This is a genomic window from Lentibacillus sp. JNUCC-1 (assembly GCF_009741735.1).
Taxonomy (GTDB): Bacteria; Bacillota; Bacilli; order Bacillales; family Amphibacillaceae; genus Lentibacillus_B.
The window spans coordinates 980,415-1,038,085 of sequence record NZ_WHOH01000001.1 but is presented as its reverse complement, the minus strand read 5'-3'; the positions used below and the strand labels follow the sequence as shown (position 1 = coordinate 1,038,085).

Annotated in this window: 51 protein-coding genes and 3 pseudogenes (1 of these 54 only partly in view); 34 read left to right on the top strand and 20 right to left on the bottom strand. The window is 46.8% G+C overall.

What is annotated here, in order from left to right; all coding sequences use genetic code 11:
• The 4 genes from opp4C to JNUCC1_RS04845 form a co-directional block, all read left to right on the top strand.
• Positions 1 to 378: the final stretch of an oligopeptide ABC transporter permease gene (opp4C, locus tag JNUCC1_RS04860; RefSeq protein WP_156644385.1), read on the top strand. The gene continues 534 nt to the left of window position 1, outside the view; only the last 378 of its 912 coding nucleotides appear in the window; its start codon lies beyond the left edge, outside the window; its stop codon occupies positions 376 to 378.
• Between the two features lie 72 nt (positions 379 to 450).
• Positions 451 to 1,158: a TetR/AcrR family transcriptional regulator gene (locus JNUCC1_RS04855; RefSeq protein WP_331713603.1), complete on the top strand. Its 708-nt coding sequence runs from the start codon at positions 451 to 453 to the stop codon at positions 1,156 to 1,158.
• A 30-nt stretch (positions 1,159 to 1,188) separates the two neighbouring features.
• Positions 1,189 to 2,919 (top strand): Xaa-Pro dipeptidyl-peptidase, encoded by a 1,731-nt coding sequence (locus JNUCC1_RS04850; protein ID WP_156644384.1) that lies wholly within the window; start codon positions 1,189 to 1,191, stop codon positions 2,917 to 2,919.
• A gap of 24 nt (positions 2,920 to 2,943) precedes the next feature.
• A complete protein-coding gene (locus JNUCC1_RS04845) occupies positions 2,944 to 4,998 on the top strand; it encodes a CocE/NonD family hydrolase (RefSeq protein ID WP_156644383.1) in 2,055 nt (684 codons plus the stop codon).
• A gap of 535 nt (positions 4,999 to 5,533) precedes the next feature.
• Here the strand turns inward: JNUCC1_RS04845 and JNUCC1_RS04840 are convergent.
• Positions 5,534 to 6,937, bottom strand: a complete 1,404-nt coding sequence (locus tag JNUCC1_RS04840) for an NAD-dependent succinate-semialdehyde dehydrogenase (RefSeq protein ID WP_156644382.1) — start codon at positions 6,935 to 6,937, stop codon at positions 5,534 to 5,536.
• A 180-nt stretch (positions 6,938 to 7,117) separates the two neighbouring features.
• Entirely contained in the window at positions 7,118 to 8,479 is a 1,362-nt protein-coding gene (gene mgtE / locus JNUCC1_RS04835) for a magnesium transporter (protein WP_156644381.1), read from the bottom strand.
• Positions 8,480 to 8,633: 154 nt separating this feature from the next.
• Here mgtE and JNUCC1_RS04830 point away from each other — a divergent pair, with 154 nt between their 5' ends.
• Entirely contained in the window at positions 8,634 to 9,335 is a 702-nt protein-coding gene (locus JNUCC1_RS04830; protein ID WP_156644380.1) for a hypothetical protein, read from the top strand.
• A gap of 121 nt (positions 9,336 to 9,456) precedes the next feature.
• On the opposite strand, the gene JNUCC1_RS04825 is transcribed toward JNUCC1_RS04830, so the two are convergent.
• Positions 9,457 to 9,699 carry a hypothetical protein gene (locus JNUCC1_RS04825; RefSeq protein ID WP_156644379.1) on the bottom strand — a complete coding sequence of 81 codons (243 nt, stop codon included), beginning with the start codon at positions 9,697 to 9,699 and terminating at the stop codon, positions 9,457 to 9,459.
• 113 nt (positions 9,700 to 9,812) lie between these two features.
• Between JNUCC1_RS04825 and JNUCC1_RS04820 the strand changes: the two genes are divergently transcribed.
• Positions 9,813 to 10,844: a nuclease-related domain-containing protein gene (locus JNUCC1_RS04820; RefSeq protein WP_156644378.1), complete on the top strand. Its 1,032-nt coding sequence runs from the start codon at positions 9,813 to 9,815 to the stop codon at positions 10,842 to 10,844.
• A 109-nt stretch (positions 10,845 to 10,953) separates the two neighbouring features.
• On the opposite strand, the gene JNUCC1_RS18170 is transcribed toward JNUCC1_RS04820, so the two are convergent.
• From JNUCC1_RS18170 to JNUCC1_RS04805, 3 genes are all read right to left on the bottom strand, one after another.
• Positions 10,954 to 11,373: a hypothetical protein gene (locus JNUCC1_RS18170; protein WP_197431634.1), complete on the bottom strand. Its 420-nt coding sequence runs from the start codon at positions 11,371 to 11,373 to the stop codon at positions 10,954 to 10,956.
• Positions 11,374 to 11,427: 54 nt separating this feature from the next.
• Complete coding sequence (locus JNUCC1_RS04810; RefSeq protein ID WP_156644376.1) at positions 11,428 to 12,849, bottom strand: sodium/glutamate symporter; 1,422 nt, start codon at positions 12,847 to 12,849, stop codon at positions 11,428 to 11,430.
• A gap of 264 nt (positions 12,850 to 13,113) precedes the next feature.
• Entirely contained in the window at positions 13,114 to 14,289 is a 1,176-nt protein-coding gene (locus JNUCC1_RS04805; RefSeq protein WP_197431633.1) for a sugar diacid recognition domain-containing protein, read from the bottom strand.
• A 166-nt stretch (positions 14,290 to 14,455) separates the two neighbouring features.
• Between JNUCC1_RS04805 and JNUCC1_RS04800 the strand changes: the two genes are divergently transcribed.
• Both JNUCC1_RS04800 and JNUCC1_RS04795 read left to right on the top strand, forming a co-directional pair.
• On the top strand, positions 14,456 to 15,622 hold the full coding sequence (locus tag JNUCC1_RS04800) for an NAD(P)/FAD-dependent oxidoreductase (RefSeq protein ID WP_331713719.1): 1,167 nt from the start codon (positions 14,456 to 14,458) through the stop codon (positions 15,620 to 15,622).
• A 45-nt stretch (positions 15,623 to 15,667) separates the two neighbouring features.
• Positions 15,668 to 17,029, top strand: coding sequence for a sodium-dependent transporter (locus tag JNUCC1_RS04795; protein WP_197431632.1), 1,362 nt, complete (start codon positions 15,668 to 15,670; stop codon positions 17,027 to 17,029).
• A 352-nt stretch (positions 17,030 to 17,381) separates the two neighbouring features.
• Here JNUCC1_RS04795 and JNUCC1_RS04790 read toward each other — a convergent pair whose 3' ends face one another.
• From JNUCC1_RS04790 to JNUCC1_RS04775, 4 genes are read right to left on the bottom strand one after another with little or no spacing between them, the layout of a single operon-like run.
• Positions 17,382 to 18,050, bottom strand: coding sequence for an N-acetylmannosamine-6-phosphate 2-epimerase (locus tag JNUCC1_RS04790; RefSeq protein ID WP_156644373.1), 669 nt, complete (start codon positions 18,048 to 18,050; stop codon positions 17,382 to 17,384).
• Positions 18,051 to 18,094: 44 nt separating this feature from the next.
• The gene (locus JNUCC1_RS04785; RefSeq protein WP_156644372.1) at positions 18,095 to 18,958 is read right to left on the bottom strand and encodes an ROK family protein; all 864 of its coding nucleotides are present in this window, start codon (positions 18,956 to 18,958) and stop codon (positions 18,095 to 18,097) included.
• Positions 18,959 to 18,968: 10 nt separating this feature from the next.
• Positions 18,969 to 19,640: a FadR/GntR family transcriptional regulator gene (locus JNUCC1_RS04780; protein ID WP_156644371.1), complete on the bottom strand. Its 672-nt coding sequence runs from the start codon at positions 19,638 to 19,640 to the stop codon at positions 18,969 to 18,971.
• Positions 19,627 to 20,334, bottom strand: a complete 708-nt coding sequence (locus tag JNUCC1_RS04775) for a FadR/GntR family transcriptional regulator (RefSeq protein ID WP_156644370.1) — start codon at positions 20,332 to 20,334, stop codon at positions 19,627 to 19,629. The genes JNUCC1_RS04780 and JNUCC1_RS04775 overlap by 14 nt, the downstream gene beginning before the upstream one ends.
• Positions 20,335 to 21,034: 700 nt before the next feature.
• Here JNUCC1_RS04775 and JNUCC1_RS04770 point away from each other — a divergent pair.
• From JNUCC1_RS04770 to JNUCC1_RS04760, 3 genes are all read left to right on the top strand, one after another.
• Positions 21,035 to 21,904, top strand: a complete 870-nt coding sequence (locus JNUCC1_RS04770; RefSeq protein WP_156644369.1) for an N-acetylneuraminate lyase — start codon at positions 21,035 to 21,037, stop codon at positions 21,902 to 21,904.
• 117 nt (positions 21,905 to 22,021) lie between these two features.
• A complete protein-coding gene (locus JNUCC1_RS04765; RefSeq protein WP_156644368.1) occupies positions 22,022 to 23,533 on the top strand; it encodes a sodium:solute symporter in 1,512 nt (503 codons plus the stop codon).
• Positions 23,534 to 24,056: 523 nt separating this feature from the next.
• On the top strand, positions 24,057 to 25,025 hold the full coding sequence (locus JNUCC1_RS04760) for a DMT family transporter (RefSeq protein WP_156644367.1): 969 nt from the start codon (positions 24,057 to 24,059) through the stop codon (positions 25,023 to 25,025).
• A 38-nt stretch (positions 25,026 to 25,063) separates the two neighbouring features.
• Here JNUCC1_RS04760 and JNUCC1_RS04755 read toward each other — a convergent pair.
• A pseudogene (locus tag JNUCC1_RS04755) lies at positions 25,064 to 26,385 on the bottom strand (short-chain fatty acid transporter).
• A 322-nt stretch (positions 26,386 to 26,707) separates the two neighbouring features.
• On the opposite strand from JNUCC1_RS04755, the gene JNUCC1_RS04750 reads away from it, so the two are divergent.
• The 8 genes and pseudogenes from JNUCC1_RS04750 to JNUCC1_RS04720 all read left to right on the top strand — a co-directional run bounded on the left by JNUCC1_RS04750 (position 26,708) and on the right by JNUCC1_RS04720 (position 33,707).
• Entirely contained in the window at positions 26,708 to 27,682 is a 975-nt protein-coding gene (locus tag JNUCC1_RS04750) for an SIS domain-containing protein (RefSeq protein ID WP_156644366.1), read from the top strand.
• Between the two features lie 186 nt (positions 27,683 to 27,868).
• A complete protein-coding gene (locus JNUCC1_RS04745; RefSeq protein WP_156644365.1) occupies positions 27,869 to 29,143 on the top strand; it encodes an ABC transporter substrate-binding protein in 1,275 nt (424 codons plus the stop codon).
• Positions 29,144 to 29,220: 77 nt separating this feature from the next.
• A pseudogene (locus JNUCC1_RS04740) lies at positions 29,221 to 30,103 on the top strand (carbohydrate ABC transporter permease).
• A 1-nt stretch (position 30,104) separates the two neighbouring features.
• A complete protein-coding gene (locus JNUCC1_RS04735) occupies positions 30,105 to 30,959 on the top strand; it encodes a carbohydrate ABC transporter permease (protein ID WP_156644364.1) in 855 nt (284 codons plus the stop codon).
• An 18-nt stretch (positions 30,960 to 30,977) separates the two neighbouring features.
• On the top strand, positions 30,978 to 31,637 hold the full coding sequence (locus tag JNUCC1_RS04730; protein ID WP_231746991.1) for a PfkB family carbohydrate kinase: 660 nt from the start codon (positions 30,978 to 30,980) through the stop codon (positions 31,635 to 31,637).
• Positions 31,622 to 31,795, top strand: coding sequence for a carbohydrate kinase family protein (locus JNUCC1_RS18540; protein ID WP_331713602.1), 174 nt, complete (start codon positions 31,622 to 31,624; stop codon positions 31,793 to 31,795). Before JNUCC1_RS04730 ends, JNUCC1_RS18540 begins: the two co-directional genes overlap by 16 nt.
• Before the next feature lie 55 nt (positions 31,796 to 31,850).
• Entirely contained in the window at positions 31,851 to 32,630 is a 780-nt protein-coding gene (locus JNUCC1_RS04725; RefSeq protein WP_156644363.1) for a gamma-glutamylcyclotransferase, read from the top strand.
• Between the two features lie 330 nt (positions 32,631 to 32,960).
• The gene (locus JNUCC1_RS04720) at positions 32,961 to 33,707 is read left to right on the top strand and encodes a GntR family transcriptional regulator (RefSeq protein ID WP_156644362.1); all 747 of its coding nucleotides are present in this window, start codon (positions 32,961 to 32,963) and stop codon (positions 33,705 to 33,707) included.
• A gap of 63 nt (positions 33,708 to 33,770) precedes the next feature.
• Here JNUCC1_RS04720 and JNUCC1_RS04715 read toward each other — a convergent pair whose 3' ends face one another.
• The 4 genes from JNUCC1_RS04715 to JNUCC1_RS18530 all read right to left on the bottom strand — a co-directional run bounded on the left by JNUCC1_RS04715 (position 33,771) and on the right by JNUCC1_RS18530 (position 37,172).
• A complete protein-coding gene (locus tag JNUCC1_RS04715) occupies positions 33,771 to 34,943 on the bottom strand; it encodes a GNAT family N-acetyltransferase (protein ID WP_231746990.1) in 1,173 nt (390 codons plus the stop codon).
• Positions 34,944 to 34,989: 46 nt separating this feature from the next.
• The gene (locus JNUCC1_RS04710; RefSeq protein WP_156644361.1) at positions 34,990 to 35,640 is read right to left on the bottom strand and encodes an HAD family hydrolase; all 651 of its coding nucleotides are present in this window, start codon (positions 35,638 to 35,640) and stop codon (positions 34,990 to 34,992) included.
• 297 nt (positions 35,641 to 35,937) lie between these two features.
• Entirely contained in the window at positions 35,938 to 36,483 is a 546-nt protein-coding gene (locus JNUCC1_RS18535) for an MFS transporter (protein ID WP_231746989.1), read from the bottom strand.
• 14 nt (positions 36,484 to 36,497) lie between these two features.
• Positions 36,498 to 37,172 (bottom strand): MFS transporter, encoded by a 675-nt coding sequence (locus tag JNUCC1_RS18530; protein ID WP_231746988.1) that lies wholly within the window; start codon positions 37,170 to 37,172, stop codon positions 36,498 to 36,500.
• Between the two features lie 747 nt (positions 37,173 to 37,919).
• Between JNUCC1_RS18530 and JNUCC1_RS19160 the strand changes: the two genes are divergently transcribed.
• From JNUCC1_RS19160 to JNUCC1_RS04665, 9 genes and pseudogenes are all read left to right on the top strand, one after another.
• Entirely contained in the window at positions 37,920 to 38,972 is a 1,053-nt protein-coding gene (locus tag JNUCC1_RS19160; protein WP_156644360.1) for a Gfo/Idh/MocA family protein, read from the top strand.
• A 65-nt stretch (positions 38,973 to 39,037) separates the two neighbouring features.
• The gene (locus JNUCC1_RS04695) at positions 39,038 to 39,844 is read left to right on the top strand and encodes a substrate-binding domain-containing protein (protein WP_231746987.1); all 807 of its coding nucleotides are present in this window, start codon (positions 39,038 to 39,040) and stop codon (positions 39,842 to 39,844) included.
• Positions 39,841 to 40,029: a hypothetical protein gene (locus tag JNUCC1_RS18525; protein WP_231746986.1), complete on the top strand. Its 189-nt coding sequence runs from the start codon at positions 39,841 to 39,843 to the stop codon at positions 40,027 to 40,029. Before JNUCC1_RS04695 ends, JNUCC1_RS18525 begins: the two co-directional genes overlap by 4 nt.
• Before the next feature lie 90 nt (positions 40,030 to 40,119).
• Complete coding sequence (locus JNUCC1_RS04690) at positions 40,120 to 41,601, top strand: sugar ABC transporter ATP-binding protein (protein WP_156644359.1); 1,482 nt, start codon at positions 40,120 to 40,122, stop codon at positions 41,599 to 41,601.
• Positions 41,602 to 41,627: 26 nt separating this feature from the next.
• On the top strand, positions 41,628 to 42,674 hold the full coding sequence (locus tag JNUCC1_RS04685; protein WP_156644358.1) for an ABC transporter permease: 1,047 nt from the start codon (positions 41,628 to 41,630) through the stop codon (positions 42,672 to 42,674).
• A gap of 89 nt (positions 42,675 to 42,763) precedes the next feature.
• Positions 42,764 to 43,756 carry a LacI family DNA-binding transcriptional regulator gene (locus JNUCC1_RS04680; protein WP_156644357.1) on the top strand — a complete coding sequence of 331 codons (993 nt, stop codon included), beginning with the start codon at positions 42,764 to 42,766 and terminating at the stop codon, positions 43,754 to 43,756.
• An 11-nt stretch (positions 43,757 to 43,767) separates the two neighbouring features.
• Positions 43,768 to 44,802, top strand: a complete 1,035-nt coding sequence (locus JNUCC1_RS04675; RefSeq protein WP_156644356.1) for a Gfo/Idh/MocA family protein — start codon at positions 43,768 to 43,770, stop codon at positions 44,800 to 44,802.
• Positions 44,803 to 44,834: 32 nt separating this feature from the next.
• Positions 44,835 to 45,805 (top strand): annotated as a pseudogene (locus tag JNUCC1_RS04670) (sugar phosphate isomerase/epimerase family protein).
• 1,297 nt (positions 45,806 to 47,102) lie between these two features.
• The gene (locus tag JNUCC1_RS04665) at positions 47,103 to 48,050 is read left to right on the top strand and encodes a glycine betaine ABC transporter substrate-binding protein (RefSeq protein WP_231746985.1); all 948 of its coding nucleotides are present in this window, start codon (positions 47,103 to 47,105) and stop codon (positions 48,048 to 48,050) included.
• A gap of 83 nt (positions 48,051 to 48,133) precedes the next feature.
• On the opposite strand, the gene JNUCC1_RS04660 is transcribed toward JNUCC1_RS04665, so the two are convergent.
• Positions 48,134 to 48,550 carry a hypothetical protein gene (locus tag JNUCC1_RS04660; protein WP_156644355.1) on the bottom strand — a complete coding sequence of 139 codons (417 nt, stop codon included), beginning with the start codon at positions 48,548 to 48,550 and terminating at the stop codon, positions 48,134 to 48,136.
• Positions 48,551 to 48,867: 317 nt separating this feature from the next.
• Between JNUCC1_RS04660 and JNUCC1_RS04655 the strand changes: the two genes are divergently transcribed.
• The 3 genes from JNUCC1_RS04655 (at position 48,868) to JNUCC1_RS04645 (ending at position 53,354) form a co-directional block, all read left to right on the top strand.
• Positions 48,868 to 49,905 carry a TAXI family TRAP transporter solute-binding subunit gene (locus tag JNUCC1_RS04655; protein WP_156644354.1) on the top strand — a complete coding sequence of 346 codons (1,038 nt, stop codon included), beginning with the start codon at positions 48,868 to 48,870 and terminating at the stop codon, positions 49,903 to 49,905.
• A complete protein-coding gene (locus tag JNUCC1_RS04650) occupies positions 49,905 to 50,453 on the top strand; it encodes a DUF1850 domain-containing protein (RefSeq protein WP_156644353.1) in 549 nt (182 codons plus the stop codon). The genes JNUCC1_RS04655 and JNUCC1_RS04650 overlap by 1 nt, the downstream gene beginning before the upstream one ends.
• 711 nt (positions 50,454 to 51,164) lie before the next feature.
• The gene (locus tag JNUCC1_RS04645) at positions 51,165 to 53,354 is read left to right on the top strand and encodes a TRAP transporter permease (protein ID WP_231746984.1); all 2,190 of its coding nucleotides are present in this window, start codon (positions 51,165 to 51,167) and stop codon (positions 53,352 to 53,354) included.
• A 779-nt stretch (positions 53,355 to 54,133) separates the two neighbouring features.
• Here JNUCC1_RS04645 and JNUCC1_RS04640 read toward each other — a convergent pair.
• From JNUCC1_RS04640 to JNUCC1_RS04620, 4 genes are all read right to left on the bottom strand, one after another.
• Positions 54,134 to 54,556 (bottom strand): hypothetical protein, encoded by a 423-nt coding sequence (locus tag JNUCC1_RS04640; protein WP_156644352.1) that lies wholly within the window; start codon positions 54,554 to 54,556, stop codon positions 54,134 to 54,136.
• Between the two features lie 137 nt (positions 54,557 to 54,693).
• A complete protein-coding gene (locus JNUCC1_RS04635) occupies positions 54,694 to 54,837 on the bottom strand; it encodes a hypothetical protein (protein WP_156644351.1) in 144 nt (47 codons plus the stop codon).
• Positions 54,824 to 55,375 (bottom strand): RNA polymerase sigma factor, encoded by a 552-nt coding sequence (locus JNUCC1_RS04630; protein ID WP_156644350.1) that lies wholly within the window; start codon positions 55,373 to 55,375, stop codon positions 54,824 to 54,826. The genes JNUCC1_RS04635 and JNUCC1_RS04630 overlap by 14 nt, the downstream gene beginning before the upstream one ends.
• Before the next feature lie 140 nt (positions 55,376 to 55,515).
• Complete coding sequence (locus JNUCC1_RS04620) at positions 55,516 to 55,716, bottom strand: hypothetical protein (RefSeq protein WP_156644349.1); 201 nt, start codon at positions 55,714 to 55,716, stop codon at positions 55,516 to 55,518.
• 116 nt (positions 55,717 to 55,832) lie between these two features.
• On the opposite strand from JNUCC1_RS04620, the gene JNUCC1_RS04615 reads away from it, so the two are divergent.
• The 3 genes from JNUCC1_RS04615 to JNUCC1_RS04605 all read left to right on the top strand — a co-directional run bounded on the left by JNUCC1_RS04615 (position 55,833) and on the right by JNUCC1_RS04605 (position 57,517).
• Positions 55,833 to 56,402 carry a substrate-binding domain-containing protein gene (locus tag JNUCC1_RS04615; protein WP_156644348.1) on the top strand — a complete coding sequence of 190 codons (570 nt, stop codon included), beginning with the start codon at positions 55,833 to 55,835 and terminating at the stop codon, positions 56,400 to 56,402.
• A 357-nt stretch (positions 56,403 to 56,759) separates the two neighbouring features.
• Positions 56,760 to 57,017 (top strand): CpsB/CapC family capsule biosynthesis tyrosine phosphatase, encoded by a 258-nt coding sequence (locus tag JNUCC1_RS18925; protein WP_156644347.1) that lies wholly within the window; start codon positions 56,760 to 56,762, stop codon positions 57,015 to 57,017.
• The gene (locus tag JNUCC1_RS04605) at positions 57,014 to 57,517 is read left to right on the top strand and encodes a CpsB/CapC family capsule biosynthesis tyrosine phosphatase (RefSeq protein ID WP_197431631.1); all 504 of its coding nucleotides are present in this window, start codon (positions 57,014 to 57,016) and stop codon (positions 57,515 to 57,517) included. Before JNUCC1_RS18925 ends, JNUCC1_RS04605 begins: the two co-directional genes overlap by 4 nt.
• Positions 57,518 to 57,671 lie beyond the last annotated feature (154 nt).

The following is a 57,671-nucleotide window of genomic DNA, read 5'->3' as shown; positions in this document are numbered from 1 at the left end:
ATTATTCGCGGAACATTTTTGAGCTTGCGGGAACAGGAATTTATTATGAGTGCCAAAGCGATTGGTGCCGGAGACCTGCGCACGATTTTTAGACACTTTCTCCCAAATGCGATCGGACCGATTGTCGTCAATGCCACCTTAATGATGGCAACGATGATCATTATCGAGTCCGGTATGAGCTTTATCGGAATGGGCATTCCGCAGCCGACACCGACATGGGGCAATATGATCTCGGAAGCGCAAAACATCCGAATTTTGCGGGGACATCCCGAAGCATGGCTGCCGCCAGGATTGCTGATCCTGCTGACGGTACTGTCGATCAATTTCATTGGTGACGGATTGCGTGACGCTTTTGATCCCAAGAGTGATCAGCAATAAGATTTTATATGAACTACAACAGGGGTAATGTATAATAATGGCAAACAATGGATGGACTTGGGGGAGAGATCTGTGAATACGAAACGCAAGGAGATTCAAAAGGCGAGAATGTGGAAATATTTTCTGGAGGCAACAGAAGAAATCATTGAAGACAAAGGCCTGCATAATATGACCATTCGGGAGATCGCCGACAGAGCGGGGTATACCAGTTCAACTGTCTATAACTATTTTGAAGATCTGTCACATCTGAAATTTTTTGCAGTCATGCGCTATACCCAGCCGTACATCAATGAGCTGCCGGAGTATATGGCGCTTGGACAGACGACGATTGATAAATGGCTGTATGCCTGGGAGTGCTTTTGCAAGCATTCGTTTCAGCTGCCGGAGATCTATTCGCTTCTTTATATCGATAACCTGGGTAAGGTTGCGGATGAGCTTGTTCAGCAATACTATCAGATTTACCAAAATGAATTGATTGGATTAAGCGAAGATGTGCAGTTGATTATCAGCCAGCACAACATCGCGACACGGAGCTCGCTTTTTATCAAGCCGGCTGCTGAGGAAGGTTTTATCAGAGAAGAAGACGTCGGTTATATCGCCGACACGACGATGCTGATTTGGACGGGAATGCTGACCAATGTGCTGAATTTAAGACGCAATTGCACGAAGGAAGAGGCAGCTGCACAAACCATGTCCTATATTGAGCAATCCATTTTGAACACCATTATTCCTGAAAAACGGGACACCATTACGTATACGTACAAAAAAGAAAGATTCTAAGAATGATCCTTGTATCAGGAGGCAATGAGCATGAATAGACGTACTAGAAAAGGCTTGATATTGGGCGGAACGCTATTGCTCGGCGGACTTGGCTTGCTGCTCAATCGGAAAAAACAGTCCGACGCAGCTGACCGCCTCCCAACAAATAGCACTGCTCCGGCCCATTCTTTTAAAAAAGCAATTCGAGAAACCGTCTGGGTCCAAACCGAAGTCGACAGTGACAACGACGGGCGTCATGATTTTGTTAAAGTGGAGATCATCAGACCAAAAGCAACGGCTGACGGGTTACAAGTGCCTGTCATATACAATATGAGCCCTTACAACACTGAGATTCCGTATCCCAAATACTACAACGTTGATGAAAAGCACGGCGGTCCGCGTCCGGCTTTTACGGAAAAATATCATTATGATGCGTACTTTGTGAAGCGCGGCTATGCGATTGTCAATGCCAGCAGCATCGGATCAAAAGGATCTGACGGCTGCCCGACGATCGGGGACAGACAGGAAATCCTTGCTGCTACAGCTGTTGTGGACTGGCTGAATGGCCGGGCCTCTGCAGTAGATGAAAAGCAGCGTCCGGTTCAGGCGGATTGGACGACAGGGAAAACGGGGATGATTGGTCTGTCTTATGAAGGCACCATCCCAAATGGCGCAGCGCTTGAAGGGGTTAAAGGTCTTGAGACGATTGTTCCGATTGGCGCGATCAGCAATTGGTATGATTATTACCGGGCGAATGGCGCGGTCGTGGCTCCGGGCGGCTACCAAGGTGACGATGCTGACCGGCTGGCTCGCGGTGTTTTAACGCGTGAGGATGCGGATGTCTGCAAGCCTTGCATTGAACAAATGGTGCATGATCAGGACCGTGCTTCGGGGAGTTATAACGACTTTTGGGATGCACGCAATTATTTAAAAGATATGTCGACCATCAAAGCAAGTGTTTTCGTTGTGCATGGTTTGAACGATATGAATGTAAAGAGAAAGCAATTTGCCCAATGGTGGGAAGGGCTCAAAGCGCATGACGTGCCTCGCAAGCTCTGGCTGCATCAAGGCGGTCACATCGATCCGAAAAAGAATGGCGGCAAGTCTTGGATTCAGACGTTGCATCGCTGGTTTGATTACTGGCTGTATGACATCGATAACGGCATTATGGACGAGCCTCAAGTGACGGTGCAAAGGGAAGATGGATCATGGGTGCATGAAAGCAACTGGCCGCATGAACATGCCGAGGCAAGGACGTTTTATTTGAATGAAGCGGGCTTGAGTGAGGAAGCATTAGGCGAGACAGACGCTTCAATGGCGCTTGTGGACGACCCTTATAAGAAACCGGAAAAGCTGATTAAGAATCCTGATAAAAAAATGAAACACAGGCTGGCTTATGTGATGCCGACGCTGACAGAAACAATGCGTCTGAGCGGCTTCCCAAGACTTAAGATTGAAGCCAGTGTGGATGAACCGACAGCACGGCTGACCGCATTACTCGTGGACTACGGTCCGAAAGAGCCGGTCATTGTGACGAGAGGCTGGATGGACCTCGGGCATGTGCATTCACTTAGCAAACCCGAGGCATTGGATAGCGATCAAACGTATACATTTTCATGGGATATGGAACCGCATGATTATGTGTTTCAAAAAGGACACCAAATTGGTCTGGTTCTAATGTCCAGTGACAAAGATTATACGATCAGGCCGGTAGAACGGGCTGAAATCACGGTATATTGCGGCAAAAGCCAGATTGAGCTGCCGCTTGCCAAGCATCAATGACATACATTTTTAGGAGTGACATACATGGTTTTTAACGTATCAGATACAGGAGACAGACACATCAAGACAGATTTTCCCCGTGAAATCGAGAAATGGGAACTCGTCTGGATTCCAATGTCCGACGGTGCCAAACTGGCAGCCACGATTTGGCTGCCGAAAGATGCGGAACAACATCCGGTTCCGGCGATTTTAGAGTATCTGCCCTACCGAAAAGATGATTTTACAGCGATCCGTGACTCGATTCGCCATCCGTATTTTGCCGGGCATGGGTATGCGAGCATCCGTGTCGACATCAGGGGAACGGGAAACTCAGACGGTTATCTGCCAGATGAATATACGAAACAGGAACATGACGATGCGCTGGAAGTGTTTGATTGGATCAACGCTCAGCCGTGGTCAACCGGGTCAATTGGCATGATCGGTAAATCGTGGGGCGGCTTTAATGGTCTGCAGGTCGCTGCCAGACAACACCCGGCTCTAAAAACGATCATTTCCTTATGCTCAACAGACGACCGGTATGGGGATGATGTGCATTATCGCGGCGGTAATGTGCTGGCTTCTGACATGCTGTGGTGGGCATCGACCATGTTTGCGTATAGTGCCCGTCCGCAAGACCCTGAAGTCGTGGGGGACAGCTGGAAAGAGAATTGGATTGAGCGGCTGAACACGACGCCATATGTCAATGAATGGATGAGCCATCAGCGCCGTGATGATTACTGGAAACACGGGTCTGTTTGTGAAGACTACTCCGACGTCAAAGTTCCTGTTCTGACCGTGAGCGGCTGGCAGGATGGTTATACAGACGCTGTATTCCGCATTATCGAAAACATCCCGGGTTCCAAAGGGATTATCGGGCCATGGGCACATGAGTATCCTGAAGTTGCGACCCCAGACCCAACCATTGGCTTTTTGCAGGAATGTCTGCGCTGGTGGGACCAGTGGCTGAAGGGGATCGACACCGGCGTTACTGAAGAGCCTTTGCTGCGGTCTTACATTCAGGAAAGCGCCCCGCCACAAGTGAATTATGATGAACGTCCAGGCAAATGGGTGGCTGACACCGCGTGGCCATCGAAGCAAATGGCTGAGCGGAAGTTGTTTTTACAGGCTGATGGCGGCTTGACCGATCAAGCTGATGAAAAAACTGCGGAAATGCTCATTCCGAGTGTACAGGAACATGGCTATTATGCGGGTGTTTATTGTCCATTCGGCGAGCCAGGGGATTTGCCGTCAGATCAAAGGCTGGAAAATGGCAAGGCGGTCGTGTTCACATCAGAGGCATTTGAGAAACCGACCGATTTGCTTGGCCATCCGCACCTGGATCTCGCATTTGCATCGGATCAGCCAAATGCGCTTGTGACCGTACGCCTGAACGATAAAGCACCAACTGGAGAATCGACTCTACTCAGCTGGGGCATGTTGAATCTGAACCATCTTGAGTCTCATGAACATCCGGAATCACTCGTGCCAGGCGAAATCTACCATGCAAGTGTGAAGCTCGACAGCCTCGGCCAAACCATTCCGGCTGGCCATAAGCTGGAAGTAGCTGTATCACCAACGTATTGGCCACAAGCCTGGCCATCACCAAAGCCTGTCAGTTTGGAACTGTTAACAGGCGAGAAAGGCTGTGCACTGCGGCTGCCAGTCCGGACACCGAATCCTGAGCTGGATGCAACCGTTCATTTTGAAACGTCCGAGACGGCACCTGTCATTGACCGGGAGATTCTGCGTGAAGAAACGCGCAACCGGGAAGTGAGCCACAATACGATTACAAACGAATGGAAGCTAGAGGACTATTCTGATGAAGGTGAACGTTTGCTGCCCCATAACGGCATCAAACACGGCAGCATCAACAAGAACACCTATTACATTACATCAGGTGATCCTTTATCAGCCCGTGTCACATGTGATTGGGAGATGACAGTCGGGCGCGAAGGCTGGGATATTAAAATTCTGACCCACAGCGAAATGACCAGCGACGAAACCGACTTTCACCTGGTCAACACACTAACCGCCTACCATAACGGCGAACACTTCTTCTCAAGAACCTGGAACAAAACCATCCCACGCGACTTTCAATAAGAAGTGCGCGTGTGGAGTGGAGGGGAGCCGGGAAGAAGAGGAAGGGAAATCGTGAAAGAAAAACCCGAAGAAAAAGAAAAACCGGGAAGAGAAGAAAATTCGGGAAGTGCCTGTCACTTCCCGAAATATGTCGAATGATCTTTTGAAGGCCAGAAGGAAGTCACCCATGGGCGGCTTCCTTCTGGCTTTTTGATGTGCTTGGGATTGTTGTGGTGATGAGGGAGGGGGTTCGTTGGATAGGATGCTGTCTTGCTTTGATAGAGAGCGTTCTTCGTTTGATAGAATGAGGTTTTGCTTGGATAGAAGGGGTTTTGCGTTGGATAGGAAGTGTTCTTCGTGTGATAGAGTGGTTTTTTCCTTTGATAGATGGTGCTCTTCGTTGGATAGAGCTGCCTTTTTCTGGTGAGAGATATCATGTTCCGACACAGAAGAGTTTCGCGCTTCATTTGGAACACAAAAAACCAGAAGCGCCCTCTGCCCGAGCAGCAGAGGCACGCTTCTGGTTCACTCATTTCTCATCTATTCACGCATCAACTTATTCACTCTTCCCAAAGCCACCAACAGACATATACTTCGTCACCAGGTAAGGTTCGATGCCTTCCTGTCCGCCTTCACGGCCCATGCCGCTTTCTTTCATGCCGCCGAATGGGGCGTGGGCAGCGGAAATTCCGGTGTCGTTCCAGCCGACGATGCCGAAGTCGAGGGCATCGTGCAGGTACGTGCCTGTCCGGTAGTCGTTCGTGAAGAAGTAGGCTGCGAGTCCGTATGGTGTGTCATTCGCGATATCCACTGCTGCTTCGAGATCTCTGAACGTCATGATCGGTGCGACGGGACCAAAAGTTTCCTCGTGCATGATCGTCATGTCGAGCGTCACATCGGTCAAGACGGTCGGCTGCACGAAAAAGTAGCCTTTGTCGCGATCAATGTTGTACTGATCGCCGGCAGTAACTTCAGCGCCTTTGTCGACCGCATCGTCGACTTGCTTTTTGATCTTGTCATAACCGTCTTCGTTGATGATCGGGCCGACTTGCACGCCGTCTTCCATGCCGTTTCCGACTTTCAGCGCTTTGACTTTTTCCGAAAACTTCTCAGTAAACTCTTCGGCTATAGATTCGTGGACGAGCAGTCGGTTTGCGCACACGCACGTCTGACCCGAGTTGCGGAATTTATTGTTTAGCGCCTGTTCGACAGCGACGTCAACATCCGCGTCCTTGGCCACAATAAATGGTGCATGGCCACCGAGTTCCATCGTCACATGCTTCACAGTGTCTGCGCTGCCTTTGATCAGCTTTTTCCCGACTGCGGTTGAGCCGGTGAATGTGATTTTTCGGACGTATGGGCTCTCAGTAAACAGCTCGCCCGCGACTTTTCCAGAAGTATTCACATACTGGATCACGTCTTTCGGAACGCCCGCTTCATGCGCAAGGTCGATGAACCGCATGCCTGAGAGCGGTGTATCAGATGCCGGTTTCACGACGAACGTGCAGCCTGCTGCCAAGGCTGGCGCTGCTTTACGTGCCATCATCGCCGTTGGAAAATTCCACGGTGTGATCGCTGCGACGGGTCCGACCGGTTGCTGGGTCACCAGGATCCGTTTGTCTGGTGTATTGGCCGGAATCGTCTTGCCGTAAATGCGCTTGGCTTCCTCGGCATACCAATCCAGGTATTCGGTCGAGTAGGTGACCTCGCCGCGCGATTCCTTCAGCGGCTTGCCGTTTTCCTTCGTCATCAGCTCGGCAAGCTCCTCGGTGTGCTCCTTCACTTTCGCCGACCAGGCTTTAATCAGCGCTGAGCGGTCATGTGCGTCACGCGCAGACCAATCTGCAAATGCGCGGTGGCTCCGCTCGAGTGCGTCGTTCACCTGATCTTCCGTATGCTGCTCAATCGTCTCAACTTTTTCCCCGGTGGCCGGGTTTTTCACAGTCAATGTATCTGCCATTTCCATCACTCCTTTGGAAAATGTATTCAGCACGATCCGCGCATATTTGGCGAAACGCTTCTATTAAATGTCTCTCCAAAGTGAGTATTCCCGTTAGTGGAAATGTAAAACAAATGTGTCCAAGTAGGCTAGCATACCAATGCATTAGATTCTAGGAAGCCGGCCTCTTCAGACACAATTTTACAGTCGATCAAGCAGAGAAGTGGCGATGGTAAAATAGATCAGCAGACCGGTAATGTCATTCAGGGTGGTGATAAATGGCCCGGATGCGATGGCAGGGTCGAATTTCAGTTTGTTAATGACCAATGGAACGACCGAGCCAATCACAGCTGAAATACTCAGCGTGCACAGAATCGATACCCCTACAATAAAAGCAATCAGCCATTCCCCGTAAATGAGTGGAATAATGCCGAGCACGATGATCATACAGAGCAGTCCGATCAGAAAGCCGGTGCTGAATTCACGCCGGATCATCCTCCAGAACTTGCCGTGTTCGACCGTTCCAAGTGCAAGTCCTCGAACGGAAACAGCGAGCGACTGGGTCCCAACATTTCCGGCTGAATCCATAATCATCGGAATGAACACGGCCAGCAGTACGATCTGTTCAAGCGTGTCTTCAAAGCGACCAATTACGCCCGCGGTGATCAGTCCGAAAAACATTAATGTAATAATCCATGGCGTCCGCTTCTTGGCGGCGGTAAAAGCACTTAGCTGCAGATCCGTGGCTCCTTTGGTCGCGGAAATTTCCCCGAAATCCTCTGTCGTTTCCAGTTCAATGATATCAATTACGTCATCTACCGTGACAATGCCGAGCAGCTGCTGTGCCTCGGTCACAACCGGTACCGCCAGTAGGTCATACTTCTGAATGACTTTTGCTACGTCTTCCTGGTCCATATCGTCAGGCACCGACACGACCTGCCTGCTCATGATGTTGGTGATCGGCTCATCCGGCGCCGCAGTGATCAAATCCCGTAGCGACACAACTCCCGCCAGCGCACCAGCCTCATCGACCACATAATTATAATAGATAATTTCCGCACCCGGTGCTTCTTTGCGCAGGTGTTCGATCACCTGTTCAGCGCTGTCAGCCGACGATATAGTCACAAACTCTTTTGTCAGAATCGCCCCAGCTGTTTCTGGTTCATACGCCAAAAGCGTTTCGATTTTTTTAGCCTTTTCAGGCGCCATTTTTTTGAGGAAATTCGCCGCTTGCTCCTCATCGATGTCATTTAAAAACATGACCACATCATCGGTGAACATGTGGTTGAGCACCTCGGAAAAATAGCCCTCATCCATTTCCTCAAAAAATAAAACCTGGTTCTTAACCTCGAGCCCGTCATAAAGCACCGCCAGCTCATCAGGCGCCAGGTATGCATACACCTGCTGACGCTCAGCCGCATCAAATCTTAGAAACGTATCCGCCTGATCAGCAGGATGCAGCTCTAAAAATGATGTACGAAACAGAGCCTCTTGCTTGGCATGCAGAGCATTCAACACTGCCTCAATATATGGCTCACGATTGTTTTTTCTCAACCTAATCATAAAAACCCTCCTCTCGCCACTTACAATGTGTCTGTAGTTAACTTATCACAGTTGGGGCAGAGAGGGCTAGGAACCGGATATCGGTTTTGATTTTTTTAAAATGGCGGTATACTATTTATTTAGAAGAGGTATGGATGCAAGGAGGTTTTTATGGATGTCTAAAGTGATGATTACGGAGGCTTTGGATGCTTTTTTGAAAGCACAACAGAAGAGGCTGAAGCGTCCGACTTACAACGGGTATTATTCAGTCATCGAGCTGTTTGAGGTTTATTTGAATGGTTATGGATACATGATGTTAGATGAAGCAGAAGCGCGTGAATGGGAAAAGCGTTCCGAGTCAGATCCAGACTGTTTCGTTAAAATGTTTGGTTTGGATGAAATTTCAGCCTCTGAGTATGCTGAGTTCTTCGAGTATTTTATCGTACGAAAAGTCGCAAGTGGTCCCTCGTTCATGAAAACAGCCGTGCGTGTGATGAAAAAACTGACGAAGTGGCTGCATGAAAACAGCTATATTACTGATGAACATTTTCAGGATTTAATGGGTTACTTTAAGAACGACAAAACGGCATCACTGCCGAATGCCGAAAAAGCAGCTGAATTGATCTATGAAAAAACACAGCAAACACCAAACAGAAACTATCAGGAAGTTACAGATGGACAATTTATAATTAAAAAGATAGAAAATAGTGAATTATGGCTGGTGGATTTCTTAGAAGAAGGACCACCGACCGGCCCAGTAGTTGCGACCAGGCAAATCACCGAGCTCCTGCAAGAAGGCTGGGAGCTCAATCTCGCTATCGGAAAATACCAAGACAAATGGTACATACTAGAAAGCGGAACCGTCTACCCAAATTAAGAAGTGCCAGCACTTCCCGGTGCCTGTCACTTCCCGAATTATGTCGAAGGGGCTCTGAAATTTTCAATTCAAACAAAAGCCAGAGGGAAGTCGCCAAGCTGGGATCGCTTCCCTCTGGCTTTTAACAGTGCGGTTCCTCGGATAGGACGGCGTCTTCGTATGATAGAAGGTGTTCTTGCTTGGATAGCCGGTGTGCTTGCTCTGATAGAGTGCGTTCTTCGTTTGATAGAACCGATACTTCATTGGATAGATGAGATTCTTGCTCTGATAGAACCGGTTCTTCCTTTGATAGAGCCAGTGCTTCGTCCGATAGATGAGGCTTTTGCTTTGATAGAACGCGATCTTCGTTTGATAGCCTCTCCACGCATCACCATTTTCACTCCCCATTCACGGCTTTTCAACTAAAAATGGTTTAAATTTCCTTTCACCCTCAAGTTATGCTATCTTATTTTTAATAGATAAAAAGGAGTGACTCAATTGTCAGGTAAACCCCGCACCAAACCTCCCGTTCTATTGTGTTATGAAGCGCTGTTCCGAAGTTTAAAACCCCGTTATCGAGAGCACCCCAAATTGCTCAGTGAATACGGAAAGCACGTGGCCGGTTACCAGGGAGAACAGGCCGTGGACTACGCTGCCTCAATTTCCCCGTTGAAAAATGCAGCATATTATAGGGGACTGCGGCTTTTAAATGGACGATTCCCTTTTCAAATGGATACGAAAATTGTCACGCCGGCGTTTCAGCTCATCATTGAAATCAAAAACATGACAGGTGAACTTGCATATGACAGCCTGCACCATCAATTTATTCAAACGGTCGGAGCTGATAAAAAGCGTCAGCGCAACCCCATTCAACAGGTCACACAGCAAAAAATGCACCTCCAATCTTGGTTGCAAAACTTCAATCTCCCACTCATGCCGATCGAAACCCTCACCGTCGTCAGCAATCCAAATGCCATCCTGCATAACATTCATGAAGCACCTGATGTTCAAAATAAACTTATTCATGTGGAATCCCTCCCGCAAAAACTTCAAGAAATCGAGAAAAAATATCCTCAACGTCTGCTAACACGCCAGCAGCAACTCAACCTGGATCGCCTGCTCAATTCAAGTGACAAACCGCATCACCCTGACCTTGTCAGCATGTTTGGACTTCAGGAGGATCACTTTATTCAAGGAATTCCTTGTGAAAAATGCGACCATTCTCCAATGGAAAGACTACGCGTGAAATGGTCATGTCCCCGATGCGGTCATACTTCGATTGACGCTCATGTACGCGTCATATTGGATTATTTTCTTTTACGGAAACCTACTATATCAAACAGTGAATGCCGTGAGTTGCTGCAGCTCAGCATGGCGAGCACTGCATATCATTTGTTAAACGCACTTGATTTAAAGAAAACCGGACATGGGCGGTGGCGTGTCTACCATGCGCCTCCGTTCAATGCGTTCCCGCAAACGGACGAGCCGCCTTCACAACGGCATAACTCTTTTAATCATATAAAATTGTGAAGCATTTGCGATGGAGGGATGAGACTACATTTCTAATAAAAGCCAGAAGGAGCCGCCAAGCCGTGGGCACTTCCTTCTGGCTTTTGCTTGTGGGCTTGCTTTGATAGGATCACATCTTCGTATGATAGAAGTCGCTTTTGCTCTGATAGACTGCATGCTTGCTCCGATAGAACGGGTTCTTGCTTGGATAGGGCGGATGCTTCGTGCGATAGGCGTGCTCCTTGCTTGGATAGACCGCCATCTTCCTTTGATAGCCGCAGCCGTACCTCCAGTTCAAACAGTCAAAAAGCCAGAAGGAAGTCGCCAAGCTGTGGGCACTTCCTTCTGGCTTTTGCTTGTGGGCTTGCTTTGATAGGATCACATCTTCGTATGATAGAAGTGGCTTTTGCTCTGATAGACTGCATACTTGCTTCGATAGAACGGGTTCTTGCTTGGATAGGGCGGATGCTTCGTGCGATAGGTGTGCTCCTTGCTTGGATAGAGCGCCACCTTCCTTTGATAGCCGCAGCCGCACCTCCAATTCACACAAACAATAAAGCCAGAAGGAAGCCGCCAAGCCGTGGGCGCTTCCTTCTGGCTCTTGTTATTTCCGAGCCCGCTTACCGCCGAAGTAGAATAGACCCGCAAACAGGCCGGTCAGACTCATGACGGTTGCGAAGATCAGGAATGGGTATGGTCCGAACTCGAATATGAGCGGGACGGAGAGTGCGGTCACGAGTCCGCCGCCGAGGAAGGGCTCATAGATGAGTTGTTTGTACCCGAATGCTTCGAATGCTGGTGATTTGTTATCGGGATCGACGACACGCATGAGCAGCAGACCTGTGGCGGTGATCCCGCTTGACTGACCAAAGTCGCCGATGCCGCGTTCGAACCAGTAGTCTGGGATCATGCGTTTGGCGAATACGAGGAAACCAAACACGTTCCACAGAATACCGGCTACAGCGAGCACCATAAATGGTACGAAATATTCACCGATCACATCGAGCGAAACCGTTCCGACAGCTGCCAAAATCAGGACGTCGAGCGCAAAGCCCTGAATCCGGTTGATCATCTGCCGGTCCAGCACATGCGCGTTATCAATTTTTCCGAGAATGCCTTGCAAAATAATGCCGCCGATCATGGCGAGCGGAAAGAGGGGTATGTAGGTCATGAACTCAGACCCGGTTGCCGCACCCCATGTCAGCGCCTCAATCCAGACGAGCATTTTTTGCAGTAAAAAGCCGATCAGTACGGCCAGCGCGACGAAACCAAAGTGAAGCGCTAGGGGTTCGATCGATTCTGGACGCACGGTCAAATCCGCAGCTGGTTCGCGGTTTTCATACTCCATAATGCCTTTCTTTCGGAGTGTTGAGAAGCCTTGCACGTCCTCAATGACCTTCGTTTTCTGCTTGCGTACGCCCCAGTTGATCAGGATAATCCCGACGATCACACCTGACAGGACACCGACTGTGGCCAGGGCGACTGCCAAGTCATAACCCGCGGCAAAATTGACTTCTTCAAAGGTGCTTTTCATGCCGGCGGCCGTCCCATGACCGCCTTCAAATGCAATCTCAATCAGCGCACCCGCGATCGGCGGCACCCCGAAGAAAGGGGTAAGCAGAAGAACCGTGAGCCCAATACCGATCACATATTGGCCCCACCCGACCGTCCAGCCGAACGCCAGCTGTGGCCCGCCGATCTGCCAAATGTTTTTCAGTGACGGCAGCTTTTTTCCGAGAAATAACGTCGCAAATACAATATTAATCATCAATCCAGGAAGTGTTTCCCATACACTGACGATATTCTCGGTTAAAATGCCTGTCGACCAAAAACTGTCGTCCGACACGAAATAACCCGTGATTCTCCCAGCCACTTGTGGACCGACGAGAAGCACGAGAAAACCGGCAATGAGAGATGAGGGGAGGAACAGATTCTGCATCCATTTCACATGCACCCGCAGCCACTTGCCAATCAGGATGAAAACACCCAGATATAATATGGCAAACCCAATCTGATTCGGGGTCATACCAAACGCCTCCTTGTTCTATAACGGTAAAAAAGTCGGTTAAATTTGTTTATACCGCTCTTCCCGAAAAAGGCTAGACCGAAACAAAAGGGAAGAAGGCGGCCAAGAAAATTCGGGAAGTGACAGTCACTTCCCGAATTTTGTCGAATGGGATATTAAATTCATCTACACAAAAAAGCGAGAGGGAAGTGGTCAAACGCTGTCCGCTTCCTTCTCGCTTTTCTAAAACGCCCCGAATCCCCCTTCACCCGAGTTGACATTTCGTCATGTCTTCAATGCGATCCACAAGAGGGTGCAGTGTTCGAAGCGGGTGAGGTTGAGCTGGGTGATGGTTTCGATTTTTTTCAGCCGGTAGATGAGGGTGTTGCGGTGGATGAAGAGGGCGGCGGCTGTTTTGCTGATGTTGAGATTGTGATGGCAGTATTCTTCAAAGCTTGCAGCCAGGTCTGGAAATTGTTTATCACGATAGAGAGCTGCAAATCGTTCCGAAAGCTTCTGCTTATATCCATCATCCAATCGGTCGGGCAGCATGGACACAAGAATATCCCACTGCTGATAAGAATAGATCTCCGGCTGAATGCCGTGGTCTCGGCCGTACTCAATCAGACGTTCTGCTTCATGATAAGAGCGCGCCAAATCATCCAGTCCATCTGAAAGAGCGCCCGCCGCCATGCTGACTTTTTTCACATCATGGGCCGCGAGCAGTTTGAGCAATTGGGTACCTTTTTCCCGAAACAAGTCCAGTTCTTTCCAATAAATATCATCCGACGTGACCGCTTTGATCAGAATGATTTTTTCTGTGTTTAAGAACGCCGACAGATCTTCAGGCGTTTTTCCAAAAACAGCATCGACTGAATCTAGGAGGATCTTGCGAAAATGGGCGGTAGCGGACATATGGTGATGTTCCTGCATCCGGCGCAGCAGTGTGTCACGGAGGTCGATGACGATGCAATAGCGTTTGAGAGTAGGGTTGATTTCGAGCATGTCACAATACTGAACGACCTTCTCCCCGTCCAGTTCTTCTGCCGATAAAATATATTGAATGAAGGCGTCCAAAATCGCGCTTTCCAGGTCGTCAATGCGTTGTCTGACAGTGTCCTGCCACACCATTTCCACGTGCTGCTTCATGAGTCTGGCATAAGGCAGCACCTCGTCCGGCTCCCCGACAAGCCCGAGCACACCTTTTCTCTCATTGTCAAAATAAAGCGGTACCGCAACACCTGGGAGCACGTTTTCCATCGTACTGACGGCAGCCTTTTCAAAAATCTGTGGTATGTCGCGCTGCAGCACATCTGCTGAGGGCTCATGGTAGGTCCCGATACGCTCAGGATTGCTGTCACCGATAATCCGCCCCGTTTCATCCGTTACACTGATCGGAAATGGAGAAATATCTGTAATCGCTTTCATACTTGTTTGTAGAAATTGCACAAAGCTCTTCATCCGGGTCCCTCCATGCATCTGATTACCTTTCATTATATCATGCTTCATGCTTTATTATCAAAACAATCACTATTTTTGTACGGATTGCCCATAGCATGATATTCCGTCTTTATGATATAAATGGATAAATATTCAAAATAGATGATCACTTAAAAGGGGTGGAAAAATCATGAGAAAATCTGACGTAATTATCATTGGCGGCGGTGCAATTGGGTCAAGTATCGCATACAATTTGTTAAATGACGGGTTTACCGGGCAGGTTTCCGTCTATGAAAAAGACAGGATTTATGAATATTCCTCAACAGGAAGGAGTGCAGGCGGGATCCGGCAGCTGTTCACAACAGAAGTGAACATTCAAATCAGCCGTTATGGACTGAAAAAGTATCAGACATTCGCCGATGATATGGCAGTGGACGGGGACAAAGCAGAGATTGATTTTAAGCAGCGGGGCTACCTGTTTCTGGCAAAAGGCGAAAATTTGAAAGCGCTTCAAAACCAATTAAAACTGCAGAACAGCTTGGGCGTGCCATCGGAATTTATCGAAAAAGACGACCTCCATACCATCATCCCGGAGCTGACAACAGATGATTTGCAGGGCGGTTTGTATTGTGCTGAAGATGGCTATCTCGATCCGTACTCTGTTATGGAAGGCTACGCGAAAAAAGCGAGAGCGCTTGGGGCGGAATATATTTATGAAGAAGTGACCGGGATAGAATATGCGCGTGGCCGGGCAGCGGGAGTAAGGCTCACAAATGGTGAGGTGCACGAGGCGCCAATCGTCATCAACTGTGCCGGGCCATGGGCGCCGCAGCTCAGCGATCAAATGGATTTGCCGCTGCCGGTTGTCCCGCTCAAGCGCCAGATTATTCAATTCGATATCGCAGAGCCGCTGACACGGGACCTTCCGCTTACAGTGGATCCGACCGGTGTCTATTTTCGCCATGAAGGCCAGTCACTCATCACCGGCTTTGGAGAAAAAGTTAAACCGGGAATCTATTTTAACTGGAGCCGGGACTTTTTCATTGAACAATTGTGGCCCGTGCTTGCCGGTCGTGTCAGCAATTTTGAACGGGCCAAAGTTAAGCGCGGCTGGGCTGGAATATACAGCCACAACACGATTGATCAGAATGCCATCATCGGAGAGCACCCCGGCATGAACGGTTATTATGTCGCGTGCGGGTTCAGCGGTCATGGCATGCAGCAAGCACCAGCCGTCGGTAAGGGGATATCTGAACTGATCAGACTTGGACGTTATGAAACACTCGATCTGACACCGCTGCGGTTTGAACGTTTTTATGAACAAGATTTGATCATCGAAGGGGCAATCGTTTAAGGAAGCTGGCTAAATGGGTTTTTATAAAAATAGGGTGAGGTGAGGATGATGAAAGAACGGACAAATAAGGTGAAAGAAGGGTGGGGGAGTCGTGCTGGCTTTATTATGGCAGCGGCCGGCTTTTCAATCGGTCTCGGCAATATTTGGCGGTTTTCCTATGTTGCGGGTAATAATGGCGGTGGCGCGTTCCTGCTGATTTATGTCGTGCTCGTGGTTCTGATCGGTCTGCCGCTGTTTCTGGCAGAAGCCGGGCTTGGCAGAAAAAGTCAGGCGAGCGCCATAACGGGTCTGAGGAAATTAACTCGTAAAGGCAGTCCATGGGTGTCGATCGGCTGGCTGGGAAATATAACATCGATACTGATCACGTCCTATTATTTAATGATTATGGGCTGGATCATGGCCTACCTGTTCAAAATTGGCAGCGGCTCGCTTAACGGTGTCACTTCCGACCAGGCCGCTGTGGTCTATGACAGCTTGGTGAGCAATCCGCTTGCCGTGATTGGCTTTACGCTGATCCCGACTCTCATTATCGGACTCGTTGTCTCAAGAGGTGTCAAAAATGGTATTGAAAAATTTGTAAAAACCCTCATGCCGATCCTGCTGATTATGATGGTCGTGCTCGCTGTGTTTTCACTGGCTCAGCCCGGCTCAATGGAGGGTGTCCTCTGGTACTTGAAGCCTGACTTCAGCAAAGTCACCGCTGGCACACTACTCGAAGCGTTGGGGCAAGTGTTCTTCTCAGTCGGAATTGGTTTTGCCGCAGCGTTCACCTATGGCAGCTATCTAAAACCGGATAAATCCGATCTCGTCAAAGACGGCGCATGGGTGATAGGGCTGGACACGTTCATCGCATTCATCTCAGGACTCGTCATTTTTCCAGCGCTGTTTGCCTTTAATATGGCCCCCGACTCTGGTCCAGGTCTGCTTTTCATGTCCTTCCCGGCATTGTTCAACCAGATGCCCATGGGTCAATTATTCGGCTTCGTATTCTTCGCGTTGATCATGATCGCAGCCCTGACCACCGGCGTCGGTTTGATTGAAGCAATTGCCCACAACACCTCGGAACTTCTCGGTATTAAAAGGAAAGTGAGTTCATGGGTGATTCTCGGGTTCATATTCTTACTCTCGATTCCGTCCATCTTGTCACAAGGCCCATGGTCTTCCGTCCAGCTGTTCGGCATGGACATATTCGGCCTGATCGATTACGTCTCGGGGAACATCCTGCTGACGCTCGGAGGACTGCTGCTTTCGTTGTATGTCGTATTCAAATGGCGCTTCAAAAACTTCCTGCACGACATTAACATTGGCACTGACAACCTAAGATTCCCACACTTCGGCAAACCCGTCGTCAACATCGTCATCCCGGCCGTCATCTTCCTCATCCTCATCAGCAGCGCAATGATATAAAAAATGGGGGAGTGATGAAATTCGGGAAGTATTAAAATTCGGGAAGTTACAAAATTCGGGAAGTGCCTGTCACTTCCCGAATTTTGTCGAATGGGGAGGGTTGCTTGGATAGAGGGGGTTTTTGCTTGGATAGACTGGGTGCTTCCTTTGATAGAACGTGTTCTTGCTTGGATAGGGGCTGTTTTTCGTTTGATAGAGGGGCTTCTTGCTTGGATAGGCCGTGTTATTCGTCCGATAGGCGAATTCCTCAGGCAGAGGACATCAAATCCAAACCACACAAAAAAGCGAGAGGGAAGCGGTCAGACTCTGTCTGCTTCCTTCTCGCTTTTCAAAGAGGGCCTAGCCCCCGAGCTTACTTCACTTCCCGAGCAAAGCGCTCGGTAATCTGCTGCGGCCGTGTGATCGCGCCGCCGACGACTGCGGCATGGACGCCGAGCTCAAACGCCCGGGCGAGCATCTCCGGTGTCTGGATGTTGCCTTCCGCGATCACGGCAGCGTCAACAGCCGCTACAACTTCCCGCAAGAACGCAAAGTCGTCATCGTACAATTTTTTTCCTTTAGTGTCCTCAGTATAGCCATGCAAGGTCGTGCCCACATAGTCAAATCCAAGCCCCGCCGCCGCCACAGCCTCTTCAACCGTCGCGATGTCAGCCATCAGTTCCACATCCGGCGCAGCCTCACGCACATAAGCAACCAATTCCGCCAAAGACTTCTCAGGTCGCTCGCCAAACGTCGCGTCCATGGCAATCACTTCACATCCGCTCTCGACAAGCTCGTCCACTTCACGCGCCGTCGCGGTGATGTACACATCTGAGCCCGGGTAATCGCGCTTCACGATCCCGATGACAGGGAGGTCCACCTCACCTTTGATCGCAAGAATATCGTCTTTCGAGTTGGCGCGAATCCCTTTGGCGCCGCCTTCCTTAGCAGCAAGCGCCATTTTGCTCATGATAAATGAGGAATGCAGCGGCTCATCTTCCAAAGCCTGGCACGACACAATCAAATCATTAGGTAACTTCATATCCTACACACACCTCTTTGTAAAATTTTCAAACCAAAACCATCTCATTCAAAAAACGGATACACCGCACCATACAAAGCCGCATCATTAAACAACTCCGCAATCACAAGCTCCGTTTTCAAAAAATCTCCCGGCAAAAATGCCAGAACCGCTTCATGAATCATCTCCAGCAAAAAGTCACCTTGCTGCGACACACCGCCGCCAATGACAATCCGCTCCGGGTCCACCAGCAAAATAATCTGCGCCAGCCCAGCCGCAACTTCCCGCACCCAGGCCTCAAGCACCGCGACACACGCCGGATCGCCTTCCCGGGCAAATGCAAACACATCGCGCGCCGTCCAGCCGTCACCCAAGCGCTCTACTATCAGCGCATTCAACGCCGACGTCGACGCCCGGCCTTCATAATTCGTGCCGCTAACAGGATCAGCCAGCATATAGCCAACCGAATTTCCCTGAAAATGGGTCCCGCTCACAAGCCCGCCGCGATAATGCGCACCGCCGATTCCCGTGCCAAGTGTGATGCAGTATATATCGTCACATCCGGCCCCGGCGCCTTGCCACCGTTCACCGAGCAGCGCGGCATTCACGTCATTTTCCACATGAACCGGCACACCGCTCCAGGCCAGCGCTTCTTTAAAATTCGTCCCGCGGTAGTCCTGAATCGTCGGCCCGGCATAAATAATCTCACCCCGGTCACGGTCAACGATCCCCGCCGTCGAAATGCCAATTCCGTCCAGCTGAAATCGCCCGGTAAAGTCCGCCACAATCGCATTTAGCTCTCGGACAATCGCATGATCCGCATTGACCGGCGTGCGCTTTTTCCCGTGCTCCTGAAGCTCAAGCCCATCATCCAGCACAGCGTATTTCATATACGTCCCGCCGATATCGATCGCCAAAAACTGTCCCATACCATCACTCCTAATCCTTCGCCTGCTTCATATGACGCGCCAGCACAGCCTTGGCCTCGGCCGCGTCACCCTTCTCAAGCGCGTTCACAATCTGCGCATGCTCCTCGCCAACGCGTTTGTATTCCGCCAGCGACAGCTCAATATGCTGCACCTGGAAAAAGTAATTCGTAATCACGTCCGTCAACTGAGCAAACAGCTGATTGTTCGTCGCCTGCAGCAGCGCCTTATGAAACGCCATATCCGCTTCCCGAAAAGCATCCAGCGTCTTGGCCTGCAAATTTTCCTGAACGATCTGTCTCAGCGCCGCAACAGCCGTTTCATCATTTCGCGCCACAATATCATCAATCGCACTCGATTCAAAAATCAGCCTCAGCCCGCGAATATCACGGATATCACCGTTATTAATCTGCCAGAGGAAAAAGAAATTATCCAGCAGCTTATCAATGTTCGACTCATTCAAAAACGTGCCCTGACCTTGCCGCACACGAACGACGCCCGTATTTTCCAAATAACTCAAGGCTTCACGCACGACCGACCGGCTCACCTCAAACATCTCGGAAAATTTCCGCTCTGTCGGCAGCTTATCCCCGGCCGTCAGCTTCTCATCAACAATATATTGCTTCATCGCCGCAATCACCTGATGCTTCAGCGATTGCCGCTCCGTCACCTCAATCGGTTTCATCGTCACCATCAACCTCCAACTGATCGATATAGGCGGTGATCGGCTTCAAATGATCCGTCATCAATGCCTGCGCACCCGCCAAATCACCCGCCGCCAGCCGCTCGACAATCGCCTCATGCTCCTGATGGGACGCCAAAAGGGCAGATTCACTCTGAACAAGATCGATCTTCGTTATGGAAAAATAATCATGAATAATTTCGCTAAAATTGTAAAACGTCTCGTTCCCCGTCGCCCGGATCAGCGCCTGATGAAACTCCCGGTCTGCCTCACGCGTATCCCGGTGCTCAACAATCGCCTCATAATACCGCTGATTAATGTCACGCAGCTCGGCAAAATCCACCGCGACCGCCTTTTCAATCATCAACCGCAGCGCGCCAAGTTCAATAATCTGCCGGATTTCCACCAGCTCACGCAATTTCACCCCGTGCGCGTCATAATGATGATGCAAAATCTCTTTGATCACATCAAAATTCTGGTCGCTGATCACAACACCGCCACCGCGCCTAATCGCCAGCAGCCCAATCGACTGCAGCGAAATCAGCGCCTCACGCACCACGGTCCGGCTCACCTGCAGCTTCTCAGTCAATTCCTTTTCCGACAAATACCGATCCCCCGGTCGCAGCCCCTGCTCCGCAATATGCGCCTTAATCCGGTCAATCGCAATATCCACCAGTGACGCTCTCTGTAAGGCCATGGCAACACCCCCCGAACATTTGTGAATTATAGTTATTTTATCATATAAGTCGTCGCTCTTAGCCTTCTTGAATAGAGGAGAAAATCATAATTAATATATTTCATTAAAAAATGAAGCGAAATGACCGCTCCGGGAAAACACTGCGCTTTCCGTGGGCGCTGCTGAGCCTCCTCACGCTATCGCGTTCCGGGGTCTCACCGAGGCTTATCCTCCCACTGGAGTCTTCGTATTTTCCCTCCGCTAGGATTGCTACCTCAAAAATGTATATGCGCCAAACAGGATAAAGTGATTGTAGCGAAGGGTAGTCGACTCCTGCGGGAACAGCACGAGTCCGAAGACCCCACAGCGAGTACATTAAGGAGGGTCGACTAAAACCGCCCTTTGCGGGCAACGTCGACATACCCCTTGCCGGGGCAAGGAGGCTGAGGCCGTGCCCGCGGCTAGAAGACACTGTGAAAATGGTTTTTTTGAACAGATGTCGCACTTGAGCTGTTATGAAGTTAAAGCGATTACCCGTAGCGGAAATCACGTTGCTCTCACATGCGAACAAAATCTCACGATAACATCCATCCTGTAACCTCTTACAAAAAACGGTTGACATTTTGTTAAAACGCTTTTATGATTGAGGTGACTTAAAAATTGGTCTGACCATATTATAACTTTTTACGATAAAAGAAGCAATCACAAGGAGGAACTTCCCATGAAAGGTTTATTTTCAGCATTACTCGTGCCGTTTGATGAGCAGGGTCAAATAAAAGAGCAAGGTCTTCGTGAAGTGGTGAATCAGAATATCGAGGAGCAAGGTGTTGACGGGTTGTATGTCAACGGTAGCTCAGGGGAAAATTTCATGCTGTCTACGGACCAGAAGAAGACGATTTTCCGCATCGCACATGAGGAGACGGCTGGCAGAGCGAAATTGATCGCCCAAGTCGGTTCGATCAATCTTGAGGAAGCGGTTGAGGTTGGCAAGTATGCCACTGAACTCGGCTATGACAGCTTGTCTGCGGTCACACCGTTCTACTATCCGTTCACTTTTGCCGAAATCAAGTCTTACTACGAAACGATCATTAATGAAACGAACAATAACATGATCATTTACGCGATCCCAGCTTTGACCGGCGTATCAATGGACATGGCACAGTTTGATGAACTTTTCCAGAATGAAAAAGTCATCGGCGTGAAATACACCGACGGGAACTTCTTCCTGCTCGAACGTCTGCGGAAACGCTACCCGAACAAGCTGATCTATTCCGGATTCGACGAAATGCTCATTTACGGCCTCGTATCAGGTGTGGATGGTGCGATCGGCAGCACGTTTAACGTGAACGGCAAGCGGGCGAAAGAGATCATGAATCTGGTCGCTGAAGGAAAAGTCACTGAAGCATACGATGTTCAGCACACGACCAACGACTTGATTGAAAAAATTCTCGACCTAGGCCTTTATCAGACGCTGAAGGAAATTTTGAATCAAAAAGGCATCGACGCCGGCACTAATAAAAAGCCAATGCGCGGCTTTGACAGCAGTCAGGTGGGCGAGGTTAAGCAATTAATCGCTGACTTTAATTTGTAAAACGAGCAGGGGGCGGCTGTCCTCGGGCAGATCACGCCCTGCTTTTTGCAGGAAATGAAAACGGTTTAAACATTATGAAAACACCATGAACAGACGCATCTAAAGGAGGACAACAAAATGGAAAAGGTAGGTCTCGGTACGGTCAACTGGGTTGTGTTGGTTGTGTACTTAATCGCAATGCTCGGCGTGGGTGTGTATTTCACCCGACGGTCCGGAAAAAACACCGACGCGTTCTTTAAAGGCGGCGGAAAAATTCCGGCTTGGGCAGCGGGCTTCAGTATTTACGCGACAACGCTCAGTGCCATCACATTCATGTCAACACCGGAGCAGGCGTTTCTGACAGACTGGTCATATGCTGCTGGTAACTTGGCCATTTTCGCCATTATCCCTGTTTTAATTCATTTCTACATCCCGTTTTTCAGAAAATTGAACGTCACTACGGCGTATGAATACCTTGAGGAGCGCTTCGGCGTGTCCATGCGATCGGTCAGCAGTTTGTTGTTCATCCTGTTCCACATCGGGCGCGTGGCAATCGTCGTTTACTTGCCAACACTCGCGATCACATCGGTGTCCAACATCAACCCCGTTCTGATCGCAGCCGTCGTCGGGATCCTGTGTATCATTTACACATTCCTCGGCGGGATGGAAGGCGTCATCTGGAGCGACGTGATCCAAGGCATTCTCTTGCTCGGCGGTGCGCTTTTGATCGTATTCATGGGCATCAACATGATCGACGGTGGCTTTGCATCGATCATTCAGGATGCAAACGAGCAGGGCAAATTCATCACAACCGACAACTTTAAATTCGGCACAGCCGCAGCCGCGATTCCGATCATCTTTCTCGGATCAATTTTCAACAACTTGCACCAGTACACAGCGAGCCAGGACGTCGTGCAGCGTTACCAGACAACGTCCTCTGTTAAAGAAACGAACAAATCCCTGTGGACCAATGGTGTGCTCGCGCTGATCACGATCCCGATTTTCTATGGCATGGGAACCGTTCTGTACATGTACTATTCAACAGCTGGCACATTACCTGAGGGCTTCAACACATCAGCCGTTGTGCCATACTTTATCGTGACAAGCCTGCCCGTTGGTGTCGCCGGACTCTTGATTGCAGCCATTTTCGCGGCCTGCCAGTCAACGATCTCATCCAGCCTGAACAGTATTTCAGCCTGTGTGGTCACCGACTTCAAACAACGCTTTTTCGGTAAAAATCATGAAAAAACAGACGTGCTCCTAGCCCGGCTGACCATCATCGCCGCCGGAATACTCGGCATGACAGCCGCCCTGTATCTCGTCGCCACCGACCGCGCCGAAACATGGAACCTGTTCCTAAGCATCACCGGCCTGTTCGGCGTGCCAATCGCCGGGATATTCGCTCTTGGCATATTCACAAAACGCGCCAACACACCAGGCGTATTCGTCGGCTTGATACTCGCAGCCATCACATCATTCTTTATCCAAAAAACAGGACTGTCACCATTCGCCGTCAGCATGGTCTCATTCTTCAGCTCAGTCGTATTCGGCTACATCGCCAGCTTCTTCTTCCCGTCAACCGGCAAAAACATCGTCGGTCTGACCATCTATACAAAAGACGAAGCATACGTGAAAGGCCCAGCATCCTAAACGGTAAATGTGACAGACACGGCCAGGCGCCCCGGACATACGTCCCGGGCGCCTGGCATTTTTTTGTGCGGTGGGGGAAGGCGGGTGCCTGTCACTTCCCGAATTATGTCGAATGCTGTCGTCTGAGGTGAGGTGCTTTTTATTGGAATAAGGTGGAGGAGACGGTTGGTGTGATAGAAGAGGAAGTTTGTTTGATAGAATCGGCTGTTGCTTGGATAGGGTTGGATCTTGCTTTGATAGAACAGGGTCTTCATCTGATAGAATGCGCATTTGCTCCGATAGAACGCATTCTTCCTCTGATAGAAGTCGATCTTGCTCTGATAGAACGCACCCTAGCTCCGACAGCAGCACAGCCCTCCAGTAGACCACTCCTCGCTCCGCACCAAAATCCCACCACCCACCCAAAATCAAAAAGGAAGTCCCCAACCGCTGTGGACTTCCCTTGCACCAAACACCACAACTTCATTTGTTCCTAGCTCAAAAAATGCTACGATAGAAACAGGAAAGGTGGGGGGAGACGGTTATGAAAAAGAAGGAATTACATACACAACAACAGTCAGAAAGCGGAGAAGCCCCCACATCAGCGTTTATCACATATCTCCAGCAGCACAAATGGGCGCTCGTCCTGGCCATCCTCATTGTCACGCTCCTTTGGGGCTATGCCTGGGTGCTCATGAAGCAGGCGCTCGACTATATGGGGCCGTTCACATTTTCCGCGTTCCGTTTTGCGACTGGCTCGATCACCCTGCTCATCGTCATTTGGATTCGCAAAACCGGCCTGCCGCCGAAACAGTATTGGAAGCACCTGACCCTCGTCGGACTGCTGCAAACATCGATCGTGTTCTTGCTCGTCATGTACGGTCTGAAATTCGTCGACGCGGGAAAATCATCCGTGCTCCTGTACTCCATGCCAGTCTGGAGCAGCTTTCTCGCCGCAAAATTCCTGAACGAAAAAATGAGCCCAGGCAAAGTCACAGGTCTCCTCGCAGGTATGATCGGCATCATCACGATCGTGGGCTGGGACAGCATTTTCACGGATAACCTCCAAGCTGTTTTCGGGGAGCTGCTCATCATCGTAGCCGCATTTTCTTGGGGGATGTCGAATGTCTATTACCGCCGCCACCTGCAAAACCTGCCCCAACTCCAGGTCAACACGTGGCAAATGACGTGCGGCACAATCGGCATCATCATCGCCGCCCTTGTCATGGAATGGGGCGAACCCATCGTGCTGAACACACCGAGCATCTACTACATCATGTTCACCGGCGTGTTCGCGTCTGCGCTGTGCTTCACCGTCTGGTTTCTCATTCTCAGCCTGATCGATATGGTCACCGCGACAATCTCAACGTTGCTCGTGCCCATTTTCGGCCTCTTGTTCAGTTCAATAATTTTAAACGAAACACTCACTCCCGGCGTCATCACGGGATCCGTCTTAATCATCGCCGGCATCATCATTGCTCAGCTGAGCGCCAAGCAGATGCAGAAAAAATAGCCCGGGCACCTTTTCACAAGGCACCCGGGCACATCTTTTTAAAAGAACAACAACCCGATCGCTATCGGGAAAAAGCTATAAATTAAAATCAATGCACAATAGCCCATGATGTCACGCACTTTCAAGCCCGCAATCGCGAGCAGCGGCAGCGCCCAGAACGGCTGAATCATGTTCGTCCACGCGTCACCCCAGGCAACAGCCATGGTCGTTTTCGCCGTGTCAACGCCAATCTCAAGCGCAGCCGGAATCATAATCGGCCCCTGCACAGCCCACTGACCACCGCCAGACGGGACGAAGAAGTTTACGATACCCGCGCTGATAAAAGTAAATAACGGGAGCGTGAAGTCATTGGAAATGTTCACAAAAAACAGCGACATTTTTTGTGAAAGCCCGGACTCTACCATCATACCCATAATCCCGCGTAAAAAGGAAATTGAATGATGATCCCGCCGACGTTTTTCACCGAATCCGTGACACTGCCCAGAAACTGCTTCGGCGTCCGGTGCAGCAGAATACCGAGTAACAGGAACGTGAAAATGACGATGTTCAAATTCAAATCAAAGCCATTTTGCACAAAATGATAGACGATGTACACCACGCCAAGCGCCCCGACGAGCAGTGACAGGATCATGCTGTTCTCCAACCGTGACGCTGGAGTCATTTCCTCGGCCGAAGCTTCCTCCACCTTTTCTTCCTCCTGAAAATTCCACGGCTGCTGCTCAATCGTGACCGGACCGCGACTCTTCATAAGCAGCCAGTTCAACGCCGGCAGCGTCACCAAAAACACAATCACAATAAACAAATTAAAAGGACTGAACAACGTGTTGACCACCGGAATGGTCCCAATCGTGTCTTCCAAAAAGTGCCCCTCAGTCGCGACCAGAAGCGGCGCTGATGCCGAAAGCCCGCCATGCCACACAAGGAAACCACTGTACGCACTCGCCACCAGCAGACGGTAATCGACCGACGGAACGCGCTTCACAATATGCACCGCCAACAGCGCCCCGACCACAAGGCCGAACCCGTAGTTGATCCAGCACGCAATAATCGTCACAATCGTAATCAGCACAATCGCCTGTCCAGGTGTATTGGCCAGCCGACTTATCCGCTCGAGCCCACCTTTAACAACCGGCGTATTGGCCAAAATATACCCCGTTACAACAATGAGCGACATCTGCATGGCAAACGCCAGCAAGTCCCAAAACCCGTCACCCCAATAACTCACCATCTCCAGCGTCGAACTCGATGTAAAAAAGATCCCCATCACAAACACGACTAACGTCAAAATGACTGCAAACAAAAACGCATCAGGCAAGTACCGCTGTACCACCCGATCAAAAAAATTCGTTATCCCCTTCACCAAAATCCCCTCCCTATACACTATTTATATGAAGTAAACGCTTACAAATATGATATCACAATAGTTAAATTAGTCAAAACTAACTTCGACAAACGACTCGACAAGTGACAGTCACTTCCCGAAACATGTCGAAAGTGACAGGTAAGGTATTGCGTTTTATATTCTCATAACGAGAATCTTAGTTAAACTGTGCCTAGTGCAAACCATTTCTAAATAAAATTTACTTGAAATGTTAAAAAAACTATTGACAATTCTAAACGGAAAGCTTATAGTCTTTTTAAGACATCATATGACGTCTTAAAAAATAACTGGAGGTATTAGAATGAAGACAGAGCATGTAGAGCAGATCAATAGTGTGGTAAGTGCGGTGAAGGAAAAAGATATTAATAATATTTACTTTGTAGCTTGTGGCGGATCTTTGGCATCGCTTTCAACTGGAGACTATTTTGTTGACAGGGAACTTTCCATTCCAAGTAAGGCCTATACATCCAATGAATTTATTCACAGTAATCCAAAGGGGCTTGGGAACAATAGCTTGGTTATTTTACGCTCGCATTCAGGCACAACTCCTGAAACTGTCGAAGCGGCGAAGTTTGCCAGAGAGAAAGGTGCAATTACAGTTGCGATTTCCATTGACACTGAATCACCACTATGCCAAGAAGCTGAGTACACAGTTCACTACAATTATAAAGATGGGTCAGATGCTATTGATGGTGAAATTGGGATATTCTATACTCTTGTTTTCTCCATTATCAATAGCTTAAACCCGAACGAAAAGTACGAAAGAGTATTGGATCAATTAAATAAACTTGAAGAACTATTTGATTCAAACCAGAAATTAACATACGAGCGAGCATTTCAATTTGGAAAAGAGAACAAAAGAGAAAAGATTATTTATACCATGGGTAGCGGAGCATATTATCATCAAGCTTATTCATTTACAAGTTGCTTACTTATGGAAATGCTTTGGATTAATTCAAATGCTATTCATACAGGGGAATACTTCCATGGACCTTTCGAAATAACTGATTTCGATGTGCCTTTTCTAATTATTAAAGGAGAAGGACCGACTCTTCCGTTAGATGAAAGAGCTATTAGTTTCGCTGAGAAGTTTAGTGAAAAAGTAGAAGTGGTTGATATTACCAAATTAGACTATAGCGGTATTGACGAGGACTTGAAAGAATACTTTGGTCCGGCGTTGGCAGGGGTCGTATTAAGACAGTATGCTGATGGACTCTCTGAACATACTGGACACCCACTTTCTGTAAGAAGATATATGTGGAAAATGGAGTACTAAATACATCTAAAAATTGATGTGACGGCTTGTCAAAGCCATTAAATGCTTTAATCAGACACAGTTATTCAATGATATACCTTCGCGGTGGACGATCATTTTTAACTTATCATCCAGATGTCGCCGGTTGTGAGTTGTTTGGCTGAGAAACTTTTGACAATACAAAATTCAAGAGTAGGAGTGATTTTTATGAAAAAAGGCATATTGAGTTTCATTATGCTGTTGCTGATCATCCCAATGATAGCTGCTTGTTCATCAGATGATGAACAAGCAAACGCAAGTGGAAAAGATGTTGTAGAAATAGACTTTTTTCATCGCTGGCCAAACGAACCAAGAAAAACCTTCTATAATGAAAAAATAGAAGAGTATATGGATGAACATCCCAATGTGAAAATCAATGTTAACTCCGTTTTAAATGACTCTTACAAAGAAAAAATTAAAGTATTGGTTTCCAGTAACGAACTTCCGGATATCTTCTCATCCTGGTCAGATTCATTTGCATCTAACTTGGTGTCATCAGGCAAGATTATGCCGCTAGATGATGTAATGAGCGAGGATAAAGAGTGGTCAGATCAAATACTCGAGTCCCAATTATCAGGCTTTACCTTTGACGATACAATTTATGGTGCTCCTTTCACAGTTGATGGTAAAGCATTTTTCTACAACAAAAAGATATTTGAAGAAAATAATTTAGAACCACCAGAAACGTTCAACGAACTCATTTCTGTACTGGATAAACTTCAACAGAATGGGTATGAGACGCCAATAGTAGCTGGATTGTCTGATAAGTGGGTTGTTTCTCATTTTATGGGAACAATATTTCAAAGAATTTTAGATCCAGAAGTTTTAGAAGAAGACTACAATAAAGAAACTGGCGAATTTACGGATCCAGGTTATGTTGAGGGTCTTGAAGCTTTCCAAAAATTAACTTCCTATATGGGTGATATATCTACTGCGATCAATAATGAGGAAGCGAGGAATATGTTTAGCAGTGGAGAAGTCCCGATCTCATATAGTCAATTTGCGGAATTCAGAATGGTACAAGAGGGAGGAGATGTTGACTTTGATTTCTTTGATTTTCCTGCATTCAAAGATGGAAAAGGCGATCCTAAAGCTTTAACTGGGGCTCCAGAGGGATGGATGTTAAGTGAAAATGCGCCTCCTGAAGCAGTTGACTTTTTGAAGTTTTTAACCTCAGAAGAGACTGCGTTTGAATTCACTAAAAAAGATGGTCAATTAAATGCCATTAAGGGCGCGGTAACGGAAGAAAACACCTCCGATATTGGTTTAAGAGCATATAAACTGATAACGGATGCTTCAAAAACAGCTCCGTGGTTTGATAACGCTGTCGATATCAATGTTGCTGATGTTTTCATGAGGGGTGGTCAGTCACTGGCAACCAACCAGAAAACTCCGGAAGAAGTAATGAATGAGGTTCAGAAAACAGCCCAAGAATTAAAGTAACAAAAAAATAACCCGTTGTTCCGAGATTTAGAGTCTCGGAACAACATTTTTTCAACCAAGTGTACGGAGGTGTAAGAATGCAACAAAGAAAGAATAAAATGATTCCCATACTTTTTTGTTACCTGGGTTGATCTTCATTACAATATTTGTTTATATCCCTTTATTTCAGAATTTTTACAACAGTTTTTTGATTTCTCGGTATTTTCCACTGAAAAAACGTTCGTCGGGTGGAAGAACTTTAAGTTACTGTTCTCAGACCAAGTAATGATAACAGGCTTGTTAAATAACACTAAGTACGCAATTATATCAGTTATTTTACAAGTCGGATTTGCCTTGGTTCTAGCTTATGTATTAGAGGATAAGGTTTTTAGAAAAATAGCGCCATTTTTCAGGGTTGTATACTTTATGCCAGTTATGATATCTGTTTCGGTCATTGCGCTTCTGTTTGGTTTTGTTTATAACCCGCAAATGGGGTTATTAAATGAATTTCTTCAACTCATTGGCTTAGAAGACTTAGCTAAACCATGGCTAGGTAATTCCTCAACAGCAATTTATGCAGTAATCGCCATGTCCCAATGGCAGAGTATCGGTTTTATTATGATGCTCTTTGTAGTTGCCATTCAAAAGGTTCCTAAAGAATTATATGAAGCGGCTGATATTGATGGGGCGGGTAAGATAAAAAAATTCTTCAGTATTACTATTCCTCAAGTTAAGGAAGCCATTTTCGTAAACACATTAATAACTGTCACTGGATCAATGTTGGTGTTCAATGAGCCGTATATACTTACTGGCGGCGGACCTGGTTTTAGTTCCATTACAATGTCGGTGCACATGTATCAAGAAGGTTTTGTCAAAGATAACATGGGCCTTGCATCAACTGTCGCTTTTGTAATATTTCTCATTACGGCGATATTGGCGTTAATTCAAATTAAATTATCTGGCACAGGAAAGGATGATTGATATGAGAAAACAAAATAAATCATCCAATAAACTGGTAAAGTTTGGAGTGGGTGAGTTTATTGCATTATTGGGCTTAATTATATTTGCAATAATTATCCTATATCCTCTTTTTTGGATGGTTGTTTCATCCATGAAAAGTTATGATGAAATATATAATAACGTATGGGGCTTCCCAAGTGAATGGTTAGTTCATAATTATACTGATGCTTGGTCAAAAGGGATTTCAAGTTACTTTTTTAATAGTGTAATTGTAACCGGTATTACGATAGGTGCTGTCCTTATTATCGGGTCCATGGCGGCGTTTGCACTAGCGCGTTATCGCTCGCGTCTAATAGATGTTGCATTAATCGTATTAATTGGCGGAATGATGATGAATCCTGAGGTAGCCATTATTCCATTATTTAATCTGCTGCGTTCTTTGCACATCGTTGATACAAGGCTTGCTTTAATACTGCCTTATATTGCTTTTCGTTTGCCTATATGTATCTTATTATTACGAGCGTATTTTTTAGGCATACCCAGAGAACTAAACGAATCTGCTTTAATGGATGGGTGTACAGAATTCGGTATATACTTGAGGATTTATCTTCCTATGTCTATACCAATATTAATCACGACGGTAGTATTAACTGCTTTCTATGCGTGGAATGAATTCTTATTTGCTACTGTATTTATTGATTCAGAATCACTTAAGACAATTCCTTCTGGTCTGATGAACTTCAGAGATGCTTTACAAACAGATTGGGGTGTGCTTCTTTCAGGAATGGTAATCGCTTCATTACCAATGATTGTTTTACTGATTGTACTTCAGAAATACTTAGTTCGTGGTTTATCGGAGGGGTCTGTAAAAGGATAATAGAAAGGGTGCAGAGTAATGAATATTATAACTGTAGGGGACAACGTTGTGGATTGTTATTTAGACAAAGGTGTATATTTCCCAGGAGGCAATTGTGTTAATGTTGCAGTAAACAGTAAAAGATCTGGAGCAAATAAAGTGGGGTATATTGGTGTTTTTGCTACTGATGAAAAAGCTAAACACATTAAATATGCCCTTCAATCGGAGGGAGTGGATTATGAGCTGTCCCGTACGGTTGAGGGTATAAGCGGCCAGCCTAAAGTGTCTTTATCAGAAGACGGTGACAGGATATTTATTGGAGGTCCTAAAAACACAGTTCAGCATAAGATGAAATTGAAAATGATACAAGATGACTATGAGTATATGAGTGAATTTGATGTATGTCATATCAGTTGTTATTCTTCACTTGAAGAAGAACTTTCGGGTATTTCAAAGCACATAAACATATCGTTTGATTTTTCCGATAACGTTGACCCTGCATATCTACAAAAGGTTTGTCCACATATTTCAATTGGCTTTTTCTCGGGAGCAGAACTTTCAGACTTTGAAATAGATGATCTAGTTAAACTTCTTTCCCAATATGACATGGACATTATAGGTATTACCAGGGTGATAAACCTGCGCTGTTCTTTGCTGATGGCGTCCGGTACCAGCAAGATGTCGTGGACGTATTGGTAGTTGATACAATGGGCGCTGGAGACAGTTTCATTGGTAGCTTCCTAACTGAATACTATACACATAAGGATATTAAAAAGGCTCTACAATCTGCCGCAGTGAGTGCGAGTGTTACATGCGGTTTCTATGGAGGTTTTGAGTATCCTAAGCAGTTGGACTAGGCAAGCAGGGAACCTTTAATCAGGTTAATGGGAAGTGAAGAAAGGGTCTGATGATATGGCTACTGTATATCTTTTTGTGTACGGAACGTTTCGAAAAAATGAAGTTAACTCTCATACAAAGTATAAGACACAATTGCTATTTGAACAGGCCTGGGTCTTTGGCAGCTTATACGATACCACGCTCGGATATCCAATACTTGCAATAGAGGGCGATCAAAGGGTCTATGGTGAGTTGATTGAGGTAACAGATAATCAATTGAAACAGTTCGATAGGTTAATATCTGAAAAAAACACTTCTTTGCATCGGTGTACCAGAACGGTATATACCGATCAAGGGAAGACAGAGGCATATATGTATGTGGCTCGTGACCCTGGTATGCATACACAAGTACGCTTCGGAGATTGGAAAAGCTATTTATATGAGAAAAAAGAAGAACTTTTCTATTTTGCTTATGGCTCATGTATGGATCACAAAAGATTTATTGAAGCAGGCGTGAATGACTTATTTCAAGACGTAATTGGCAGAGGGGTATTATCTAATTATAAGCTTCAATTTTTAATAGGCAAGTCTGACGGTGGCAGGGCGGATATTATTGAAAAAAGTGGCAGAGTAGAAGGAAAGGTTTATAGAATTAATCAAAAAGCAAGAGAGTATTTATACAAACGAGAAGGTGTTTTTACAGGTGACTATAGACCGGCGTTTATAGATGTAACAGTGAATGGTGAAAAGAAAACCAATGTATTAACCTTCATTGTTGTCAACAAGGAAGAGGAGGAGATAGCGCCACCTAATCATTACGCAGAGGAAATTCTTAACGGGGGCATGGTACACTAAGTGAAGCATATTTATCAGATTTACGTAAAAGATGGCACAAAAAGTTTAAAATGGCTTTCTAATGCAACTCACAAGGATTCATTTGGAGTTAAAGATAGTAATACCCACCTTTGTAAAAATTGTATGTGTTCTTCTAGGAATATTGATTCCTTTTTGTTAAACTAAAAATATATGATTTATAATACGCCACTTAGTTTAGTTGTGCCTAAGTGTTTGAAACCGTTAACATACCTGCATATGCTACTCTTGGTTAGCTACGCAGGATGTCTGGTGGATGTTATTTAAATAAACAACATACTGTTTTTAACAAATGATAAGGCAAGGTGGAATATGTCAACTTACAAACAAATGAATAAAGAAAGCTCTGTTTTTTTATATGAACAAATTAAGCTTCACATTAAAGATATGATTGAAACAGAAATGATTGAAAAAGGGGCAAAACTACCTTCAGAAAAAGAGTTGTGTGATCGATTTAATGCAAGCAGAATTACTGTTAGAAGAGCATTGAAAGAACTAGAAAATGAGGATGTTATAGAAGTTGTACATGGCAAGGGGACTTTTGTTAAGGGGCACAAACGCCCTATTCATATTTTGGATTTGCAAGGGTTTACTGAAGGATTGTCTGCCATGGAGAATCAATTCACAAAAAAAGTAATATCAAAAGAAATCATAGAGGCGGACAAATATTTAATGGAAAAGTTCGATCGGAAAAAACCTTTTGAACTCGTAAAGCTAGTAAGAATCATTAAAGATGAACACGATGTTTTTAGTGTTGACTTTGCGTATCTGCCATGTGATGTTTATCCCGACATCCTTCCTAAAATTAAGGATGATGTGTCTACTTTCGATATAATTCACCAAGATTATGGCATAGAGTTTCAAAATGCAAAGAAGAAGATTGAAGCTTCTTTGCCCACAACAGACATTAGTAAGCTATTTGATATCTCCAGTATTGACCCAGTAATCAGAGTTGATAAACTAATTGAAGATACCAACAATAAACCGGTCCATTTCTCTAATTATTACCTATTGGGTAGTAGAGTGAGTCTCCATATTGATATTAGAATGGATGGATAAAAAATGAGCAGGGACAACGCTTTCCCTGCTCATTTTTTATAAAGGTAACAAGACTGAAAGACTTTAAAATGAGTCTGTTAATAAGGTTTGTTGAAAAGGGATGATTTTTTCGAGTTTCTTTATATCTTCATATTCCCCCTTTAAAAGACCAGCATTAAAGAGATCACTGGGACGCTTATAACCAAGCATCATAATGGTTAGCTGTTGGATGTTACAATGAAGCCCTTTGACAGAAATGTCATCATAAGCTTCATAGGTTATCTTAATGTGGTCACCAATAGAATTAAAGTGATATGTACCATTGTTTTCAGGTAAAAAGTCATCTACAACATGTAATAAGAGAGGCTGTGTTAAGTAACATTTTTGTAATGGATACTTTTCCAGAAATGCCAGCACGTCGACAATACGTGCCATGAAATTGGGTTCAACTTTGTGTTGGAATGAAGGATCATTAATGAGTAACCTAATATGATCATTATCAGGTAGAGTGATTCGTACCTCCTCTGCCATCGAGTCATGGTCACTGATAAATTGGAATAACAACTTTCTGGCATTGAGCGTGCAGTCAACCATTTCGTGCACGTGAAGAACATTCTCTTTAACCATGTAAAGAAGATATCCTTCAGCACTCCCAGCTTCATCATATGCGACCGCGGTGTGCCATCTATCTTTAAAAACTCGCTGCTCCCACCATTTTCTATCTCGTGTGAGCATACCTGTAAATTGTTTAGCGTACCTCGTATAAACCGAATGTAGCGTGTCAAGGTCCAATGGGTTACGACGTAAATATCCCTTACCATCCCAGTCTTTTTTTAGCTTTTTCATGGGAATGGTATATTTGTTACTATGAAAAGCCATTTCCCAACCATATTTACGGTAGAATGGAATTGAAAATGGATGTAAAAAAGATATGGTTTGACCTTCTTTTTTCATTTCTGTTAAGGCATGCTTTAGCAGTTTTTTGACCATGCCTTGTCTGCGGTATTCTGGCCATGTTCCAACAGCACTAATACCACCCATTTTGTACGTGTTTCCAAGAATATAGCAGGAAAGTGGGATGAGATGCAATTTGGCTGCAAGATCCCCTTCCACCATCCACCCCCATATTCTATGCCGGGCCATTTCTTTCTTTTTCTTTATAAGCTCGTCTTCAGATAACTCGTATTGAAAGGCAAATTGTGATAATAAAGAAACAGATTCATAATCACTTTCTTTTAATTCAATAATATCTTCCAACTTATGACCTCCAATTTAGAAATAGAATTTAATCTTATTAATCTATTCAGGTCGTACTTATGACCTCTTTAAGAGTCATGTCCTTCATAGAATTTAATTTTAAATGATAATCCTTGAACGGAAGAGACTTAGTGATCGGATTAGGCACAATAATTGTCTTTAAATCTGCTTTTTGGGCTGCAATCAATCCGTTTAATGAATCCTCGAAAACGATGGCCTCTGACGGTCTTATATTTAATTCTTTGATTGCTTTATTAAATAGGTCCGGAGAAGGTTTGACATCTTTCACATCGTCTTTCGTTATCAAAATATCAAAATAAGATATTAATTTGAGATTGGTTAAGTGTGTCGTAGCCCACCTTTTGGAAGAGCTTGTTGCCAAAGCGATTTTAAGATTTTTTTTGAAGGCATCCTCCAAAAAGTCTTTTACGCCATCCCGCTCTTTATAGTTTTTTATTTTTAGTGTGTGTAACTTTCCGGCTTTATCTTTAATCATATGATAATCATATGAATCACCTAACTCTGTTTGTAGAAAATCCCAAAAAACTTCTCCATTGGAGCCAACACATTTAACAAAATCCTCTATTTGTAGATTATAACCATATAGTTCCTCCAAAGTTTCTTTATAGGATTCATACCATGCCGTTTCCGTATCTAAAATGAGGCCGTCAAAATCAAATATTAAAGCTTTTATCATGTGTTATCACCTCGAGTTTGTATTTATGTAAGTGTGTGCAAAAGAAAAATATTTTTACCTTAATTAGAAATTATTAATCAATTATTATATCTAAGATGTAATATAACATCATATTAATACAAATGCCAGTTTGATGTGAGAACCGATGCAAAGTGAATAAATAGGATTTTGTGCAAATAACATAATAAAGAGCCCAACCTTAAGAGGCTGAACCCTTTATTAAGGATGTCCATTCGACAAAAACCGGGAAGTGACAGGCACCAGACCGGTACCCAGCACCACCCCGAAACACCGCTCCTATCCACGCCCCTTCACAAACCGCATCGCGCCCAACAGCAGCGTCATCACAACGCCCATCATCATCGCGACAAACAGCCAGCCCCATGTATACGCACCCGTCGTGTCAACCAGATGCCCAAACACTGGCGGAGCAAACATGACCCCAACTGCACCGATAGTCAAGCTGAATCCGGTAGCGATCCCGGACTGCCGAAATGGCACCAATTCCGTCGCAGCGTTCATCCAAATGCCATTGAAGCCCGATACACAGAAACCAAACACAAACGTGAGCGGCGTCATTGCCCAGAAAGAAATACCCGCTGGCAAAAAGGCAAACAAAAGCCCCATCCCCGCAACCATTATGGAGATGATCAAAATAATCACGATCCGCTTGCTGTCAAACAGCCGGTCACTGACCAGCCCCCAGATGATCCTGCCAAAAGATCCGCCCACTTCAGCGATTACCAGCAGCAACCCGGCAGAAATTAGCCCGATCTCCAAGAATTCATAAGCAAATAACACAATATACGTATTGAAAATCATCTGAGACCCACTCAACAACATCGCGGCAAAACTGATCAAAAGGAGCGCTCCGTTTTTCGCCATCTCAACCAGTCCACTAAAAAAACGTGCCGGTTCAGCTGAAGATTCCGCCTCTGCCACCCCTCAGGATCCCGAAAAAGCATAAACACAGCCAAGCCCACGATCACCAGCAGCACACTGGCAAGAATAACCGCTGGTCGCCAGCCCCACACATTCGCAAGCGGCAGCAGCAACAACGCTGACAAAGCAGAGCCTGCCGTAATACCCATTTGCTTAATGCCCATCGCCGTGCCACGTTTCTTCGCATCAAACCAATACAAAATGCCACGATTCGCAGCCGGATGGGACGCACCGTACCCGACACCACCAAGTACAATCATCAGCAGCATGCCCGCATAAACAGACACAAACGTCATCACCATAAAACTGCCGCCCAGACAAACAGCTGCGATCAAGAGCATCCACTTGGTCCCAATCCGATCCGTTAAAAACCCAGCCGGCAGGGCTATAACCGACTGTCCCACAAACAACGCAGCAGGCATTAACCCAATCTGCGCCTTCGTCAACGATAAGTCAACGCCAATCAACGGTCCAAGTGGTGCCAGACTCCGTCCCACAAAAGCCACCAGAACCTGCAGCCCCACAAGCAGCGCCAGCATCTTCCACGGCATTAAATGATCCTTTCCCAAACGCTGCACGGATGTAGCCATACATATTTCAATCCTTTCATTTCACAACTCATCAAAAAATCCAAAAAGATAATTCCTAAAACAATACTATACCAATCCCCCACACAGGTCACCCGCAAAGACCTGCCTCCACCCAAATCCCACTCGACAAAAACCTGGAGGTGACAGGCACCAAACCGTAGCAAACATATTTTGGATCCGGCGCCACGTTTTAATGGGGAAGTGGAAGTGGCGATCTTCGTTTGATAGGAGGCACTCTTGCTTTGATAGAACGTGGTCTTGCTCTGATAGGACACGCTCTTGCTCCGATAGAACGTGGTCTTGCTCTGATAGGACACGCTCTTGCTCCGATAGCACATACTCTTGCTCTGATAGAACGCCCACTTGCCCCGATAGAAACACGTTTCCTGAATAAACCTACCCACTCAGCAAAAGACGCCTTGCGATCGCATCTCCCAGACCACCTCATTCGACAAAATTCGGAAAGTGACAGGCACCACTTAGGCACCTACCGACTGTAGGGAGGGTTAATGTTTATGAGGTGTTTGTCATATTCATGGGGTGTTTTACATAGAATCGTAAAAAGTGGCTATCTGTTTCTAGAAAAGTGTTGACATTTTTTAGATTTGTGCTTATTATGTAAATGTAATCGATTACAGTAAGGGTTTCTCAGCAGGAGATACATAACATAATAAGCAATCATTAATTTTTACCGCTAAATGTAATCGATTACATCAGTGCTGTAGTATCCACTCACTAACTGAGGAGGTGATCTTCATCCAAAACATCGGTCTTATTGGTCTGGGGTTTATTGGTCAGAAACACTTGGAAGCATATAGTCATATCCCTAACGCTCGGGTGAAGGCAATTTGTACGGCTGATCAGGAAAAAGGCACTAAGCTGGCTGCTGAATTCAATACGTCCCATGTTACAAGCTTTGAAGACTTATTAGCAGATGACGACATCGATGTGATTGATATTTGCCTCCCGACACACTTGCATGAATCATACGCGCTCAAGGCGGCACATGCAGGTAAGCACATTTTCTGCGAGAAACCGCTGACGCTAACAGCGGAATCAGCGCAACGCATGATTGAGGCAACAGAAGCAAACGGGGTGCGACTGTTCGTGGGACATGTTCTGCGCTTTTGGCCAGAATACGCTCTCATCCAATCCTACAGCCAGACAAAAATGCAAGATATACAAGTGATCCACGCCAAGCGGCTTGGGCAGGCCCCGAAGTGGAGTGACTGGTTTCAATACCCTGAAAAAAGTGGCGGGGCCTTATTCGATTTGCATATTCATGATATCGATTACATTTGTGCGTTGCTTGGAGAGGTTGCGACGGTATACGCTGTTGGTCACCAAAATGCGTACGGGGCATGGGACCATGTTATGACGACGTTAACATTTAATAATAACAGTCAGGCATTCGTGGAAGCTTCACACCGCATGCCACCAGATTATCCGTTCTCAATGACCTTCAGGGCTCAAACACCGGATGCAACATTAGATTACAAGAGTCAAGCCGGTGACAATATCGATCCGGATGAGGATAGTCACACGACAATGACCTATTACTCATCTACAGAAAAAACATCCTTACAGGTCGAGGCAACAGATCCTTTTCAACAAGAACTGATTTATTTCATCCATTGCCTTGAAGCGAATCAGGACAACACAATTATTCCGCTTTCAGATGTCCTGTATACACTGAAGCTGCTGAAGGCAATCGAACGGTCATTGGAAACAAAAAAGGTTATAAGCATGCACAACACAACTCGAAAGGAGGGGGTGTGTTCCAATCAGTCAGAAAGCTAGCAAGCGCACATGACCGTATCTGAGCCTGTATTTCTGAACACGAAACCATTTAGGGGGTTATTCAAATGAAGAAATCTTTTTATGTGCTGGTATTATTCGGTTTACTGATCGCTGGAATCTTGAGTGCCTGTGGTGGAGATAACACAACAGAAGCAGAAGCTGAAGGAAATACCGGCGGGAACGATGGTGGCGATGGTGATAAACATAAAATCGGTATCCTGGCACCAGCCGTGACGCATGGTTGGGTGGCAGCGGTCGCGTATCATGCTGAGAACAGAGCTGAAGAATTGTCTGATGAGATTGAGTATCAGATTCAAACGAGCAGTAACGCAGAGGAAATGACCTCACAGCTTGACGACTTGATGACCTGGGGCGCAGAAGCCATTGTTGCATTCCCACAGTGGGAAGGAATGGAAGTTCCGATCCAGAAAGCATTAGACGCAGACATCGAGGTTGTCAACTTCGATATTGAAATCGATGCTGAAGGCGTTTACCGTGTTGCGGGTGACAACGAAGACATGGGGATCCAGGGCGCCAATTATATTGTCGATAAGATCGGCACAAAAGGAACGGTCGTCGTACTGGAAAATCCATCTGCTGGCTCTGTGTCCAAACTCCGTGTCAACGGGTTTAAAGACACGATCGCTGACATCGCACCTGACATGAACCTTGAAACATATGCAGCAGAATTTACGCGGGAATCTGGTCTGAGTGACTTTTCCGATATCCTGACATCCCTTGACCATATTGACGCTGTCTATTCGATCGATGATGAGACATCCATTGGTGTGCTTCAGGCCATCAATGAAGCTGGAAGAGATGAGATCCAAGTTGTAACTGGCGGGGCGGCATGCAGGAGTACTTTAAAATGATGCCGGAAAATGAAGACATCTGGATTGAGTCTGCTCTGTACAGTCCGGCAATGGTTAAAGATGCGGTCGATGTTGCGCTTGACCTCTTAAATGGCAAAGACGTTGACAAACAAACCATTATTCCGACAACCATTGTGGATCGCGACAATTATGAAGAGTTTCTTGACGAAGACTCACCTTACTAAGGTCACGAACAGCATGAATGAGAAAATAGGATAACAGGGGAGGGGCCCACACACCCCTCTCCACAAAAATCCTGGTCTGGAAGTGATGGCATGATCATCGAAATGGAAAACATTAAAAAATCATTCGGCAGCAACAATGTGCTTAAAGAGGTCTCCCTAACCATTCAAGGCGGTGACATTTGTGCCTTGCTCGGAGAAAATGGTGCAGGGAAATCGACGCTGATGAACATTTTAGGTGGCGTTCATCAGATGGACGCTGGCGCCATTAAAATCAACGGAGAACCGGTCAGCTTCACAACACCTTCAGATTCGCTCAATGCAGGCATTGCTTTTATCCATCAAGAACTAAATCTGATTAATGACCTGCCCATTTATGAAAATATGTTTCTCAGCCGAGAACTGAAAACCAAATTCGGGACTCTTGATCTGAAAGGTATGATCACAGCAACAGCTGAAATTTTTAAACAAATGAACATTGATCTGGATCCGCGGACAATGGTCAAGGATCTGGATTCTTCCTATAAACAAATCGTGGAAATCTGTCGTGCAATGATGACGAACGCATCGATCATTATTATGGATGAACCGACAACGTCTCTGACTGAACAAGAAATTGCGCGGGTTTTTGAAATGATGCGGACGATGAAGACCCATGATGTCGGTATTATATTTATTTCTCATAAATTAAATGAAGTGAAACAGGTGTGTAACCGCTATGCCGTATTAAGAGACGGCAACCTCGTGTCAGAGGGGGATGTAGCGGATGTGACCACAGATGATCTGGCTCGGTTTATGGTCGGGTTTGATGTCCGGACAGAATCCTTGAGACGGGAAAAAGAACTGGGCCGTGAAGTGCTGCGTCTGGAAAATTTAACATCAAAGCAGCTTTTTAAAGATATTAACTTGACCGTACGTGCTGGTGAGATTCTCGGGGTTACTGGGTTACTCGGAGACGGCAGGAGTGAACTTTTCCAGTCAGTCTTTGGGGCTAATGACCCGCCTTCCGGACAGATTTATTTGGACGGTCAGGCGATCACCATTCATGACACCACGGAGGCGCTTGAAAAGGGGATTGCTTACCTCCCGCGAAATCGCAAAGAGAATGCGATCCTCCCTGATATGAATATTATTGAAAATGCTGCGATCACCACTTGGCCAAAATTTTCCCGGGGCGGGGTGATTGACATCAACCGGCATGAGGAAGCTTTTGCCGGTCACCGCAAAACATTACGTCTGAAAATGGGTGAATTGACTGACAGCATTACAAGTCTCTCAGGTGGCAACCAGCAAAAAGTTGTTCTGGCGAAATGGCTGGCTACAAATCCGGAGATTCTGATTCTGGATAATCCAACGCAAGGTGTTGATGTCGGTGCCAAAGAAGACATCTATGACATTATCCTTAAATTGGCAGAAGATCAGATTGCCATTATTGTCCTCTCAGGGGAAGCGCAGGAAATTATCCGCCTGTGTGACAGAGCGGTTGTGATGTACCACGGGGTCATTCAGGGTGAGGTTACAGACGATAAGATGACCGAACATGAGATTATGCGGCTTGCGACAGGCGGGAATTAACATCGTAAAGGAGTTGGATGCCAGACATGGAGAACAGCCAAGCAACACAAAAAAGATCTTTTATGGAATGGTTTAAATACAGATGGTCCAATAATCCGTTGTTCAGCATCTTTATTGCATTGGTCATCATGATTATTTTACAAACACTGGTCCTTGGATTTGATTATGATTCTTTCGGTGACTGGCTGCAGTCCTGGACCAACAACTGGATCAATATTCTAAGAAATAACGCAGGCATCGGCATTATTGCACTCGGGATGACAATGGTCATTATGTCAGAAGGCATTGACTTGTCTGTTGGGTCAACGCTTGTGGCCACAGGTGCCTTCACCATGATGCTGATCGACACGGGCGCAAAAGGTTTTCTCGGGATGTTTGGTCTGACAGGGGTGCTCGGTTTCGTTGTGGCAATTCCGCTTGTGCTCATATTCGGGTACCTGCTCGGGGCGCTCATTGGTGTCACGATCACAAGAGGGAAGGTGCCACCTTTCATTGCGACACTTGGGGCGATGATGATCTTCCGTAGTGTCACTCAGCACTTCATGCAGGGCTATAACCCAAGAGTCCCGATGGAGTTTTTGCAGATTGCCAGTTTCAAAATCGGACCGTATATGATTATGCCAATCGTCTACTGGGCGGTCATCGCAGCGATTTTATACTATGTTTCGAAGCGCACGACATTTGGCCGGCAGATTATTGCCGTCGGTTCAAGTGAACGGGCAGCCAAACTTTCCGGGGTAAAAGTCAACAAAGTTAAGCTCCGAGTCTATGGTCTTATGGGGTTGCTTGTGTCAGTCGCAGCGCTCATACAAGTATCGCGCATCGGCTCGATGGACTTTTCCAATGCGGGACGTGGCATGGAGATGGATGCCATTGCGGCGGCTGTTGTCGGCGGAGCGAGCCTTAGCGGTGGAAAAGGCTCTATTCTCGGGGCAGTCTATGGGATGCTGATTATTGCCGTGATGAATAATCTATTAAACCTGTTCGGTGTACCGCCTTTTTTAAGAGAAGCGTTTAAAGGTATGATTGTTGTGGCAGCAGTGCTTCTGCAAAGGAAAGAAAAGCTTTCTTAGACGAAACGGAAGAATGCCATTAAAATGAAATATGATACGAGACAATCAACTATCGCACAGGCTCGATACAGGAAAGTAGGCACGATACTATGGCAAACATCAGACAGGTTGCAGACAAAGCGGGGGTTTCGGTTGCGACGGTATCCAGGGTTCTGAATGGGCACAATACTGTCTCAAACAAAACGAAACAAAAAGTGGAGGAAGCTATTGCACAATTAAATTATGAACCGAGCAGTCTTGGACGGAATCTGCGCAATTCGGAAAGTCGGTTGCTGCTGGTTTTGATCCCTGAAATTGCTAACCCGTTTTATTTTGAAATCATCAAGGGCATTGAAACGACCGCACTCAATCACAACTATAATATTCTTCTCTGTGAGACCAATTCAGACCCTGAGCGCGAGGACATTTACTTTGATCTGGTGCGTTCCAAGATGGCAGATGGCATTATATCAATGGATCCGGCGGTCAATATGGAAACACTGATCGCGCTCGCTGAAGCGCATGCGATTATTCAATGCAGTGAATACGACATCGACAGCGGCATCCCTTACGTCACCATTGATAGTGAGAAAGCCGCTTATATGGCAGTGGAGCATCTCATTAATATAGGTCACAGGAAGATCGGGCTCATTAATTCTAATAAGGACTTTCTATATGCGAGGCAACGTGAAAAAGGCTACCAGAAGGCTCTTGAGGATCATGGCATTGAAGTGAATCCAGCGTATATCAGATATACACATAAACTGGGATTTGAGTACGGCCAACAAGCCATGCGGGATATTTTGAAACTTGACGACAGACCAACAGCGGTGTTCGGTGTTTCCGACCTCTTAGCCATTGGTGCTTTAAGGGAGATTCACACGAACGGTCTCAGTGTTCCGGACGATATCGCTGTCGTCGGCTTCGACCGGATTGACTTTTCCAACATGACACACCCCACATTGACGACCATTGCTCAGCCCATGTGCGAAATGGGAACCATTGCAGCTCAAATGCTGTTAAAGAAAATTCGCGGCGAGGCGGTAACAAGCACCGTGTTGCAGCATGAGCTGGTGGTCAGAGAATCGACTAAACCAAAATAGGAGGGATCTGTTTGAGTATCACAGCAGGTATTATCGGATGCGGGTCGATCACACGTTATCGGCATGCACCAGAATATAAGGCAAATCCCCATGTGAGTAAAATTGTTTTTTACGATCGCAATCCGGAACGCGCTGAGGCACTTGCTGAACTGTTCGGCGGGACGACAGCCGGAAGTGTTGAGGCATTACTGAATGATCCAGAGATTGATGTGATCAGTGATTGTTCTTCAAATGAATATCACCATATTCACACGACAAACGCCTTGTTGAACGGAAAACATGTCTTATGCGAAAAACCCTTATCCTTAACCTTAGAGCAGGCCGAGGGAATTCTCTCCGCACAGGAACAATCAGGCAAAAAACTGATGGTAGACCACAACCAGCGTCTGACAAAGGCCCATCAAGAAGTGAAGCGGATCATCAAAAACAATGAATTAGGCAAACCACTGACATTTAAAACGACATTTGGACATCAGGGGCCAGAGCACTGGGGCTTCAACAAAAGCAACTCAACCTGGTTTTTTAAAAAAGAACGCTCAGGCCTGGGCGTAGCAGGTGACTTAGGCATTCATAAAATTGATCTGATCCATTATTTGCTTGATGACGAAATTGAATATGTCAGTGCCTTTAAAGGGGCGCTTGATAAAGTCGATGAAAACGATCAGCCGATTCAAGTTGCTGATAACATTGTCTGCAGTCTAAAAACCAAAAAAGGCGTTCTGGGATCTGCCTCATTTTCCTGGACGTATTACGGGGAAGAGGACAACAGCACCATCATCTATTGCGAACACGGGATCATAAAAATATATACACATCCAGACCATCAAATTGAAGTCATACGGTCTGATGGCGGTAAAGTCCATTATCAGCTGGAATCCATTCAGACGAACGACAACCAGTCAAACACGGGTGTGATCGATGCTTTTATTAAGGCTGTGCGCTTGGATGAAGAACCAGTGGTCACCGGACACGACGCTTTTTCTTCGTTGAAAGTAATACTTGGTATTCTGGAAGCGGCAGACACACAGAAGATAGTGAAGATTTAAGGTTAACGATAAACAGAGGTAGGAGTGGTCATATGAAACTCGGTGTATTTACCGTCTTGTTTTCCGGAAAAACGCTGGATGACATGCTTGACGGTGTGAGGGATATCGGTCTTGAAGCGGTTGAGATTGGCACCGGCGGCAATCCAGGAAATGACTTTTGTAATTTAGATGAATTGCTAGAGAGTGCGGATAAGCGAAAAGCCTATTTGGACAAGATTGAGTCACGCGGGCTGAGTATCAGCGCATTCAGCTGCCACGACAACCCGGTCTCACCCGACAAAGCACATGCTGAAAAAGCGCATGAAACGTTTGTTAAAACAGTTAAACTGGCTTCGTTAATGGGCGTACCGGTGGTGAATACATTTTCCGGCACCCCCGGCTCACATGAAGGGTCTAAATATCCGAACTGGCCTGTAACCCTTGGCCAACTGAATACAGCAATATTTTGAAGTGGCAATGGGAGGAAAAGTTAATTCCTTACTGGCAGGAAGCCGGAAAGATCGCTAAGGACCATGGTGTGAAAGTCGGTCTGGAACTTCATGCCGGATTTCTTGTGCATACACCATACACCATGCTGAAGCTCCGCGAAGCAACCAACGACGCAATCGGCGCGAACCTGGACCCGAGTCATCTCTGGTGGCAAGGCATTGATCCAGTCGCCGCCATTAAAATACTTGGAAAAGAAAACGCGATCCATCATTTCCATGCCAAGGATACGTATATCGATCAGGATAATGTTAATATGTATGGCCTGACCGACATGCAGCCTTACGATGCTGTTCAAACACGTGCCTGGAGCTTCAGGTCAGTCGGTTACGGGCACAGCATCAAAGAATGGTCCGACATTGTCAGTGCCCTCCGTACATACGGCTATGACCATGTCATCAGCATCGAACACGAAGATCCGATTATGTCCATTAACGAAGGCTTCACCCGAGCCGTCCGCAACCTGCAGCAGATACACATACAAGAACCGCCCACAGAGATTTGGTGGGCAGACTAACTTCTTTATGTACTTCAAAAAAGACCCGAAAACCGGGTCTTTTTGATTGGCTACTTCATGACCACGAAGACACATACTGCGAACCGGAATGACTGCTCCTGGCAACCGCTCGGGGAAAACACTGCGCTTTCCGTGGGCGCTGCTGAGCCTCCTCGCGCTGCGCGCTGTGGGGTCTCACCGAGGCTTTGCATCCCACAGGAGTCTCCGTGTTTTCCCCGAGCTTGTTATGAGAGCTTATTCTCTAACTCTTATGTGAGTAAAACCTTCCCAGCTACTGATAAACATAGAGTGATTGGAGCGGAGGGAAGTCGACTCCCACAGCCTTTTTTATTTAACTTGTACCCTTTTGTCTCGTATGAAAATGTATAGACGTTATCCTCATGAGGTAATCTACCAACAATAATAACGCTGGCGTGTCTCGTCATTCTGCCAGATCAGCCACAATTCAAACGGCCTCTTTCTCGTGTTTTCACGCTCCCTGCGTTTTGACATCCCGTTTCAAAGCGAGGTATTGATCATAGCTATCATTCCTTCAACTAAAATCGCTACCAGTAGGTATTGTGAAATATATAGCTTATGTACCTGATTGTCACTAAAAAATTGATGTTTTTACAGTTAACCCTCTAATAACTACGAAGACACAAACTGAGAACAAGAGGAAACTTGGAATGACTGCTTCTGGCAACCGCTCGGGGCAAACACTACGCTTTCCGTGGGCGCTGCTGAGCCTCCTCGCGCTGCGCGCTGTGGGGTCTCACCGAGGCTTATCTTCCCGCAGGAGTCTCCGTGTTTTCCCCGAGCTTGGTGAGGTGTGCGTTCTATCACTTCTTTTACAGAGCAATTCGTTATGCAAGTCGCCCATAAACATTACAAAAATAGGGGGCACATATATAGCGGAGAAAATACATGAAGACTCCTGCGGGAACAGCACGAGTCCGAAGACCCCACAGCGAGCGCATTAAGGAGGGTCGACTAAAACCGCCCTTTGCGGGCAACGTCGACATACCCCTTGCCGGGGCAAGGAGGCTGAGGCCGTGCCCGCGGAAAGCGAAATGTATTTTCGGAGCGACGTCTTTTCTCATACAAACTTAGTTAGTTCGCAGTTTTGGATATTGCATCTTAATAAACAGCAAGAACCTATGTGAAATCAACCCCATTCGACAAACTTCAGGAAGTGACTGTCACTTCCCACCCCCCCAAAAAAATAAGGCGTTAAGATTGACCTCACTTTACATGAGTTTTAAAATGGCTTGTTGGATAAACTAATATACATCTTAGACGAAGGAGCATCACACATATGAAGAATATCCGTTTTTCAATGGCACTTGCTGCTATGCTTGTGCTGTCACTCGTACTCGCCGCATGCGGTGGGGGCAACGACGATAATGCCAGCGAGAACAACACGAAACTGGCAGATGACGCTGAACTCGGCGAAAAGAACATCACGCTCCCATACGTGTCATGGGCAGGCTCAACCTCCCGTACACCACTGCTCGCAGCCGTACTTGAAGACGTCGGCTACAATGTCGATATGAAACAAGTGGAAGCAGGCCCAATGTGGGCAGCAGTCGCAGACGATCCAGCATCATTCACTGCAACCGGCTGGCTCCCAACAACACACCAAGAATATATTGAAAAATACGGTGACGACGTCGAAGTGTACGACACAAGCATCATCGACAAAGCACCGCTCGCCCTAACAGTTCCTTCATATATGGAAGACATCAATTCCATTGAAGACTTAAAAGGCAACGAAGATCTCGGCGAAAAAGTTGACTGGGAAATCACAGGCATCGACCCAGGTGCCGGCATCATGCAGAACACGGAGAAAGCACTCGAACATTACGGTCTTGACAAATGGAGCGTCCAATCCAGTTCAGAAGCGGCCATGCTTTCCGAACTCCAAAAGAAAATTAAAAACGAAGAACCAGTTGTAGTCCCACTCTGGAAACCACACTGGATCTTCGCAGCAGAAGACCTGAAAATGCTCGAAGACCCTGATGAAATTTACGGCGGCGACGGGGACCACATCGACCTTGTCTTCAACAAAGAATTCAAGGAAACCTCCCCAGCAGCGTATCAGATCGCTACTCAGTTCGCTGAAAACTATAACTCAGAAAACGAAGAAGAGCTCATGGGACCAATCTTCGTTGACGACAAAGACGCAGAAGAAGTCGCTCAACAATATATGAAAGACAATCCTGACAAAGTCAAAACATGGCAAAAAGGCGTTATCGCCGAATAACCAGTAGTGTCAGAAGGGGTCAGTCCTTCGGGTCAAAAGACCAGGGGACTGGCCCCGCTTTTTTGAGCTGCAACACCCGCCTACTACAACGACTCATAAAATCCCACCAGCCAATCCGCCTCAATCTCACCATCCTTCACCTTATAAAAGATCTGATTAATCATAACCTCCCGCACATACGGCACAATAAAATCAGACTCACCACTATCATTATAAAAATAAATAATACTCGCCCGCGATGGAATATAAGCCGTCTCATTCCCCACCAGACTTTCATATTGAAAATCATCCAGAAAATCCAACAACTCACGAATCTTCTCCGGGTTATCCGTACTTCTATACCGATGATCCGAAGGGATATTCAACTTAACCCGAACAATCTCCTCAGATGGAATCTCAATTGTTTCAGCCAAATCCACCTCCTGCAAAGGCACATACACCGCCAAAACAAGCACAAAAACCATCGCAAACGCCGCACCCAATATATAAATCCTTCCCATGCTCATCCCTCCACTCAAGACACACAGGCTGGAAAATTAAAACCACACAACCCCACACACCCATTATCACCCGCACCACCCCAAAACACCTTGACACAAATCAAGTTTCCACCCAAAATCCATTCGACAAAATTCGGGAAGTGACTGTCACTTCCCGAATAATCTCCACTCGCCATTCCCACCACCCGCATGAGCGCATCACAATCGACAGGCGAGCTCTTTGCTCAGCAAATAACACTTGACTTACACATGAAAACGGTTAAAATTTAATGTATACTACAAAATGAAATAAATTCTAACAAAAGGGGTGTGGAGAAATGAAACGTCTGAAACTGACAGGCTTTCTATTACTCGTATTACTGTTAGCGCTTGCAGGTTGCGGCAGTGCCAAAGATGATGGTGGCTCGTCCAACAATGGCGGCGATAACAATGGGGGAGACAACTCCGGTGGCGGCGACGTCCGCGTAACCATCGGAACAGGGGGTACAAGTGGTACATACTATCCACTTGGTGTTGCCATGGCTCAGCAAATTTTCGGCAATGTTGACGGTGTGTCCGGTGCAAAAGCTGTTTCAACCGGTGCATCTGTCGCGAACGCTCAGGAAATGGCTGAAGGCAAATATCAGCTTGCCCTCATTCAGAACGACATTGCGTACTATGCTGTAAGCGGTGAGACGCTGTCCGACTTTGAAGGCAACCAGGTCGACAACATGGCCGGCATGGTGTCCCTGTATCCAGAGGACATTCAGCTCGTCACGACTAAGGACTCCGGTGTCACGTCCATCGAAGATCTTAAAGGTAAAAAAGTTGCAGTAGGGGACCAGGGCAGTGGTACAGAAGCCAACGCCAAGCAGATCCTCGAAGCTGCCGGCATCACGTATGACGATTTCACACCAGAATATCTCGGCTTTGGTGACGCATCACAAGGTCTGCAAAACGGTACAATCGACGCAGCATTCATCGTCGCCGGTGCACCGACAAGTGCCATCCAGGAGCTTGGCGCCAGCAAAGATGTGACCGTCCTATCCTTGTCCGATGACATTATTTCAACACTCACATCCGAGTATTCCTACTACACAGAACGCACGATTTCAAAAGATGAGTACGCCGACTACGGTCAGGAAGAAGACATCAATACCGTAGCCGTTCAGGCGATCCTCGTCGTGGATAAAGAACTGTCCGAAGACGTCGTTTACAATATGACAAAAGCTATGTTCGATAACAAAGACGAACTGGAAGCAGCCCATGACCGCGGCAAAGACATCAAGTTGGAAGAAGCAACAGACGGCATGTCGATTGACTTGCATCCAGGCGCCGCCAAGTATTATGAGGAAGAAGGCGTATCGACCGACTAATGAAAACACAATCCAATCCCGCCCTGCAGCGGCTCATCAAGCGTCCTGCGGGGTGGATCATTGGGCTAAGCGCGTGTGTGTTAATGGGGATCGGCATTTATTTGCTCGCATCAGATGTGCACATCATCCAAGCAACGGATGATTCCGGCGACATCCTGATGGTCCAGCAGATAAATGCCGATTCGACGTTGACATCCCGGTACATCCATTCCGTCGCACGCTGCCCCATGATCGAAAAATTCCAGATCAATAAAACCGGCGAAATTGTGCTCACAGAAAGCTGGAACTGCAGCTTCGGCGCCGGCATTGAATACCAAACACCTGAGGGCGCAACCACAAGGGAAGAGGATGGCTTTTTCATATACGAAGGTCTCAACAAACCCTTCAAACAACTATCCATCCACGCCGTCAAACTCAACGAATACACCGTCACCATCGACGGGCAAACATACGAACTATCAAAAAATCCATACCTGGGCAAAACCATCACATTTGAAGTTATGGAGCAGACCAGGTTCAGTTACCTTTTTGGAAAAATTACGCAGTGACTCTTGTAGATTCATAGAGAAATAACCTTCCTTTATGAAAAGTAGACACATACTGCAAAACTGTTTAAGACTGCTTCTGGCAACCGCTCGGGGGAAACACTGCGCTTTCCGCGGGCGCTGCTGAGCCTCCTCGCGCTACCGCGCTGTGGGGTCTCACCGAGGCTTTGCATCCCACAGGAGTCTCCGTGTTTCCCCCGAGCTTGGTGAGGAGTGTTTACTTTCTTTCTTGCCTTTATGAGGGGAATAGTTGAAAGTGAGAGTTTTGCAAAAGTACTTTAACGCCAAATACTCTAGAAGTTTTTTTCTTCTTTCTACATCTCTTTTGTGGAAAGAGCAAACATATAATGAAATTCCTGATACTGAGAATATGTTCTGGCTTACTAGCGGTTTGTTTTATGGTTCTTGATTTTTGATAGTGAAAGTAATAAGGCTATAGCATTAACCAACTCTGCAAACATATAAATGGATGCCTAATATAAGTGTGGCGATGCTTAACTATAGCCAGTGATCGGAGCGAAGGGCAGTCGACTCCTGCGGGAACAGCACGAGTCCGAAGACCCCACAGCGAGCGGTTTTTGCGAGCGAGGAGGCTGAGGCCGTGCCCGCGGAAAGCGACTGCCCTTCGCGCAGATCACGATGACGCTTATACGGTTATCCGCATACCTGATAGTTTGATAAGAAACACTACAATCACCACAAGGGAGGGTCACCATGGCTCAATCAAATCAATCCAATCTGAAAGAAGAATACGACATTGAAGAAATGAATAAGCAGCTTGATGAACTGGAGGGGAGTGACCGGACGTTGTACGGCTGGATGGCCATGATCATCCTCATCACCGCCGTGTCGATGTCTCTGTTCCATCTTTACACTGCCGGCATCGAAATGCTGCCCCGCATGAAGCAGAACGCGGTCCACCTCGGGTTTGCGCTGACCCTCACCTTTTTAATTTTCCCGATTAAAAAAGGCCTCGGTCAGAAAAAGATCCCCTGGTACGACCTGATTCTAGCTGCACTCGGCGCGTTTACCGGTATATACATCATTATCATTTTCGCCGACCTGCTTGGAAAAGTGGGAAACCCGAACACATTGGACACGGTCATTTCATTTATTGCTGTCCTGCTCGTGCTCGAAGCTACCCGCCGTGTTGTGGGAAAACCACTCGTGATCCTGGCGTTCATTTTCATGCTGTACGCATGGCTCGGTGATAAGTTCTTACCCGAGTTCCTCGGCAGCCGGGCAATTCTGCCGGACGCGATCAACCACTTTGGTTTTAGCTGGAGTGAAATTGCGGAGTTTATGTACTTATCCAACGAAGGTATTTTCGGCACCCCGATCACCGTGTCCGCGCAGTACGTCTTTATCTTTATCCTATTCGGGGCCTTCCTCGAAGTGACCGGCGCCGGGCGCATGTTCATCGATCTCGCACTGTCACTCGTTGGCTCGTTCAAAGGTGGTCCGGCCAAAGCAGCGGTCGTCTCATCAGGCATGATGGGCTCGATTTCCGGAAGCTCGGTCGCGAACGCGGTCACGACCGGAACGTTCACCATTCCGCTCATGAAAAAAATCGGCTTCAGGCCGCATGTCGCGGGGGGCGTGGAAGTTGCCGCGTCATCCAGTGGACAGTTTCTGCCGCCCGTCATGGGCGCCGCGGCCTTTATCATGGCGGATTTTACTGGGATTCCGTATCTCGAAATCGCCGCAGCTGCCGCAGTTCCGGCCTTGCTCAGTTACACAGCGATCCTGTTCATGGTGCACCTGGAAGCAAGCAAGTACAATCTGTCCGGAATCCCGCGCAGTGAGCTCGTGTCACCGTTCAGGATTCTCGCCAATCGCGGTTACTTATTGCTGCCAATCGTCGCGATTATCGTGTTGCTCGTCATGCGACTCACACCGATTCTCGCGTCGTTTATGGCCATCATGGGTGCCATTTTCATTGCGCTGTTCTCATACCGCATGCAAAAGCGCTTCGGCGCAGGTTTTCTTGTATCACTTCTGTTCGTCGGGGGCGCCTATGGTGGACACCTGCTGTTCGGCCTAAACAAATACGTGACATTCGTCGCGGCCGGCGCACTCGTTTTCGCGCTCATTTGGTACGCGCTTGGGAAGAAAATAGAAGGGGAAGGGCAAACGAAATTCGGCTGGAAAGAATTTTTCATGGCCTGTGAACAAGGCGCCAAGAATTCGCTCAGTGTCGTCGCAGCCTGTGCCACCGCCGGCATTTTAACCGGCGTTGTTACCATGACCGGTCTCGGCCCGACCTTGTCCAGCATGATCTTGAACCTGGCTAACGAGCAGCTCATACTCGTACTGCTGTTCACCATGTTCGCCTGTATCATTATGGGCATGGGCCTCCCGACAACGGCCACGTATATCGTACTCGCCGCCGTTATGGCACCAGCTCTGATCAAAATGGACGTTCCGGTACTCGCTGCCCACCTGTTCGTATTCTACTACGGCATCCTGGCAGACGACACACCGCCGATCAACCTGCCCGCCTACGCAACATCAGGCATCGCCAAAGCCAACCCGGTCCAGACCGGTATCCAAGGGTTCAAATTCGACATGGGCGCACTGCTTCTGCCGTTCGCATTCGTCATGAACCCGATGCTGATCCTGCAAGACGACACTGCGACATTCCTGCAAGTCGCACTCAGCATCGGGACCGCGTTCATCGGTATCATCGCCTGGTCAACATTCATCCAGAGCTACCTGTTTACCAAATACGGCTGGGCCGAACGCATCCTAGCCGTCGCAGCAGCTCTTGTCCTGCTCAACCACATCTGGTGGACCGACCTTATCGGCCTCGGCCTATTCGGACTCATCGTCCTCCTCCAGCTGTGGAAAAAGAACCGCGACAAAGGCCTGCCTGCTGAGAATACAGCACAGGGTCAAGCGTAAGCAAAAAGCCAGAAGGAAGTACCCTCTGAGATGGGCTTCCTTCTGGCTTTTATATTGCAGTGAATTTTTGCTGAGCAATAATTGAAATTTAAGGGAGTGCTTCTGGCTACCAGCTCCGGGAAAACACTGCGCGTTCCGTGGGCGCTGCTGAGCCTCCTCGGTCTGACGACCTCCGGGGTCTCATCGAGGCTTTGCATCCCACTGGAGTCTCCGTGTTTTCCCGGAGCTGGATGTGGCGTGTTCTTGGCATTGCTATGCACAGAACTTTCCAAGCATCTCAATATAAAGTAAAATAAGCGGAGGGGAGTCGTTCCTGGGGCCACGACTAACTAGCTCCGACCTTTCAAACTCAAGCTATAGGTATCAGGGCCTGACTCCGAACCCATATTGCGCAGGCAGGGTGACGCTCAAATCCTCCAACAAGACAGGAGGGGATGAGTATGAGTGGAAATTTTGATCTACCGACGTCGGTGTTTGTCGTCATGTTAATTTCGCTCGTAGTTGCGCTTATTGAAGCACTAAAAAAGTAACCCACCCTGCCCACCAGATTGTGTGAGTTACTTTTTAGCATCTCGCCACTGATGGAAGACCGTTAACCCGGTCTGGCGCAATATGCCCCCATCAATAAGGCTTATCAATAGCTTATGCGAAATCTATATCTTTATACAAAGTATAACTGATCGATCCCTTTAAAACAAGTCAAAACGTCAACTTGACCCCCCTCAGAAAAGCCAGAAGGAGGCCACCCAATATGTGCCCTAAATTCTGGCTCTCAAATCTCACATCATTTTCCGGCCATACCGATAGATATTGCTCACTTGAACAAATCGCATTATAAAAAAGAAACTCGATAAAAAGATCCATGCAATCGCATTAATCAGCAATCCCAATTGGACTTGAAAAAGAAAAAGCGGCCCCTCCACATTCAAATTGTAGATGGTAATGCCCAATGCCCCGATTAAAAGAATGACACCAGCAACTAGGAGATACAGGTTAAAGCGATCAAAATTTGTCCAGTATGACAAAAACCCACAGTGCTTTGCCAGCAATGAATATCTTTCCTCGGGGTTTTTGGGAAATCGTTTTAAACCGGTTGCCATTAAGATCCGCTTCTTTAAAGACCCCATCAACATAACCCCGGTTCCACCTATAATAATAGACAAAATTAAACTCGCGATTGGTATGACGCTGCCAACGTCCATATGATTTCACTCCCATCAAAGTAAAAAGAATTGTAAAGCAACCACGCTAAACAGTAATAAAGGGGCAACCCCCGCTACGAGAGGTGTCGCTGTTAAAAAGTCCGGTATTTCTTTCCTGGGGACTGTTAAATAATAGCTTAGTCTGGAATGTGGCAGAGGGGGCGATCTGTTAAATGGTCCGGCAGTTCAATCGAAACGCGATCCATAAGTTGGGTTAAATCCGGATATTCAGTTTGCATCTCCTGTTTAAACTTTCTTGAATCATTATCAAATATATTCATCGCGATCCGCTCCACTTCTAAATTTCTTATTGAGCTTTTTAAAGATATAGTGCCGTTTTGATTTAATTGTTCCGATCGGCATTTTTAGGATATTTGCAATTTCTTTTGTCGGAAAGTCCTGGTAATAGGTCAAAATGATGATCGCCTGTTCCTCCCTCGACAGCGAACTTAACAGGTGATCAATAAAGATGCGATTGACCGCCTCTTGGTCAGCCCCGGCTGAATCAGGCAGAAGATGGTGGTTATGATCAAGATTCACACTGGTGTATTTAGAATGCTTTCTGTGATGGTCCACGCACAATCTGTAGGCAATCCGGTGTATCCACGTCTTGAATAGAGATTTGTCTTGATTATAAGAACATCTTTTAAGGTAAACCCGAGTAAATGTCTCTTGCAAAATATCCTCTGTCAGCTGTTTGTCTTTCATATAAAGAAAGATAAATTGATAAAGGGCCCCAGACCATCGATGATACAACTCATCAAAAGCATCCAAATGATTCCCTTTAAGATTGTTCATCAGTTCCTCATCAGATAACATGCACCACACCCCAAACACTTCTCATAAAATACATACGTTTATGGAGGAGCAGAGGTTCAAACAGTTTTAAAATTAAATGATGTACCCAACAATCCGACCTTCATTTCGGCAAACACTACACAACAGCTAGAAGGAAGTCTTCAAAAGCCTAGGACTTCCTTCTGACTGGCTTCCGCAACGCTGCCAAACAAACGCACTTCATGCGATAGACGTAGCCCTTCGCTTGATAGCACCCCTTCTTGCTTTGATAGAACCGGTTCTTCATTCGATAGAACCCAATTCTGCTCCGATAGAACAGCTTCTTCGTTCGATAGCCTCCATCCTTGCTCTGATAGAACCACATCTTCCTCTGGTATACTACCTCCTCATCACCAGATACATAAAAATTCAAGATTGACCTCCCCAAATAACGGGCATCTACATACTAAAAGCACAACCAAACAAGGAGGTACCCACCATGACCAGCAGAAAATCCATTGTCACCATTATATTAATGCTCATCATCGCCACCATCACATCCGCCTGTTCACTCTTTACCACCACAAACAAAGAGGTGGAAGGTGCGGACATCACGGACAAGGTGGCCAACCTGAAAATGGGCCTGTCCATGTCAGCCCAGGACAACGACTTCTTAAAAGAAACCCAGGACCTAGCCAAGAAAAACGCTAAGGAAGCCAAATACGAAATGATCACTTCCAACGCTGAAAACGACGCCGGCAAGCAGAAGACTGACATCAACAACATGCTTGACAAAGACATAGACGTCCTCATCATCAACCCGGTCGACTCTGACAAAATCACCGAAGCTATCAAAGCAGCCAACGACGCGGACATACCCGTCGTCACCATTATCGAAAAAGCGAACGGCGGCAAGGTTACGTCACACATAACACCCAAAAACCCCAAAGCAGAGCAAAGCCCTAAGTTAGCCAAGCTCATCGCCGGCAATGCCATCGTCGCCGCCCGAAAAGCTGCGAAAGGTGACAAAGTGAAAGAGACAATCAAAGTTAAACCAAGTGGTGATTAACCATTCAAAAGATAGAAGGAAGCGTACCCTGGGGTACACTTCCTTCTTAAAAAGGGAGGAGCAGGAGTCCCGTTGTCAAATTTCAGCAAGAACGAAACGCTTATTTAGAATTAGGTAAAAATACCCATAACAAATACTTTAACAACAACCTCCAACCCTATTAAAATCACTATATACCACCCCAACTAAATAGTCTCGGTATTCGCTTAAAACCAGTCACACCAAGTGATTCGCCATTTTTCGACATATGCATAAAAATACTGTTAAATATAACATTTCCTTGCATTCTACCTGGTTATTTATTACTATAATTGTAGGACTAACGCACTAAAAGGAACCAAACACAGGGGATCATTTATGATAGATTTACACCGCCACATTCTACCAGGGTTTGCTGACGGCCAGCCCGCTATGGCCGCCAGTCTGAAAATCGCATCGGAAGCTTCGAAACAGGGCATCACATCCATCATCGCTGCACCACACCATCCGATTGACTCCGAAAGCGGGTATAATGCCATCCTTGATAGTGTCAGAGACATGAACGAACAGCTGAAAGCATCACAGATCCCCGTGGAAATTCTGCCAGGTCAAGGCACACGTATTCACGGGATTTGATTCGAGAATTGAAGCGAGGGGACATCATGCCGCTGGGGCTTGAGGGGAAATACATTCTTCTTGAGCTGCCGTATGACCATGTGCCCGATTATACGACGAACGTGGTCTTCGAGATGCAGATCGCAGGCTATGTACCGATCATCTCTCAGCCCGAGCGAAACGATGAAATGACTGAGAACCCAGATAAGCTTTATCGTCTGGTGAAAAATGGGGCGCTTGTACAGCTGGGTGCGGCTAATGTTGCTGGAAAAGGTGGTAAAAAAGTGGCCAAGTTCACTGAGCGGCTCATCAAGGCGAATCAGGCCCATATCATCGCGACAGGCAGACAGCCACGTGTCAAAAATAAGCTATTTGTCCAATCGGCTTATCAGCAGGTGAAAAAAGCTGCAGGGAGCGAGCGTGTTATACAATTAAAAAACAACCTCGACGCGATTGTGACAGGAAAAACGCTCTTGCTGAATCCGCCAGAACGCGTCACACAGAAAAGATGGTTTTTCTGAAAAACTGCATTCGTATAAATCGTTGCCATTGTTTTAGACACAGCAGCCGTAAAACTGGATTTAACTAAACAGACCTAACTTATAGCTTTATGACTGCCTCATGCGGACGCTCGGGTAAAACACTGCGCTTTCCGCGGGCGCTGCTGAGCCTCCT

What these genes read in the sequence shown, in the direction of transcription:
- JNUCC1_RS04850 (WP_156644384.1), top strand. Translation starts at nt 1,189, where the DNA reads ATGAATAGACGTACTAGAAAAGGCTTGATATTGGGCGGAACGCTATTG.
- JNUCC1_RS04845 (WP_156644383.1), top strand. Translation starts at nt 2,944, where the DNA reads ATGGTTTTTAACGTATCAGATACAGGAGACAGACACATCAAGACAGAT.
- JNUCC1_RS04840 (WP_156644382.1), bottom strand. Translation starts at nt 6,937, where the DNA reads ATGGCAGATACATTGACTGTGAAAAACCCGGCCACCGGGGAAAAAGTT.
- mgtE (WP_156644381.1), bottom strand. Translation starts at nt 8,479, where the DNA reads ATGATTAGGTTGAGAAAAAACAATCGTGAGCCATATATTGAGGCAGTG.
- JNUCC1_RS04830 (WP_156644380.1), top strand. Translation starts at nt 8,634, where the DNA reads ATGTCTAAAGTGATGATTACGGAGGCTTTGGATGCTTTTTTGAAAGCA.
- JNUCC1_RS04810 (WP_156644376.1), bottom strand. Translation starts at nt 12,849, where the DNA reads ATGACCCCGAATCAGATTGGGTTTGCCATATTATATCTGGGTGTTTTC.
- JNUCC1_RS04805 (WP_197431633.1), bottom strand. Translation starts at nt 14,289, where the DNA reads ATGAAGAGCTTTGTGCAATTTCTACAAACAAGTATGAAAGCGATTACA.
- JNUCC1_RS04795 (WP_197431632.1), top strand. Translation starts at nt 15,668, where the DNA reads ATGATGAAAGAACGGACAAATAAGGTGAAAGAAGGGTGGGGGAGTCGT.
- JNUCC1_RS04790 (WP_156644373.1), bottom strand. Translation starts at nt 18,050, where the DNA reads ATGAAGTTACCTAATGATTTGATTGTGTCGTGCCAGGCTTTGGAAGAT.
- JNUCC1_RS04785 (WP_156644372.1), bottom strand. Translation starts at nt 18,958, where the DNA reads ATGGGACAGTTTTTGGCGATCGATATCGGCGGGACGTATATGAAATAC.
- JNUCC1_RS04780 (WP_156644371.1), bottom strand. Translation starts at nt 19,640, where the DNA reads ATGAAACCGATTGAGGTGACGGAGCGGCAATCGCTGAAGCATCAGGTG.
- JNUCC1_RS04775 (WP_156644370.1), bottom strand. Translation starts at nt 20,334, where the DNA reads ATGGCCTTACAGAGAGCGTCACTGGTGGATATTGCGATTGACCGGATT.
- JNUCC1_RS04770 (WP_156644369.1), top strand. Translation starts at nt 21,035, where the DNA reads ATGAAAGGTTTATTTTCAGCATTACTCGTGCCGTTTGATGAGCAGGGT.
- JNUCC1_RS04765 (WP_156644368.1), top strand. Translation starts at nt 22,022, where the DNA reads ATGGAAAAGGTAGGTCTCGGTACGGTCAACTGGGTTGTGTTGGTTGTG.
- JNUCC1_RS04760 (WP_156644367.1), top strand. Translation starts at nt 24,057, where the DNA reads ATGAAAAAGAAGGAATTACATACACAACAACAGTCAGAAAGCGGAGAA.
- JNUCC1_RS04750 (WP_156644366.1), top strand. Translation starts at nt 26,708, where the DNA reads ATGAAGACAGAGCATGTAGAGCAGATCAATAGTGTGGTAAGTGCGGTG.
- JNUCC1_RS04745 (WP_156644365.1), top strand. Translation starts at nt 27,869, where the DNA reads ATGAAAAAAGGCATATTGAGTTTCATTATGCTGTTGCTGATCATCCCA.
- JNUCC1_RS04735 (WP_156644364.1), top strand. Translation starts at nt 30,105, where the DNA reads ATGAGAAAACAAAATAAATCATCCAATAAACTGGTAAAGTTTGGAGTG.
- JNUCC1_RS04730 (WP_231746991.1), top strand. Translation starts at nt 30,978, where the DNA reads ATGAATATTATAACTGTAGGGGACAACGTTGTGGATTGTTATTTAGAC.
- JNUCC1_RS04725 (WP_156644363.1), top strand. Translation starts at nt 31,851, where the DNA reads ATGGCTACTGTATATCTTTTTGTGTACGGAACGTTTCGAAAAAATGAA.
- JNUCC1_RS04720 (WP_156644362.1), top strand. Translation starts at nt 32,961, where the DNA reads ATGTCAACTTACAAACAAATGAATAAAGAAAGCTCTGTTTTTTTATAT.
- JNUCC1_RS04710 (WP_156644361.1), bottom strand. Translation starts at nt 35,640, where the DNA reads ATGATAAAAGCTTTAATATTTGATTTTGACGGCCTCATTTTAGATACG.
- JNUCC1_RS18535 (WP_231746989.1), bottom strand. Translation starts at nt 36,483, where the DNA reads ATGTTGTTGAGTGGGTCTCAGATGATTTTCAATACGTATATTGTGTTA.
- JNUCC1_RS18530 (WP_231746988.1), bottom strand. Translation starts at nt 37,172, where the DNA reads ATGGCTACATCCGTGCAGCGTTTGGGAAAGGATCATTTAATGCCGTGG.
- JNUCC1_RS04695 (WP_231746987.1), top strand. Translation starts at nt 39,038, where the DNA reads ATGAAGAAATCTTTTTATGTGCTGGTATTATTCGGTTTACTGATCGCT.
- JNUCC1_RS18525 (WP_231746986.1), top strand. Translation starts at nt 39,841, where the DNA reads ATGATGCCGGAAAATGAAGACATCTGGATTGAGTCTGCTCTGTACAGT.
- JNUCC1_RS04690 (WP_156644359.1), top strand. Translation starts at nt 40,120, where the DNA reads ATGATCATCGAAATGGAAAACATTAAAAAATCATTCGGCAGCAACAAT.
- JNUCC1_RS04685 (WP_156644358.1), top strand. Translation starts at nt 41,628, where the DNA reads ATGGAGAACAGCCAAGCAACACAAAAAAGATCTTTTATGGAATGGTTT.
- JNUCC1_RS04680 (WP_156644357.1), top strand. Translation starts at nt 42,764, where the DNA reads ATGGCAAACATCAGACAGGTTGCAGACAAAGCGGGGGTTTCGGTTGCG.
- JNUCC1_RS04665 (WP_231746985.1), top strand. Translation starts at nt 47,103, where the DNA reads ATGAAGAATATCCGTTTTTCAATGGCACTTGCTGCTATGCTTGTGCTG.
- JNUCC1_RS04660 (WP_156644355.1), bottom strand. Translation starts at nt 48,550, where the DNA reads ATGGGAAGGATTTATATATTGGGTGCGGCGTTTGCGATGGTTTTTGTG.
- JNUCC1_RS04655 (WP_156644354.1), top strand. Translation starts at nt 48,868, where the DNA reads ATGAAACGTCTGAAACTGACAGGCTTTCTATTACTCGTATTACTGTTA.
- JNUCC1_RS04650 (WP_156644353.1), top strand. Translation starts at nt 49,905, where the DNA reads ATGAAAACACAATCCAATCCCGCCCTGCAGCGGCTCATCAAGCGTCCT.
- JNUCC1_RS04645 (WP_231746984.1), top strand. Translation starts at nt 51,165, where the DNA reads ATGGCTCAATCAAATCAATCCAATCTGAAAGAAGAATACGACATTGAA.
- JNUCC1_RS04640 (WP_156644352.1), bottom strand. Translation starts at nt 54,556, where the DNA reads ATGGACGTTGGCAGCGTCATACCAATCGCGAGTTTAATTTTGTCTATT.
- JNUCC1_RS04635 (WP_156644351.1), bottom strand. Translation starts at nt 54,837, where the DNA reads ATGAATATATTTGATAATGATTCAAGAAAGTTTAAACAGGAGATGCAA.
- JNUCC1_RS04630 (WP_156644350.1), bottom strand. Translation starts at nt 55,375, where the DNA reads ATGTTATCTGATGAGGAACTGATGAACAATCTTAAAGGGAATCATTTG.
- JNUCC1_RS04615 (WP_156644348.1), top strand. Translation starts at nt 55,833, where the DNA reads ATGACCAGCAGAAAATCCATTGTCACCATTATATTAATGCTCATCATC.
- JNUCC1_RS18925 (WP_156644347.1), top strand. Translation starts at nt 56,760, where the DNA reads ATGATAGATTTACACCGCCACATTCTACCAGGGTTTGCTGACGGCCAG.